Origin of the sequence: Anabaena azotica FACHB-119, assembly GCF_014697625.1 — a bacterium.
GTDB classification, from domain to species: Bacteria; Cyanobacteriota; Cyanobacteriia; order Cyanobacteriales; family Nostocaceae; genus Trichormus; species Trichormus azoticus_A.
Genome location: NZ_JACJSG010000044.1, coordinates 1 through 57,671 on the forward strand (window position 1 = coordinate 1; position 57,671 = coordinate 57,671).

General features: G+C 40.8%; 54 protein-coding genes (1 of these 54 running past the window's edge). 28 read left to right on the forward strand and 26 right to left on the reverse strand.

The features are described from left to right. The first annotated feature begins 309 nt into the window (after window positions 1–309). Entirely contained in the window at window positions 310–1,134 is an 825-nt protein-coding gene (locus H6G83_RS26085) for a DNA/RNA non-specific endonuclease (protein ID WP_190477422.1), read from the forward strand. 8 nt (window positions 1,135–1,142) lie between these two features. Here the strand turns inward: H6G83_RS26085 and H6G83_RS26090 are convergent, their stop codons facing one another. Then, window positions 1,143–1,547 carry a nuclease A inhibitor family protein gene (locus tag H6G83_RS26090; protein WP_190477423.1) on the reverse strand — a complete coding sequence of 135 codons (405 nt, stop codon included), beginning with the start codon at window positions 1,545–1,547 and terminating at the stop codon, window positions 1,143–1,145. A 205-nt stretch (window positions 1,548–1,752) separates the two neighbouring features. Here H6G83_RS26090 and H6G83_RS26095 point away from each other — a divergent pair, with 205 nt between their 5' ends. Then, on the forward strand, window positions 1,753–2,157 hold the full coding sequence (locus H6G83_RS26095; RefSeq protein ID WP_190477425.1) for a DUF4112 domain-containing protein: 405 nt from the start codon (window positions 1,753–1,755) through the stop codon (window positions 2,155–2,157). 899 nt (window positions 2,158–3,056) lie between these two features. On the opposite strand, the gene H6G83_RS26100 is transcribed toward H6G83_RS26095, so the two are convergent. Next, a complete protein-coding gene (locus H6G83_RS26100; protein WP_190477427.1) occupies window positions 3,057–3,722 on the reverse strand; it encodes a hypothetical protein in 666 nt (221 codons plus the stop codon). Between the two features lie 181 nt (window positions 3,723–3,903). On the opposite strand from H6G83_RS26100, the gene H6G83_RS26105 reads away from it, so the two are divergent. The 6 genes from H6G83_RS26105 (at window position 3,904) to H6G83_RS26130 (ending at window position 12,836) form a co-directional block, all read left to right on the forward strand. Beyond that, the gene (locus H6G83_RS26105) at window positions 3,904–5,412 is read left to right on the forward strand and encodes a type I restriction-modification system subunit M (protein WP_190477430.1); all 1,509 of its coding nucleotides are present in this window, start codon (window positions 3,904–3,906) and stop codon (window positions 5,410–5,412) included. Continuing rightward, window positions 5,400–6,893 carry a type I restriction-modification system subunit M gene (locus H6G83_RS26110; protein WP_190477432.1) on the forward strand — a complete coding sequence of 498 codons (1,494 nt, stop codon included), beginning with the start codon at window positions 5,400–5,402 and terminating at the stop codon, window positions 6,891–6,893. Before H6G83_RS26105 ends, H6G83_RS26110 begins: the two co-directional genes overlap by 13 nt. Before the next feature lie 289 nt (window positions 6,894–7,182). Beyond that, window positions 7,183–8,085: a DUF4351 domain-containing protein gene (locus H6G83_RS26115; protein WP_190477434.1), complete on the forward strand. Its 903-nt coding sequence runs from the start codon at window positions 7,183–7,185 to the stop codon at window positions 8,083–8,085. Window positions 8,086–8,148: 63 nt separating this feature from the next. Beyond that, window positions 8,149–8,391 carry a DUF4351 domain-containing protein gene (locus tag H6G83_RS26120; RefSeq protein ID WP_242044819.1) on the forward strand — a complete coding sequence of 81 codons (243 nt, stop codon included), beginning with the start codon at window positions 8,149–8,151 and terminating at the stop codon, window positions 8,389–8,391. Between the two features lie 163 nt (window positions 8,392–8,554). Beyond that, window positions 8,555–9,775: a restriction endonuclease subunit S gene (locus tag H6G83_RS26125; protein WP_190477436.1), complete on the forward strand. Its 1,221-nt coding sequence runs from the start codon at window positions 8,555–8,557 to the stop codon at window positions 9,773–9,775. Between the two features lie 94 nt (window positions 9,776–9,869). Then, window positions 9,870–12,836 carry a type I restriction endonuclease subunit R gene (locus H6G83_RS26130; RefSeq protein WP_190477438.1) on the forward strand — a complete coding sequence of 989 codons (2,967 nt, stop codon included), beginning with the start codon at window positions 9,870–9,872 and terminating at the stop codon, window positions 12,834–12,836. 83 nt (window positions 12,837–12,919) lie between these two features. Here the strand turns inward: H6G83_RS26130 and H6G83_RS26135 are convergent, their stop codons facing one another. Beyond that, window positions 12,920–13,117, reverse strand: coding sequence for a hypothetical protein (locus tag H6G83_RS26135; RefSeq protein WP_190477440.1), 198 nt, complete (start codon window positions 13,115–13,117; stop codon window positions 12,920–12,922). A gap of 304 nt (window positions 13,118–13,421) precedes the next feature. Here H6G83_RS26135 and H6G83_RS26140 point away from each other — a divergent pair, with 304 nt between their 5' ends. Continuing rightward, the gene (locus tag H6G83_RS26140) at window positions 13,422–14,174 is read left to right on the forward strand and encodes an antirestriction protein ArdA (RefSeq protein ID WP_190477441.1); all 753 of its coding nucleotides are present in this window, start codon (window positions 13,422–13,424) and stop codon (window positions 14,172–14,174) included. A gap of 109 nt (window positions 14,175–14,283) precedes the next feature. Here the strand turns inward: H6G83_RS26140 and H6G83_RS26145 are convergent, their stop codons facing one another. The 4 genes from H6G83_RS26145 to H6G83_RS26160 all read right to left on the reverse strand — a co-directional run bounded on the left by H6G83_RS26145 (window position 14,284) and on the right by H6G83_RS26160 (window position 17,044). Continuing rightward, on the reverse strand, window positions 14,284–14,520 hold the full coding sequence (locus tag H6G83_RS26145) for a hypothetical protein (RefSeq protein ID WP_199328602.1): 237 nt from the start codon (window positions 14,518–14,520) through the stop codon (window positions 14,284–14,286). Window positions 14,521–14,693: 173 nt separating this feature from the next. Then, complete coding sequence (locus H6G83_RS26150) at window positions 14,694–15,470, reverse strand: hypothetical protein (protein WP_190477443.1); 777 nt, start codon at window positions 15,468–15,470, stop codon at window positions 14,694–14,696. A gap of 10 nt (window positions 15,471–15,480) precedes the next feature. Continuing rightward, window positions 15,481–15,933, reverse strand: a complete 453-nt coding sequence (locus H6G83_RS26155; protein ID WP_242044822.1) for a hypothetical protein — start codon at window positions 15,931–15,933, stop codon at window positions 15,481–15,483. Continuing rightward, on the reverse strand, window positions 15,926–17,044 hold the full coding sequence (locus tag H6G83_RS26160; protein WP_190477446.1) for a ParM/StbA family protein: 1,119 nt from the start codon (window positions 17,042–17,044) through the stop codon (window positions 15,926–15,928). Before H6G83_RS26160 ends, H6G83_RS26155 begins: the two co-directional genes overlap by 8 nt. A gap of 347 nt (window positions 17,045–17,391) precedes the next feature. On the opposite strand from H6G83_RS26160, the gene H6G83_RS26165 reads away from it, so the two are divergent. Together H6G83_RS26165 and mobF are read left to right on the forward strand one after the other, a co-directional pair. Further along, window positions 17,392–17,841 (forward strand): hypothetical protein, encoded by a 450-nt coding sequence (locus H6G83_RS26165; RefSeq protein ID WP_242044824.1) that lies wholly within the window; start codon window positions 17,392–17,394, stop codon window positions 17,839–17,841. Next, on the forward strand, window positions 17,835–22,328 hold the full coding sequence (gene mobF / locus H6G83_RS26170; protein ID WP_190477448.1) for a MobF family relaxase: 4,494 nt from the start codon (window positions 17,835–17,837) through the stop codon (window positions 22,326–22,328). The genes H6G83_RS26165 and mobF overlap by 7 nt, the downstream gene beginning before the upstream one ends. Before the next feature lie 2 nt (window positions 22,329–22,330). On the opposite strand, the gene H6G83_RS26175 is transcribed toward mobF, so the two are convergent. The 18 genes from H6G83_RS26175 to H6G83_RS26260 form a co-directional block, all read right to left on the reverse strand. After that, entirely contained in the window at window positions 22,331–23,728 is a 1,398-nt protein-coding gene (locus H6G83_RS26175) for a hypothetical protein (RefSeq protein ID WP_242044825.1), read from the reverse strand. Continuing rightward, a complete protein-coding gene (locus tag H6G83_RS26180) occupies window positions 23,721–24,122 on the reverse strand; it encodes a hypothetical protein (RefSeq protein ID WP_190477450.1) in 402 nt (133 codons plus the stop codon). The genes H6G83_RS26175 and H6G83_RS26180 overlap by 8 nt, the downstream gene beginning before the upstream one ends. 9 nt (window positions 24,123–24,131) lie before the next feature. Beyond that, window positions 24,132–25,979 carry a type IV secretory system conjugative DNA transfer family protein gene (locus H6G83_RS26185; protein ID WP_190477452.1) on the reverse strand — a complete coding sequence of 616 codons (1,848 nt, stop codon included), beginning with the start codon at window positions 25,977–25,979 and terminating at the stop codon, window positions 24,132–24,134. A 2-nt stretch (window positions 25,980–25,981) separates the two neighbouring features. Further along, a complete protein-coding gene (locus tag H6G83_RS26190; RefSeq protein WP_190477454.1) occupies window positions 25,982–27,181 on the reverse strand; it encodes a hypothetical protein in 1,200 nt (399 codons plus the stop codon). Beyond that, a complete protein-coding gene (locus H6G83_RS26195; RefSeq protein WP_190477456.1) occupies window positions 27,181–28,272 on the reverse strand; it encodes a hypothetical protein in 1,092 nt (363 codons plus the stop codon). Before H6G83_RS26195 ends, H6G83_RS26190 begins: the two co-directional genes overlap by 1 nt. Next, on the reverse strand, window positions 28,269–29,825 hold the full coding sequence (locus H6G83_RS26200) for a TrbI/VirB10 family protein (RefSeq protein WP_190477458.1): 1,557 nt from the start codon (window positions 29,823–29,825) through the stop codon (window positions 28,269–28,271). Before H6G83_RS26200 ends, H6G83_RS26195 begins: the two co-directional genes overlap by 4 nt. A gap of 4 nt (window positions 29,826–29,829) precedes the next feature. Then, entirely contained in the window at window positions 29,830–30,546 is a 717-nt protein-coding gene (locus tag H6G83_RS26205) for a hypothetical protein (protein WP_242044827.1), read from the reverse strand. Beyond that, window positions 30,543–31,595: a type IV secretion system protein gene (locus tag H6G83_RS26210; RefSeq protein WP_190477460.1), complete on the reverse strand. Its 1,053-nt coding sequence runs from the start codon at window positions 31,593–31,595 to the stop codon at window positions 30,543–30,545. Before H6G83_RS26210 ends, H6G83_RS26205 begins: the two co-directional genes overlap by 4 nt. Further along, complete coding sequence (locus H6G83_RS35550) at window positions 31,585–32,343, reverse strand: AI-2E family transporter (RefSeq protein ID WP_242044828.1); 759 nt, start codon at window positions 32,341–32,343, stop codon at window positions 31,585–31,587. Before H6G83_RS35550 ends, H6G83_RS26210 begins: the two co-directional genes overlap by 11 nt. Continuing rightward, window positions 32,285–32,842, reverse strand: a complete 558-nt coding sequence (locus tag H6G83_RS26220; RefSeq protein WP_190477463.1) for a hypothetical protein — start codon at window positions 32,840–32,842, stop codon at window positions 32,285–32,287. The genes H6G83_RS35550 and H6G83_RS26220 overlap by 59 nt, the downstream gene beginning before the upstream one ends. After that, on the reverse strand, window positions 32,839–35,895 hold the full coding sequence (locus H6G83_RS26225) for a helicase HerA domain-containing protein (RefSeq protein WP_190477556.1): 3,057 nt from the start codon (window positions 35,893–35,895) through the stop codon (window positions 32,839–32,841). Before H6G83_RS26225 ends, H6G83_RS26220 begins: the two co-directional genes overlap by 4 nt. 177 nt (window positions 35,896–36,072) lie before the next feature. Then, window positions 36,073–36,561 carry a hypothetical protein gene (locus H6G83_RS26230; RefSeq protein WP_190477464.1) on the reverse strand — a complete coding sequence of 163 codons (489 nt, stop codon included), beginning with the start codon at window positions 36,559–36,561 and terminating at the stop codon, window positions 36,073–36,075. Window positions 36,562–37,125: 564 nt separating this feature from the next. Next, window positions 37,126–37,395 carry a hypothetical protein gene (locus tag H6G83_RS26235; RefSeq protein WP_190477466.1) on the reverse strand — a complete coding sequence of 90 codons (270 nt, stop codon included), beginning with the start codon at window positions 37,393–37,395 and terminating at the stop codon, window positions 37,126–37,128. A 15-nt stretch (window positions 37,396–37,410) separates the two neighbouring features. Beyond that, a complete protein-coding gene (locus H6G83_RS26240) occupies window positions 37,411–39,666 on the reverse strand; it encodes a bifunctional DNA primase/polymerase (protein WP_190477468.1) in 2,256 nt (751 codons plus the stop codon). A gap of 898 nt (window positions 39,667–40,564) precedes the next feature. Beyond that, window positions 40,565–40,831, reverse strand: coding sequence for a hypothetical protein (locus tag H6G83_RS26245; RefSeq protein ID WP_190477470.1), 267 nt, complete (start codon window positions 40,829–40,831; stop codon window positions 40,565–40,567). Between the two features lie 96 nt (window positions 40,832–40,927). Beyond that, entirely contained in the window at window positions 40,928–41,170 is a 243-nt protein-coding gene (locus tag H6G83_RS26250; RefSeq protein ID WP_190477473.1) for a hypothetical protein, read from the reverse strand. Continuing rightward, window positions 41,167–41,364 carry a hypothetical protein gene (locus H6G83_RS26255; RefSeq protein WP_190477474.1) on the reverse strand — a complete coding sequence of 66 codons (198 nt, stop codon included), beginning with the start codon at window positions 41,362–41,364 and terminating at the stop codon, window positions 41,167–41,169. The genes H6G83_RS26250 and H6G83_RS26255 overlap by 4 nt, the downstream gene beginning before the upstream one ends. A gap of 12 nt (window positions 41,365–41,376) precedes the next feature. After that, a complete protein-coding gene (locus H6G83_RS26260) occupies window positions 41,377–41,553 on the reverse strand; it encodes a hypothetical protein (protein WP_199328603.1) in 177 nt (58 codons plus the stop codon). A gap of 369 nt (window positions 41,554–41,922) precedes the next feature. Between H6G83_RS26260 and H6G83_RS26265 the strand changes: the two genes are divergently transcribed. The 14 genes from H6G83_RS26265 to H6G83_RS26330 all read left to right on the forward strand — a co-directional run bounded on the left by H6G83_RS26265 (window position 41,923) and on the right by H6G83_RS26330 (window position 51,915). After that, window positions 41,923–42,855, forward strand: coding sequence for a ParM/StbA family protein (locus tag H6G83_RS26265; protein WP_190477476.1), 933 nt, complete (start codon window positions 41,923–41,925; stop codon window positions 42,853–42,855). A gap of 1 nt (window position 42,856) precedes the next feature. Beyond that, window positions 42,857–43,267, forward strand: a complete 411-nt coding sequence (locus H6G83_RS26270) for a hypothetical protein (RefSeq protein WP_190477479.1) — start codon at window positions 42,857–42,859, stop codon at window positions 43,265–43,267. Next, window positions 43,264–43,425 carry a hypothetical protein gene (locus tag H6G83_RS26275; protein ID WP_190477480.1) on the forward strand — a complete coding sequence of 54 codons (162 nt, stop codon included), beginning with the start codon at window positions 43,264–43,266 and terminating at the stop codon, window positions 43,423–43,425. Before H6G83_RS26270 ends, H6G83_RS26275 begins: the two co-directional genes overlap by 4 nt. Continuing rightward, entirely contained in the window at window positions 43,425–43,691 is a 267-nt protein-coding gene (locus H6G83_RS26280; RefSeq protein ID WP_190477482.1) for a hypothetical protein, read from the forward strand. The genes H6G83_RS26275 and H6G83_RS26280 overlap by 1 nt, the downstream gene beginning before the upstream one ends. A 7-nt stretch (window positions 43,692–43,698) precedes the next feature. Further along, a complete protein-coding gene (locus H6G83_RS26285) occupies window positions 43,699–43,878 on the forward strand; it encodes a hypothetical protein (RefSeq protein ID WP_190477484.1) in 180 nt (59 codons plus the stop codon). A 65-nt stretch (window positions 43,879–43,943) separates the two neighbouring features. Further along, complete coding sequence (locus tag H6G83_RS26290; RefSeq protein WP_190477487.1) at window positions 43,944–44,342, forward strand: hypothetical protein; 399 nt, start codon at window positions 43,944–43,946, stop codon at window positions 44,340–44,342. Continuing rightward, complete coding sequence (locus tag H6G83_RS26295) at window positions 44,330–44,578, forward strand: hypothetical protein (protein ID WP_190477489.1); 249 nt, start codon at window positions 44,330–44,332, stop codon at window positions 44,576–44,578. Before H6G83_RS26290 ends, H6G83_RS26295 begins: the two co-directional genes overlap by 13 nt. Beyond that, window positions 44,575–45,180: a hypothetical protein gene (locus tag H6G83_RS26300; RefSeq protein WP_190477491.1), complete on the forward strand. Its 606-nt coding sequence runs from the start codon at window positions 44,575–44,577 to the stop codon at window positions 45,178–45,180. Before H6G83_RS26295 ends, H6G83_RS26300 begins: the two co-directional genes overlap by 4 nt. A 54-nt stretch (window positions 45,181–45,234) precedes the next feature. After that, window positions 45,235–45,801, forward strand: a complete 567-nt coding sequence (locus H6G83_RS26305) for a hypothetical protein (RefSeq protein WP_190477493.1) — start codon at window positions 45,235–45,237, stop codon at window positions 45,799–45,801. After that, on the forward strand, window positions 45,798–47,702 hold the full coding sequence (locus tag H6G83_RS26310; protein WP_190477495.1) for a P-loop NTPase family protein: 1,905 nt from the start codon (window positions 45,798–45,800) through the stop codon (window positions 47,700–47,702). The genes H6G83_RS26305 and H6G83_RS26310 overlap by 4 nt, the downstream gene beginning before the upstream one ends. Window positions 47,703–47,976: 274 nt before the next feature. Continuing rightward, window positions 47,977–48,975, forward strand: coding sequence for a hypothetical protein (locus H6G83_RS26315; protein ID WP_190477497.1), 999 nt, complete (start codon window positions 47,977–47,979; stop codon window positions 48,973–48,975). Between the two features lie 97 nt (window positions 48,976–49,072). Then, window positions 49,073–49,222 (forward strand): hypothetical protein, encoded by a 150-nt coding sequence (locus H6G83_RS26320; RefSeq protein ID WP_190477500.1) that lies wholly within the window; start codon window positions 49,073–49,075, stop codon window positions 49,220–49,222. An 810-nt stretch (window positions 49,223–50,032) separates the two neighbouring features. Then, complete coding sequence (locus H6G83_RS26325) at window positions 50,033–50,794, forward strand: COP23 domain-containing protein (RefSeq protein ID WP_190477503.1); 762 nt, start codon at window positions 50,033–50,035, stop codon at window positions 50,792–50,794. Between the two features lie 137 nt (window positions 50,795–50,931). Continuing rightward, window positions 50,932–51,915 carry a serine/threonine-protein kinase gene (locus H6G83_RS26330; protein ID WP_190477505.1) on the forward strand — a complete coding sequence of 328 codons (984 nt, stop codon included), beginning with the start codon at window positions 50,932–50,934 and terminating at the stop codon, window positions 51,913–51,915. 5 nt (window positions 51,916–51,920) lie between these two features. Here the strand turns inward: H6G83_RS26330 and H6G83_RS26335 are convergent, their stop codons facing one another. Then, a complete protein-coding gene (locus tag H6G83_RS26335; RefSeq protein ID WP_190477507.1) occupies window positions 51,921–55,097 on the reverse strand; it encodes a CHAT domain-containing protein in 3,177 nt (1,058 codons plus the stop codon). A gap of 294 nt (window positions 55,098–55,391) precedes the next feature. On the opposite strand from H6G83_RS26335, the gene H6G83_RS26340 reads away from it, so the two are divergent. The 3 genes from H6G83_RS26340 to H6G83_RS26350 form a co-directional block, all read left to right on the forward strand. Continuing rightward, the gene (locus tag H6G83_RS26340; protein WP_190477509.1) at window positions 55,392–55,553 is read left to right on the forward strand and encodes a hypothetical protein; all 162 of its coding nucleotides are present in this window, start codon (window positions 55,392–55,394) and stop codon (window positions 55,551–55,553) included. Window positions 55,554–56,852: 1,299 nt separating this feature from the next. Beyond that, window positions 56,853–57,509, forward strand: coding sequence for a sigma-70 family RNA polymerase sigma factor (locus tag H6G83_RS26345; RefSeq protein ID WP_190477511.1), 657 nt, complete (start codon window positions 56,853–56,855; stop codon window positions 57,507–57,509). Continuing rightward, window positions 57,499–57,671, forward strand: the start of a protein-coding gene (locus tag H6G83_RS26350; protein ID WP_190477513.1) for a DUF1822 family protein. Its footprint extends 778 nt past the window's final position; 173 of the gene's 951 nt are visible here — the first part of the coding sequence; it begins with the start codon at window positions 57,499–57,501; its stop codon lies beyond the right edge, outside the window. The genes H6G83_RS26345 and H6G83_RS26350 overlap by 11 nt, the downstream gene beginning before the upstream one ends.

Here is a 57,671-nt window from a genome sequence, read left to right on the forward strand (position 1 = left end):
ACTTTAGTATGTTTTATTACTTCGCTCTTTCCATCTTTACGGTCAAGTTTTATCTCATTTTTAAACTAAACTGTTTAGTTTGCCCCTGGTGACAGCTTCGCCAGCTCTCCCCCAAATTAGTAAAATTTTTCTGAAAATTAGCAGTAGTCAACAATTGGCATCGCCCTATTCGCTAGTATCCATCCAGCCGTAGTCTATGCAGTCCAGTGGGGCATGAAATTTGACAATTTGCAACAAATTTGAGTGCAACTCAGGAAATACAATCAGAAATCCTGAAGTGAAATCAATCTCTAGGGGTGTATGAATATTATGGGAATTTGTCGAAATTTGGGTATAACGGCTTTAGTAGCGTTTATTGTTGGGTATTCACCAGCCCAGTCCCAAGTGCCACCTAATATTGAACTTTCCCCATCAATCAGTGTGCATTTGCTCTTGGGGAATCCCAGCAGTGCAACGCCAACAAAGCTTACACCTGACAATTACCTGATGGTCAAAAATCAATATGCACTCTCCTACAACAACAGCAAGGGAACTGCCAACTGGGTAGCTTGGCAGCTTAATTCCTCATGGTTGGGAGATGCAGACAGGCAGAATAACTTCCGTCCTGACAACACATTGCCTGCTGGTTGGGAAAGAGTAACCCCAAGTATGTATTCTGGCTCAGGTTATGACCGGGGGCATATTGCACCATCGGGCGATCGCACCCGAACAGCAGAAGATAATGCGGCCACTTTTTTAATGACAAACATGATGCCCCAGACACCCGACAACAATAGAAATACATGGGGTAATTTAGAAGATTATTGTCGAGAATTAGTCAGCCAGGGTAAAGAACTTTATATTGTCGCTGGGCCTAGTGGTAGTCTTGGCAAACCCCTCAAAGGTAAGGTGACAGTTCCCAAATCCACTTGGAAGATTGTTGTCGTATTAGATAGCCCAGGCTCAGGGCTTGAAGGTATTACAGCTAATACTCGCGTTATCGCAGTAAATATTCCCAACGACCCAGAATTAAATAATGATTGGAGAGTTTATAAAGTCAGTGTTGACGAATTAGAAAGTTTGACGGGTTATGATTTCTTGTCTAATGTTTCCCCAAATATTCAAGCCAGTATTGAAAGTAAAGTTAATAATTAGTCAACAGGTCATGTTTCCACAACTTTAGTAAAAATACCAGCTAAATTTTCTGCTGGAGTTTCACCAATAATATAAACATCAATTTCTACCTCACCCAGTCGATACACCTGCAAATTACTCAGGTTTTCTTTGAGTGTCTGCACAAGAGTTTGAAATCGTTTGACGGTTTCCTTCTCTTCTTCATTGTGCCAATCTTCAGGAGTTGTTGCTACACCAAAAAAATCATCCACTCCTACGATTTTTACGGGTGTGTCTATGGGATGGTTGGTCTGTTGTAAGACTTTCTCTGGTGTTGCAGGTGCAATATCTGACCACAGGAAAGCTGCACAGGGATATTCCGACTCGCTCATAAATAGCAAGCCGTCTGATGCTCGTTTTAGCTGTTCTAAAATTTCTGAGTTGGTTTTAGTCATAAACCATAATAGACTAATTCAATAAAGTATATAGACTAATTCAATAAAGTATATAGACTAATTCAATAAAGTATAATGTGTATCGTCTATTTATCTACATTCAGGTCGAGCAGCAGAATTTTTATTCATACTTAATTATTTCTAACGGTACAAGACAAATAATTAAAAATGGTACAATTTAAGAGTAGTGTAAATATTGTAAATTATGGACGCTGCTAAACGCCTTGCTACTCTAAATCGCATCCGCCAACTCAGTCGTTTGATGGATACATCAATACGCATTCCGTTAACAAGTTTTTGTATTGGAATAGACCCAGTTATTGGTTTAATTCCAGGTGGTGGTGATTTAATTAGTACAGCGTTTTCAGCTTATATTATATTTTTAGCTACCCGCTTTGGTATATCACGCCAAGATTTAGCCAAAATGATTTTTAATGTTGGTTTAGAAACTGTTGTGGGTACTGTACCTTTAGTGGGAGATTTGTTTGACGCTTTTTATAAATACAATATTCGCAATTTAGCAATTTTAGAAAAACATTTGACAGACGTTGAACCAGAACTTCAAAAAGTATCTGATGAACTTTACAAAAAACAAGTTAGTCAAGTTTAAGTAGGAAAGTACATAGAGTTATCAAGAAATTGTCCTGTACAGCATTCATCCCACCGCATATTCACCACACCCGTAAGTTGTATTCATTCACTGATACGATGAATGCCATTTTCTTAGAGGAAAAGTGAGTGATGAGCTTACGCCCCACGCCCAGGCGTTGATAACAAGCCGGAGAGGAAACCCCTAACTAGGGTGTAGAGTCTGCCGTACAGTTATAGGGTTCGGCATCATGCACAATAAAGTTAGGGTCTGTTGTAAAGGAATAGGGAGTTAATGCCCAAGCTGGTGCATGAGTTCAACTCTCCTCAGATCCACTTTCTATAGAAGAAGCAAATATACGGTAGCAGCCGCTTTGGGACTCTTTGAACCCAGAGCGGTTATTGATTTGTAGATAGCCACATAGGACAAATAAAGCGATCACTCAAATGTAAGTGAAATTTTTCTTGGCTTGGATTGTGATTTGAATCATAAAATGAACTTTTAACTCACAATATGCTTCAGAAACTGTGTCACTTAAAGGATAATATGTCCGAAATTAAAGCATAAAGTAGCCGCAGAACAGAACCTATGACAGAAGCGTATTTGACAGAATTGAATGTGATCGCTTGTAAAGTATGGTGAAAGTAGGGTGACGCAAAAATAAGCATTCCTGGTTTTTAGGGCGGCCACTTTATCCTTTAACTCCGGCCATCTTTTCCTTTAAGTTACAGAATTACTAACACACCAACATAACCATTGATGGCAATCTATATTTGCTCCTGCTCTCTTCTGACTCTAAAAAAGCCAGATGTAGAATATACTTGGTAAATCTGCCTACATTTGTAATTATTTGTTACACAATTAGCCATGACACAGTGCAATGGGTCATACCTCACTGTAAGCGATCGCCTCAGTTAATATTACTTAACTGGGTAATATAATCCATCTTCACCAAAACGCCAGCCACGAGAACCGGGATCTCGATGTCGGCTCCATGACTCGAACTCTGATGGACTTTTGTTCTCTCGCTCTGTGGAAAGGCTTAATTCATTAACACCCAATCTTCGAGCTAGATTTTCCCCAGTTAAGGACTGAATCTCTACTGACTGACCATGAAAATGATGAGATGGCGAAAATCGCCTCTTACCTATATTCCCCTGGTGTCGAAGCTGCCCTAGTGCATTGTTCAGTTGGGCAAGGCTATTAGCGATGGTTTCTAACCTTTGTTCCAGTTTATTTAGTTGTTGCGCTTGTTGCGGCGTGGATGTTGATTCTATACTTTGTTCTATACTCTGGCTGATCTGCCCCAAAACAGTTTCAATTTGCTGTAAACGATTTTCTATACTGGATTCTATACTAGAAGTATTTTTTACTTGATTAGCTTCCAGTACCGAAAGTCGGTTAACTATCTGGTGTAGAACATCTTCTATACGATTGTCAGCTACTCCTGTCTGCCCAAGGATATGATGCAGACCTTGCACTACCAACTCCGTTGCTGATACTTGGCGTTTTTTCGCTTCGGCTCTAAGTAATTCAACTAAAGACTTGGGAAGTTTAAAATTTACTGATTCCCTGTCTATAGCCATCAAAACACCTATGCTTTAGCAATACAATTCCTTAGTTAGCTTACAACTTGCTGGTACGCTCATGGAAATTTCTGTTTTCAACTGCATTTTAACAAAGGTTTCGATTACCTTGTATAAGTTATACCTATTCTGATACTTTCAGATGATTAATATTTCTCGCGCTAATTGATTATGGAACAACATGATTCAGGGAACGCTGTTTGACTCTTCCATCACTTTATCCGAGTTGTCCTCTCACCTATGGGAAGCAGCTAATATCTTGCGTGGAAGTCCGGTAGATCGGACGGATTGGAAGAGTTATATTCTGCCACTGCTTTTCTTCAAGCGCATTTGTGATGTTTGGGACGAAGAACGTCAAAAAATGATTGAAGAATACGGTGAACATTTCCCCGATGAACACCGTTTCCAAATTCCTGAAGATAGTCACTGGCAAGATGTGCGTGATGCTGCTACTAACGTGGGTACTGTTTTACAAGATGCTCTGCGTAACATTGAAGTTGCCAATCAAAAACATTTATACGGTGTATTTGGGGATGCTCAGTGGACGAACAAAGAAAAGCTGTCTGATGAACTGCTAAAAGACCTGATTGAGCATTTCTCAGCCCTTAACCTGAGTAACAAGCGCGTCCACAGCGATGTTATGGGCGATGCTTACGAATACCTAATTAAAAAGTTTGCTGATACTACCAAGAATAAAGCTGGGGAATTTTACACACCGCGTAGTGTGGTACAGCTGATGGTGGATATGTTAGACCCCCAAGAAGGGGAAACAGTGTATGACCCTGCTTGCGGTACGGGAGGAATGTTGCTGGCTGCTGTTGCCCATGTACGTAATAAAGGGGGCGATGCAAGAACATTCTTTGGCAAGTTACACGGGCAAGAGAAGAATTTAACCACCGCCTCTACTGCCCGGATGAATTTGTTTTTACATGAAGTCGAAGATTTTGTCATTGAACGCGGCGATACTTTACGTAACCCTGTTTTTACCAACCCCGTCACAGGCGGTTTAGCTGAATTTAATGTAGTAATTGCTAATCCTCCCTTCTCCCTAGAAAAATGGGGACGGGAAGTTTGGGAAACTGACCCTTGGGGACGTGCTTTTGCTGGTGTACCTACAGATAGTAGTGGTGATTTTGCCTGGGTGCAACACATGGTCAAGTCGATGGCCAAGCCACATGGACGGATGGCGGTTGTGTTACCCCAAGGTGCATTGTTTCGTGGTGGGGTGGAAGGGCAAATTCGACGCACCCTGCTAGAAATGGATATGATTGAGGCGGTAATTGGACTAGCACCAAACTTGTTTTACGGTACTGGTTTAGCGGCTTGTATATTGGTACTACGTCAGCGTAAAGCTCAAGCCCGTGCGGGTAAGGTATTAATTATTGATGCTTCGACACTGTTCCGTAAAGGACGCGCCCAAAACTTTTTAGAAGCAGAACATACTGCCGAAATTTTGCGTTGGTATGAAGAATTTACAGATGTAGAAGACCGGGCGCGGGTGGTTTCTTTGGAGGAAATTGAACAGGAAGGATGGACACTGAACATCTCCCGTTATGTTTTACCGCCCATAGGGACAGATATTCCACCATTAGAGGAGGCGATCGCATCTTTTAAAGATGCTTTGGTACAATGCCGGGAAGCTGAGGAACGTCTGCACCAAGTAATGCTGGAAGGGGGATGGCTGGAGTGAACCAACCAATTACACAACAAGCTTTAGAAAGTTATCTGTGGGGAGCTGCTACCATCTTACGTGGGTTAGTTGATGCTGGTGACTACAAACAATATATTTTTCCTTTGCTGTTTTACAAACGGCTATCTGATGTTTGGGATGAGGATTTTGCAGGGGCTTTAGCTGACACAGGTGATGCTAACTATGCCCGTGACACTGCTAACGACCGCTTTATTATCCCCGATGATGCTCACTGGAAAGATGTCCGTATTGTTGCCAAGGATGTTGGTAAAGCTTTACAAGATGCCATGCGGGCTATTGAAACCGCTAACCCTGGTCGCTTAGATGGAATTTTCGGTGATGCGCCTTGGACAAATAAAGAACGCTTACCTGATTACATCATTAAAAATCTACTAGAACATTTCTCTACAGTAGTGCTGTCCCTAGCTAATGTTCCTGAAGATGAATTAGGTAATGCTTACGAGTATCTGATTAAACAATTTGCTGATGACAGTGGACATACAGCCCAGGAATTTTATACCAACCGTACAGTTGTATATTTAATGGTACAGATGCTTGCACCAAAATCAGGCGATCGCATTTACGATCCTACCTGCGGTACAGGGGGAATGTTGATTTCCGCTTTGGCTGAGGTGAAGCGCACAGGTGGAGAACACCGTACCCTCAAGCTTTACGGACAGGAACGCAACCACATGACCGCTTCCATTGCCCGTATGAACTTGGTGCTACATGGGGTAGATGATTATCAAGTCATGCGCGGCGATACTTTGGAACGTCCTGCTTTTACTGAAGATGACCAACTGCGGACTTTTGATGTAGTTCTCGCTAATCCGCCTTACTCTATTAAACAGTGGAACCGGGAAGCATTTCAATCTGACCAATGGCAGCGTAATTTTTTAGGGACACCGCCTCAAGGAAGGGCTGACTATGCGTTTTTTCAGCATATTTTAAAAAGTCTTGACCCGCAAACGGGACGCTGTGCAATTCTCTTTCCGCATGGGGTACTGTTTCGCAAGGAAGAAGCCCAGATGCGTCAGAAGTTGGTTGAGGCTGATTTGGTGGAATGTGTGCTTGGTTTAGGGCCTAACCTGTTTTACAATTCACCAATGGAAGCTTGTATCATTATTTGCCGTACCCGTAAGCCACTAGAACGGCAAGGACGGATTTTATTTATTGATGCAGTGCATGAAGTAGCCCGTGTGCAAGGGCAAAGTTTTCTCAAACCAGAACATCAGTTACGTATTCTCAATGCGTATCAAGGTTATGGTAATGACCCTGGCTTTGCTGAGGTTGTTACTTTAGAAGAAATTGCTAGCCAGGACTACAGCTTGTCAATCCCGCTTTATGTGCGGCGAACAATAGCCAATAACCAAACCCAGGAAGTAAAGACACTGGCTGAAGTTTGGGCAGACTGGGAACAGGGTAGTAGAGCTTTTTGGCAAGAAATGGATGCCTTGGTTGATATGCTGGATTCCCTGTAATCTATATTTATTAGGACTTACGCAAGTGTCATAATCAAACTAACTGTAGGGTGCGTCAGACCTAATAATTTCGGACAAATTCAGGAATTTTACACATCTGACGCACCCTACTATTGTGCTGTAGGCCGATGCACTGCCCACAATATCATGGTTTTGGTGGGCAATGCCCACCCTACGTATGTTTCTACGTATGTTTCAAAAATCATGTACTAATCCTCTATCAAATTGGAGATGGGTTTTTCATGCGTTTGGATATTTTTGAACAAATAAGGGTAAAGCAATTATTGATATGATTGACCACGACCGTTTATTTAAAGAACTGATTACTACATTTTTTTTAGAATTTTTAGAGTTATTTTTTCCCCAAGTAATTGATTATCTAGAGCCGGACTCATTGACATTTTTAGATAAAGAATTATTCACAGATGTTACTGCGGGTGAACAATATGAAGCTGATTTAGTAGCAAAAGTTCGATTTCGAGGACAAGAAACTTTCTTTCTTGTACATATTGAAAATCAGTCATACCCAGAAGCTGACTTTGGACGGAGGTTGTTCCGCTACTTTGCTCGATTATTTGAAAAATATGGATTACCTGTATATCCAATTGTCATTTTTTCTTACGACAGTCCCCGCACACCCCAAACAAATATTTATCGTGTGACATTTCCCGATAAAACGGTTATGGAATTTAACTATGGGGTGGTACAACTCAATCAATTAAACTGGCGTGACTTTTTACAGCAAGAAAACCCTGTTGCTAGTGCGCTGATGGCTAAAATGAGGATAGCACCCTCAGACCGTCCCAGAGTGAAGGCTGAATGTTTGCGTTTATTGGCAACTTTACGACTAAATCCAGCCAAAATGAAACTGATTTCTGGATTTGTTGACACCTATCTCCAGTTAAATGCAGCAGAACAAGAGATTTTTCAAAGCGAAATTGCTCAATTTGAACCCGTCAAACAAGAGGTAGTTATGGAAATAGTAACAAGCTGGCAATTACAAGGAAGACTGGAAATAGTGATGCGTCAGCTTAACAGGAAAGTTGGTGCGGTTACACCAGAGTTAGAAGCGCGGATTCAGCAATTATCGCCGACTCAAGTGGAAGATTTAGCTGATGCTTTATTAGATTTTACAAATGTAGGCGATTTGGTAACTTGGTTAAATAGCTTGGGAACGCCAGAAGAAACATAGAAGAAAGCAGAGATTTTTCTAAGCCAAATTGCTCAATTTGAACTTGTCAACCAAGAGGTAGTTATGGAAATAGTAACAAGCTGGCAATTGCAAGGAAGACAAGAAGGAAGACTCGAAGGAAGACTGGAAATAGTTGTGCGTTGGCTTAACAGGAAAGTTGGTGCGGTTACACCAGAGTTAGAAGCACGGATTCAGCAATTATCGCCGACTCAAGTGGAAGATTTAGCTGATGCTTTATTAGATTTTACAAATGTAGGCGATTTGGTAACTTGGTTAAATAGCTTGGGAGAGCCAGAAGAAACATAGAAGAAAGCAGAGATTTTTCAATGATGTGATTGATTTTACCGAGGGTATTGACATCCATCGCGCTATTGTGGTGGGTCGGTTGCAACATGATAATTTAATTCCTCTCTTGAATGAATAGTTTCAAGGAGAGTTTTTGTTTTTAAATGGGTAGACTAAGTACAAGATGATACAGGCTGATACTTTAAAACCAGGGTGGAAATTGGTAAAGTTTGGGGATGTAGTACGCCAAGTTAAAGATAAGGTTGACCCAAAAACATCTGGGTTAGAACGCTATGTGGCTGGTGAACACATGGACACAGATGATTTGCGTATTCGGCGGTGGGGAGAAATTAACGACAATTATTTGGGGCCAGCATTTCATATGCGTTTTAAGCCTAGTCAGGTTCTTTATGGTTCCCGTCGAACTTACCTGCGGAAAGTTTCTGTTCCTGATTTTGAGGGGATTTGTGCTAACACGACATTTGTTTTGGAATCTAAAGACCCAAATGTTTTGCTACCAGAGTTATTACCCTTCATTATGCAGACTGAAGCATTTCATGAACACTCCATTAAGCAATCCAAGGGTTCTGTTAATCCTTATGTTAACTTTTCTGACCTTGCATGGTGGGAGTTTCCTATACCACCTATTGAGGAACAGAAAAGAATTACAGAAAGCTTGTCAGCGATTGTTCAATCTATATATAAGTATGAACAGCTTCTAAAAGCTTGTCAATTAATTGTTCAATCATATATAGAATCTGTTTTTGATTGGCAGCAAGTAAAGTCTTTACTAAAAAATAAAAACACTATAAAAAATTTAGGTTTCATTGAGTTAGGAAACGTTTGTTCTTTACAAGTAGGATATCCTTTTAAAAGTTCTGGTTATACTTCTACTGGTGATCGGCTTTTGCGTTGCTCTAATGTGGGAATTGATACCTTAGATTGGCAACCAGATAAAACTTGCTTTTGGCCTTCAGAGCATAGAAAAGAATTTAGTGAATATATGTTATCCACTGGAGATATTGTAGTAGCAATGGATCGGCCATTCGTAGGGGCTGGATTTAAAGTTGCTAAAGTTAGTGATACTGATTTACCAGCACTTCTTTTACAGCGCGTTGGTAGGTTTATACCTTCTGAGAATATTGAGCGTGAATTTCTTTGGTGCTTTCTTCACTCAATGTCAATTCAGTTTCAACTAAAAGGTCAACAGCAGGGTACTGATCTTCCTCATATTAGCAAATTTGATATTGAAGGGACAATCTTACCTAAAATACCTATTGATCAGCAAAAATCTATAGGGGCAAAATATCAAGAATTATCATTAGTTGTTCAGAAAGTAAAAATCCGTCTTTCTTTTCTAAGAAATTTTAAATCACAGTTGATGAAAAAAGTTTTGTTTTCATGATTATTACCAACAAAGCGAACATTAAATTTATGTTCAAGCAACAATAAAAACCTGAATTTTTCAAAATATTTTTGTTCTTTCTTTAAAATTTAAAATGTTATTCAACGAAGCCAACACCGTCGAAGCCTTTGTCCGTGATATCCTCTGCGGTAAAATTATCCAAACCGCACCACCTCAACCTGGATTTTCACGCACAAACAGAAAAATCAACGGTGTAGGTTGGCACTACCTCTCCTCACAAAATATTCCCCGCCAATCACAAGAAGTCTTCGTTGAAACCTTCGTCCGCGATGCCCTCATCCGCCTCAACCCAGAAATAGCCACCAACCCTAACCGAGCAGAAGAAGTCCTCTACCGCTTACGGGCAATTGTGCTGGCAGTTCGCAGTGATGGACTCATCCGCGCCAACGAAGAATTTACCGCTTGGTTACGGGGCGATCGCACTATGCCCTTTGGACTCAACCACGAACACACTACCGTCCGCCTCATCGACTTTGACAACCTAGAAAATAATCAATATATCCTCACCACCCAATACACCTACCGCGCCGGGGCTGAAGAACGCCGTGCCGATTTAGTGCTGCTAGTTAACGGCTTCCCCCTTGTCCTCATCGAAGCCAAAACCCCCGTGCGGAAAGCTGTTAGTTGGGTAGATGGGGCATTACAGGTGCATAACGACTATGAGAAAAATGTCCCTGAATTATTTGCCTGTAATGTCTTCAGTGTAGCCACAGAAGGTAAAGAATTACGCTACGGTTCTGTCCGTATGCCTGTAGACCTGTGGGGGCCTTGGCGGCTGGATGATGACGCACCCCCCGCCAGCCTCGCCGCCCTTAAAGATACCATTGCTTCTCTACTCAGTCCTGCGGTTGTTCTGGATATCCTCAATCACTTCACCTTATTTGCCACCGACAATAAAAAGCGCCGCATCAAAATCATCTGCCGCTATCAACAATACGAAGCTGGCAACCTCATTGTTAACCGTGTGCTGGCTGGTAGACCCAAAAAAGGGTTAATTTGGCATTTTCAAGGCTCTGGTAAATCACTGTTAATGGTGTTTGCGGCTCAAAAAATGCGCCTGCGATCGCAACTGCGTAACCCAACGGTGCTAATTGTCGTAGACCGCCTTGATTTAGATGCTCAAATTAGTGCTACTTTCCACGCTTCAGATATTCCCAACTTAGTAAAAGCAGAAACCTGTGCTGAGTTAGAAAAGCTACTCAAGCAGGACACACGCAAAATTATCATCACCACCATATTTAGATTTGGGGAAGCCAACGGTGTTCTCAACGAGCGTGACAATATCATTGTGCTTGTAGATGAAGCCCACCGTACCCAAGAGGGCAACCTTGGTATGAAAATGCGGGCAGCATTACCGAATGCGTTTCTGTTTGGCTTTACAGGTACACCAATTAACCGCAGCGATCGCAATACCTTTTATGCCTTTGGTGCAGAAGAAGATGAGCGCGGTTACATGAGCCGCTACGGTTTTGAAGAATCTATCCGCGACGGGGCTACACTTCCTTTACACTTTGAGCCGCGTCTGGTAGAACTGCATATTGATAAAGATGCGATCGACCAAGCTTATGCAGAATTAACAGGTGGTTTATCAGATTTAGATAAAGAAACCCTCGCCAAAGCCGTTACTAAAATGGCAGTGCTGGTGAAAGTTCCAGACCGGATTACCAAAATCTGTGCAGACATCGCCGAACATTACCAACAAAAAGTTGCTCCCAATGGTTTTAAAGGCATGGTCGTTACCTATGACCAAGAATGCTGTCTCTTGTATAAAGCAGAACTGGATAAACACTTACCGCCAGAAGCCAGTGAAATTGTTATTTCCGCCACAGGTAAGGATGAGCGATTTAAACCGTATCAGCGAAGCCGCGACCAAGAAGAGAAACTTTTAGACCGTTTCCGTGATGCTAACGACCCGTTGAAAATTTTAGTTGTCACCGCCAAGTTACTCACAGGATTTGACGCGCCTATCCTGCAAGCAATGTACCTGGACAAGCCCCTCAAAGCACATACTCTAATCCAAGCCATCTGCCGGACTAATCGCACCTACGGTAAGAATAAAACACACGGTTTGGTAGTGGACTATCTCGGTGTATTTGATGATGTCGCCCAATCTTTAGATTTTGATGAGCAAGGCTTCCAGCAGGTTATTTCTGAAATTACTGCTTTAAAGAACGAACTCCCTGGTGCAGTACAGAAATGTTTAGCCTATTTCCTCGGTGTAGACCGCACCCTGAGTGGTTATGAAGGACTAATTGCGGCTCAGGATTGTTTACCCAATAATGATGTGCGTGATAACTTTGCCGCCGATTACAGTTACCTAGCTGATTTATGGGAAGCATTATCACCAGACCCCATGCTCATCGATTACGAAACTGATTACAAATGGCTGTCCCAGGTTTATACTTCTGTGCAACCGACAACTGGCATGGGTAAACTACTCTGGCACGCACTCGGAGCTAAAACGATTGAGCTAATTCACCAAAATGTTCGTGTAGAAGCGGTGCGTGATGACCTGGAAGAAATTGTACTGGATGCCGAATTATTAGAGGTGGTGCTAAATTCTCCAGACCCCAGGAGGAAAGCTAAGGAAATTGAGTTTAAAATCGCACGTCGGCTGCGCCAGCATATTGATAATCCGCGTTTTCGGGCTTTATCAGAGCGTCTAGAAGCTTTAAAAGAACGCCATGAGCAAGGACAAATTCACAGTGTAGCTTTCCTCAAGGATTTGCTGGACTTAGCCCGCGACTTGGTACAGACAGAGAAAGACACGCCACCGCAGGAAGATGAAGACCGGGGTAAGGCAGCTTTGACTGAGCTATTTTCAGAAGTCCGCAATGAGCATACACCCAAAATGGTGGAGCGAATTGTTAATGATATTGACGAAATAGTACGAGTGGTACGCTTTCCTGGGTGGCAGAAAACCAGTGCTGGGGAACGGGAAGTCAGACAGGCACTACGGAAAACTCTGTTTAAGTATGCTTTGCACCAAGATAAGGAACTTTTTGAAAAGGCTTACGGTTATATTAAGCAGTATTACTGATGCGTTAGGTAATATTTTAATGCCTGTGGTATGCCACTTGCGTAATATTTAAATACGGGCGATCGCCTGGACAAAATTCACAATTAATCTTCTTGGGAAGCTGAAGCTTGTTCTTTCGCCACAGCCTCAGCTATAACTTGCCGCAACCATTCGGAACGGTTGGGCTTGTTACGCACATAACTATCTAATTCGTCTGGCAACAGTACAGATATAGGTTTCGCACCAGATTTTACTCCTACTCCTTTTGATTGAAAGCGAGTAGCAATATCATTTCTTTCCATAGTAATGAGCCTTTTTCTCTAAGCTTATCTTAGCAAATCCCGTATATATATGGCAATACATAAGTTATTTTAATCAAGAAATATCTAGATTTTGTGGTTTATCCCATATATATATGGGATAATAAAAGAGTAAGGAATAGGAACGGAGCGCCACAAAAACTCCCGGTAACGGAACCGAACCGAAGCGTGAAATTTCAGATGTAGCGCCAAGTCCAAAACTCTTACATACACAACAGAAAAAGCACCCCCGACGACCAATCTAAAGGTGCTTTTTCTGAGTTTAATACTAGAAGGATTCTAACACATGAATTTGTTTTCTAACACCTTAATATTTCACTCAGAACGAGATGCCCAATTAGTAGCCGAGCAAGTTTACAACTGCCAGCTTGAAGGCAACCTTTTAATAGTTCCTTCCCAAGAAAAAAGGGCAGTTGATTTAGCAATCAGTTTAGCTGGTGTTGACTTACCAATAGTTGAAGGTGCGTATTGTTTACTTCCATTTCCAAGACATGAGCGCGAATGCCTTGATGACGATGCACCACAGATTTATGTGTCTTGTTTATCTGCTTACAACAATGGTAAGTTACACGGGATGTGGATTGACTGTACACAAGATGCTTCGGAAATTCAAGAAGACATCGAATGGATGCTATCTTGGTCGCCATGTCGTAATTACGAAGCCTGTGAAGAATGGGCAATCCATGATTTTCAAAACTGGTATGGTATTCACATCGATGAATACGAAAGCATAGAAAAACTAGCCGAACTTGCTCAAACATTATCAGAGCATGGTGCAGCCTATGCTGCATATTATCAATATGATACTATTGCAGCTAGTGTCGAGGATTTTCAAGAACATTACTGGGGTGAGTATGAAAGCGAGGAAGATTTTGTTTATGACCAACTCGAAGAACAAGGGGTGTTGAAAAAGTTGGAATATGTGGGCATTTGTAGTTTTTATCTTGACTTGAAAGCAATAGCCCGTGATTGGTTTATTGACTCCTACTATTCAGTAGAAGAAAGTTATAGGAAACTCTACATTTTTAGCCGTTACTAACTTTCATCAAGGGGGTAGTTGTTAACTACCCCTTTATATTAAAAACTGACCAATTGACAAATCAATTTTGAAAAAAATTATTTGTCAGCTTGAAAAACAGCCCCATTAATTAACGTTGAGGATTGGATTTTTTTGGAGACGCTTGTTTGATGTAATCACTAGGAATGACCACAGTTTTTTTATCCAATCGCAAAAGGTAACAGTAACTTTTGGTATTGGAACAGGCGATCGCAGAAGGGAGATTAAGACCCCAAGCGAAACCCAAGGATAGGTAAATTGCCAACGACCCCAGATAAAATAACAAGCCAGACCTACCAGAACCAATCCAACGAGCAAAATGAATCAAATTTAGTCGAAATTGTTGTCTTCGTTCATTTCTGAGTTGGACTTGTTTCTGTTCAGTTTCAATCCATTGCTGAGATTGATTGAGTTTGTCTAAAGCTATCTGGGTAGCCCGAATGTTGGCTTTTGTCTCAATAGTTTTATGTGCCTTGACCTCAATCGTGCGTTTTTCCTCAACTATTCGGATATTGACCCATTCTCCGATGTCGGTGGCAAGCTCATTAAAGGCGGCTGCAACGGGAATATCGGGGAAGTCTGCTTTTTTCCCATGACTTTGGCTTTAAATGCCTCTCGTAGTTTCTGCCACTCCTGTTGAAATTGGGGCGATCGCATTTCCTCCAATAAAGACTGCAAATACAACTTGGGTAGTCCAGCCATATCACCTTTAGCTTTCTGTCGCACCATTTCTCTGATTAACTCTCGCTCCTCCTCACCTAATAAAGCGGTAGTATCTCCAAGCTCCTGCAAAAGCGCATCTGTATCTATATCCGCTTCTGGCGTGGAATCATTGGTACTTAAACCAAAATGCTGTGCCACTTCCTCAACGGATTTACTTTGCTTTTTAATTAAATCCCCAGCCTCAAGGAAGCGATCGCATTCAGCCTGAGAGTATTCATCCTTTTCTGATAGCCCACAGGCTTGTAATACTTGCATTGTTTCTAGCAGGCTGAGTTTAATCCCTTTGTCACGGGCCTTAGCTAGTAACTCAGTAGTATCTAAGGGTTTGGACTTCCTTTTCTTCTTACCTTCTGAAGCATCATTTTCTGGGGTAGTGGATGTATCAGAGTTCTGTTGTTTAACTAACTCAACTGCTTGTTGAAAATCAACCGCCGCAATTTCTTCATCCCCATACTCTTGTTTATCTACAGGCAACCCGCAAACTTCCAAAGTTGCATTCACATCTTCTGTTGATAGAGCGTACATATTCTGTAACGCCTCTTTGGTATAAGGCATATTACCCTCACTAATTAAATAATCCTTCAAAAGTGCCGTCATCTTCGTGATGTATCAACTGCTCTAAATCTGGCTGCGAAGCATGGTCTGATGCTTCAGGAGCAGTTAATGGTTGCAAATCAAGCTCAACCTTTGGTGTTTTGGTCACTGGTCGAATAGGTTTTGTAGCTGTGGCAGGTTGTAATACAGCATCTTCTAAATCCAGACCGAAACTTTCAACCAGATAGCTAATATGCAGCTTCAAGCGATAAACCGCGTTCTTAGCACACTGCTTTAATTCCTCATCTGAACACCCTGCATTCCTCATTGCAAATGGTAGCCAATAGGCGGACAGGGCAGAAAATAGTTTATCTCTCTCGCTAAGAACTAAATTTTCCTTGGCTTTAAGAAAGTTGACCAAGGCAACATTAGATTCTTGAGATTCCAAAGCAATACGGCATCGGTACTCGATTGGCTTATCCATTGGCAGTACCTACCTGTACTTTATTTTGCCTCATACTGTTACCACACAGGTAGAAAAATAATCCATAAACATCGGTTAATCGATATTGCAGGGATTTGGCAGCCACTTGAGAGAAATTACTGGTGATTTGTGATTCCAAATGGTCACACCAGTTAACTGTAGATGCCGAAAACAAGTTATTCAGTTGAGAGCGAAAATAGTGAGCAGTACCGCCACCAATAATCACTTCATCAACATCGCGGGGAACTTGCAACTTTAACCAATTGGACAACATCATCCAGTATTCTTTTCTGCCGTTAGTCACAGCAGTTCTAATTGTGGCTAACTCATGTTCTTTGTAAGCTGCATCGACAGCCGCCAATTCTTCTAGAGCTTTAGGATTAATATTTCGCCCCGCTTTACAAATTGCCGCCGTTAACTGATGGGCATTCAAGCCGGATGTTTGCGCCATCACAGATTCAATCATTTTGGAGAATCCCAAAGGTTCCGTTTTTCCTTTGCTCATTTCCCCGCGTTCAATCACTAGGATAGAAGTATCGCGGTATCCCAGCATGATCACAGCAATGGTCTGGTCTTTGATACTAGAGCCGGGGGCGCGGCCTCTAGTTAGAATGCCACCACCTTCTGGGAGGCAGATAAAAGCATCCACTACAAAGGATTTGGACTGTTCCTTGAACTTATAGTCAGCTAGTGCTTTAGTGATTAGCTCTTGAAATAACGCCCTATCTTGGTATTCTCCCCAAGGAAGTAAAATACCTAATCTGATAGAGGAGTTATTGGGTAACTCATGTTTAGAAGCGATCGCGCCCACCATCGCCAAGACTTTAGGTAAAGCTAGTTCAAACTTGCGGCGTTGCAGTTGCAAATCTGCATTAAAGCGCTTCCTTGCTAAAAAGCCCACAGCTTGGAAGTTGTTTTGATATTCAATCCAAGCACTGTTTTCAGGGGAAGAACTACCCACTTTACTTTGTTCATAAGCTTGTAAACTTTCCAGAGGGACTGTAGCGACTTCCGGCTCCATCAAAATCAGTTCTGGTTTAAAGCTTTCCAAGGTGTAAAAACATTTGAGAAACGAACCACCCGGATCTACTGCCAGCGTTAATGGGTTCATAAAATTTGATGACTCAGTAGATGAAAATCTTGGTAACAAAACACATCAGCGTGCGATGTCAGTTTTATGTGAAATCTATGGTAAACTCTCGTGATTTTCATGTTAATACTATGTGAAAACCATGTCATTTTCATGGGAACTCTAAGTTTCTTAACATGGAAGCTATGTTAAATCCTTGGTAAAACTATGGCAGTTTCACGGCAGATTCATGTCAGTTTTATGTGAAAACCATGTCAGCCCCAAAAAATCAACTTTTCGCACAGTACGCAAAAAAGTTTTGCCAGAAAAAAGCACTTGTTTTAAAATTTATTTGGGCAGAAAAATTTTTTATTAACTAATACAAAGATTTGAATTACCCAATACTACAGAAAGTAACTCCAACGCTTTTAAAGACTCAAGCGCATCAAATGATGTCGATGTGTTATTGGAAGAATAGGTGTTACTGGAGTAGTCAGGCATCATCCAGAAAGCAATCTTCTGCTGATGTGGTGATTCGGGTAGCTGATTTACAACAAGTCAATTGGGTGGGCTTTAATTTTTGTAAATATCATGAACAGGCAGTGGGAATATTTCAAGAACTACCCAAGAGTGAAAAATTCTTTTATGAGCTAAAGCCCAACCATTACGCATCATTTAAAGTATGGTGTGTTGATGCAATGCACTTTGAAAACTTAATAAACAAGCTCAACAATTATACAGATGTAGAACTTGAATTTATCATCAGCAATCCTCAGCAAATACCTGAAATCTTTCAACCTTTGAACCTGACATTCTACGAAAGGAACAGAGGATGTTAACAGGAAAGAACACAGAACCACAGCAAGCAGTACATTACTTCATGGAAGGGTATTACCAAGAAGGTGCTTCACGCTGGTCTGGTAAAGGTGCGAAGAAATTAGGATTGTCAGGAGCCGTGGATGACCAAGAAACCTTTTTCAACATTGTCAATGGGTTGTCACCTGATGGTAGTCAACCTTTATGTGCTAGAAAGTTGAACTCGTCGCAACGTCGGGCAGCTACAGACTTTACATTCTCTGCACCCAAGAGTGTCAGCCTACAAGCGTTAGTGGGTGGGGATGAAAGGCTGATTACTGCTCATGGGTTAGCAGTAGAGAAGACTTTACAACTGATTGAAGAACGCTATAGCTACACCAGAGCCACAACTGAGAAAGGGCAAGAACTACTCCCAACTAATAACTTAGTCATCGCCGAGTTTGACCATATCGAAACCAGGGAACTAGACCCACATCTCCACACCCATGCTTTGGTCATGAATATGACGCAGCTTGAAAGTGGTCAATGGTATAGTCTTTTCAATGATGAAATTTTCAAAAATAAGAAATTTCTGGGCATGGTGTACCAGAATTACCTAGCTCTCGAAGTACAAAAGCTAGGTTACGAGGTAAAAGCAAGAGAACACGGGCAGTTTGAGATTAAAGGCTTTCGAGATGAGGATTTAAAAGAGTTTTCTAAACGACGGCAGCAGATATTAAGTGCGGCTGGAGAAAACGCAACTTGGGCAGAGCGTGAAGCGGCTTGGACTGCTACTCGTAACATCAAGCAGAAAATTAACCCTACGGAATTGAAAGCCAAGTGGCGAGAGGAAGCGGCGGCATTAGGTGTCAAGTTTGTACAACCGCAAGAGGCGCAACCTCTGCTACAACCCCGGTTAGTGAGTTATGAAAATTTAGATTCGGCGATCGCTCACTGCTCAGAAAGAAATGTAGCTTTTACCCAGGAAGATTTGGAGAAATTCATTCTTAATCAAGGTTTAGCAACGGATGTCAGCCAAATTGAGCCGATAGTGCAAACCAATCCTGAATTACTAAGCCTATCTTCCCAAAAGCGCGACTTTACCACATTGGCAGCAGTCAACCGGGAATTGGCAACCATTAACTTAATGCAGTCTGGGCAAGGTAAAGTTAGTCCACTGGCCCACCCGGAAGTAGTTGAAAACCATTTGGAAACAACTGCTTTAAACCCGGATCAGCGTCGAGCGGTACTAACAACAGCAACCACAACAGACCAATTTACCGCATGGCAGGGGGTAGCCGGTGCTGGTAAAACTTTCGCTCTCAAGGAGTTAAAAGCGATCGCCGCCGCATCGGGCTACACCATTAAAGGGTTTGCCCCCAGTTCGATGGCCGCTAAAGTCCTGAGTCAAGAGTTAGATGTTCAAGCTGAGACTGTTGCTAGATTACTGGTGTCTGAACCGCCCCAAGAGATTGAATTGAATCAAATTTGGGTAGTGGATGAAGCAGGGTTACTCAGTGCTAAAGATGCCCTTGCCCTTTTAGAACGAGCAGCCCAACTGCAAGCCAGAGTTTTGTTAGTGGGGGACACAAAACAGTTATCAGCCGTAGAAGCTGGCAACCCGTTTAAATCTCTGCAACAGGCGGGAATTAAGACTAGCTACTTAAACGAATCGAATAGACAACGTGCGCCGAAACTAAAATTGGCAGTAGACTTGATTGCTGATGGTCAAATTGAGGAAGGATTTAACCGTTTGGATGAAAACGGTTGTATTGAGACTGTAACGGCAGAATCCAAAATTGCGGCGATCGCCGATGAGTATGTAACAGCCACACCCGAACAACGAGCGCGAACCCTAGTATTAGCGGGAACCAATAAGGAGCGTTTGGCAATTACACAAGCGATTCGGGAGCATTTGAGAACTGAAGGTAGTTTAGGGACTGCGACCACTATCACCCAACTGCAAGCCAAAGACCTCACATCGGTACAAATGCGCTACAGCCACAACTTTGAGTTGGGTGATATGGTCATGCCAACTCGTAGTTACAAACGCCGGGGGCTGGAGAAAGGTCAACTTTATGAAGTGGTGGGTAAGGATGGTGACGGGCTAAGGCTCGAAGCTCCTGATGGGCGACACTTTCAAGTAGATACAGGTTTTAATAAAGCAGTTTACCACCGTCAAAATATTGAAATTGCCGAGGGCGATCGCCTACGCTGGACAAAAAATGATCGTCAATTAGGACGACGCAACGGTCAGGAGTTTGTAGTTAAGGCCATTGCTGGTTCTAATGCTCAAATCGAGTATTTAGATAGCGGTCAAACTGAATTTATCAACTTACAACAAGCCCAACACCTGGATTATGCAACAGTCAGCACTACGTACAGCAGCCAGGGCAAAACGGCAGACCGAGTGCTGATAGCGGCGGATTACACTATTGGGCAAGAAAGTTTTTATGTTGCGGTTAGCCGTGCTAGGTATGAATTAAAACTGTACACGGAAAATAAAGACGATTTACTAGCCCTGGCGCAGTCAAGTAGGGCTAAGGAAAATGCACTGGCGCTACTACGGCAGAAAGAATTAGAGAAGCAACGCCAGTCAAAACTAGAGAAAGAAATGGTTACATCTGCTGCAATTGTAGCGAAGGAACCGCGAAGCCCAGGAGCGGAGGAGCGGAGGAGCGGAGGAGCAGGGGAGCGGGGGAGCGGAGGAGCAGGGGAGCAGGGGAGCAGAGGAGCAGAGGAGAAATCTTATACTAATTCCCCCCCTCTGCCCCCCTACCCCTCTGCCCCAGAGCCTAATTCCTCCCCTCTGCCCCCCTACCCCTCTGCCCCTCTGCCCAATTCTGCCCCTCTGCCTACTTCTACTCCCAAACCTGTTATTAAGAAACCAGTCCCTAAAGCAGCACAGCTTACAGTAGCATTCTGGACTCCAGATCATGTGGCTGAAGTACCTGAACAACTAGACTCCCAACACTGGCGAGAACTGGTGTTTGGTAGTGCCATTCACCCTCTAATTGCTACCCGTAACTTTAAAAGTCTGCACCAAACTAGAGATTGGGAACATGAGGCTTGGGAATACCTCATGTACAGTGAGCATCTGCCACGCACGAACACAGGTAGATTATCGTCGGGAATCATGAGTAAGTATACTCATATTGAAGATGGCGGCTGGTGGTGTGATGCTGGCGTTAATCCCAAGTCTTTTGCTAACTTACAGCCTGGAGATAAACCTGATAGAACATTGTGGGGATGCTACAAACCTAACAATCCCAGAGAAAAAGCGGATAAGCCCGGCAAATTCATCAAATATGAGCATCCGCCCAAAACTGAACTTAGTATTTTCTTGCTTGATGTACCGGATGAGGTAGCAGACCGTATCTATGAAAAACATGGGGTACAGCCAAGCGAAAGCGATGGCGGAACGCCCAGCGTAGCTGATCGCGCCTCTGGATTTTGGTATTGTGTTTGGAAACATAATCTACCAGTCACGATCACTGAGGGAGCCAAGAAAGCAGCCAGTCTGTTAAGCCAAGGTCATGCTGCAATTGGACTACCCGGAATTTATGCTGGTTATCGCAGTAAGGATGAGTTAGGGGAAAAGGTGAAAGCTAGACTCATGGACGAGTTAGCTGTTTTCGCCACACCAGGACGCGAGTGTACTTTCTGCTTTGATTACGAGACGCGACCGGAAACGAAGCAGAACATAGAGATTGCAATCTCACGTACTGGTGGGCTACTGGAGGAACAGGGAGCTAAGGTCAAAGTGGTAACTTTGCCAGGGCCAGATAAAGGTGTTGATGATTTGATTGTGTCTCAGGGGCCACTGGCATACGAGAAGGTATATTACGAAGCATCAACCCTCAAAGCATGGCGAGATAACAATAATCAACAACGACATACGCCGCCAGCACCACCTAAAAAATTGAGCGACTTTGAACGAAAACAACGACTTCAAGAACGTTTTTCTGGTCAACTGACCCAATCAGCATTTAAGAAAGTAATCGATGGACTGACTAACCAAGAGCTACTGTATTTAGAACAAGCTGTTAAGGAATATTTTTCAGAGACAGTAGCACAAGTTCCGCCTCCAATTGATAGGCAAACTATTGAAAGTCAAATTAGCCAATTACAACAACAAATTGATAGCTTATGGATAAAACACACCCAACAAGAGAAAGCTATCAGAAAAATGGAGCTTATTCCGCTTCATCAGTTGAGTAATAAGTATGAGTTAATGCTAAATCAGCAATTAGAAACTATCGGCACTATCAAAGAATTATTTACTCAGAAACAGCAACTAGAATCAGATATATCCCAATGGGAAATCCAGGTTCAAAAGCATGAAACCTGGAAGAGGGAACCGAAAACTATAGAGATGAGTACCATTTATAATTTACTTAAAACTCCTCAATTACAAGAGCGTTTAACAACCATTAAAGAGACACAAAAACAGAGAGAACGAGAAGTTAAAGCTAAATTGACTATTTCCCGTCAACCATCTCCACAACCGAGACGAGGTTTTAGGAGATAAAATTAGCGTCTTAGTTTTGATGATTGTGAATGAGTTGGTGCTTTGGGTTTCAAATAATTATGAACAACAGCTTCTACTTTGTTGAGAGATTCAACATCGCTTTCTGTTGCAGCAGTTGTTAAGTCACCTTCTACCATAACAGGTCTACCATCTTTAGCCGTAATCGAAAGATTACTTCCTTGCTGATGAAAGCGAAAACTTTTACTTTCATAAGTCATTGAACCATCTGCGTTTGTTTGACCAAAAAGACGCAGCATGGAGTCAACACTTTTAGCAATGGCTTTCCCTTTAGCCTCCATCACACTATTTGTTACCTTCTCATAGTTCTGCTTAACAGTATGATTGAGTGCAGAATTTATATCTCCAACAGCTTGAGTTACTTGCTTGTGAACTGTATTTACTTCTTCAGTGATTTTGCTACTAACAGCACCTAAAGCGCCTTGATGACGTTCTACACCCTGCTGAATTTCATTATGTACAAGCTCCTTAACTTCACTAATACCAGTTTTGACAACATCGGCTTGTGTTTTCAAATCATTTTTCATCGCCTCCATTTGAGATTGCATTTCAGTTTTTAGAGACTCAATCTGACTGTCTAGTTGAGCCTTAATTTTATCCATCTTTGGGGTCAGTGCTGATTGAATTTGTGTCTTAATTTCCTCTATTTTTGGAGTTAAACTAGATTTAACTTGCTCATACAAGCCTTGGGCAGATTTTTTGACATTAGTTTCGAGTTTACCTATCCAGTCTTTTAAAGATTGGTTCTGTACATGAGGATTATTACGACTATTAACCGCCGCCAACCCTTTCTGTAACTGCTCAATTGTTCTCTGCTGTGTATCAAAAGCAGCCTTGAGGTTGTTAAATTCAGTTAATAGTGCATTAATCTCTTCTGGAGATTTCTGTTGCTGATTATTGAAATTATCAATTACTTTCTGTTGTGATTCAACCTGTCGCTGTAAAGTATCAACTTGACTTTGTAAATCCTTGATACTAACTGGTGATTTCTGAGGAGATTTAGCGACATTCTTAGTTTGGCTATTAGTTAAGTTTTGAGCCGTCTTAGTAGCTAGTTCCAGCTTATCTGTTATAACTTTCCCGTCTTTAACATGAAAAGCCTTGTCCTTACCAATCATAATTCGGACAGAACCTTTCAGTTCTTGAGGAGAATTGATAGCTTTTTGCAACTGCTCTACTAAATCTGAGTTGACCAGATTTACAGATACTTCCCCATGAGGATTACCTTTATATTGGAGTTGTTTCCCGACAAAAATTGATATATCTTTATTGGCATCTGCTCCTTGAAACTGTCCTTTCTCCATAACTTTTTGCAAGATATCATTAAGGATTTCTAGATAATCTTGCTGTATCTGTTTACTCTCGGCTTTAATTTCATCCATGATTCTCTACCTGTAAAACAGAATTTAACAATGCAGTTGGTTCAATCACTAAATCTGGTAAAATCACTCCACCTAATCGATTAAGAATTTCTTGACCTTCTATTTGGATATAAGCCCATTGGTCATCAATCTGCACAGCAATAGACTTTGTATTAACGTCTAAATCATCCAGCCTATAGTCCTCTAGTATTCCATTGAAAATAAACACATGAGGACTGGGGGTATTGCCGTAATAGATTTCAATCATTTCTGGGATATAGTTGTCGGGGAATGGTGGTTCATCCCAAAATTCAGCCGCGTTCATAATATCAATTCGATGTTCATTAGCTAAGGCGACAATATCTAGCGGTAGTTTAGCTAAAAGACCCAATTCATAATCGGAAAACTTATTCATCTTCTCCTCCTAAATTTCATTCTGCATAATCTTCTCAGCTTCTTCTTTTTCTTCTACCAAAGGCAATAACCTTTCGGCTTCTAATCTTCTGATTTCCAATTCTTCACCAGATGGCTCTCTCAATGTTGATTGAGCTATGAATTTTTGCTGTAATTTGTACCATTTCTCTACGCTCTCTACTTCGGAATCTTTATCGGCTTTGGGAATTTGAATTTGTTCTAATAGCGGTAGCCCTACCTCTCTACCTCCTCTAAATCCAGGGCTAACAATTATGGCTCTACCTTCTGGTAACGAGTTAAACTGATTGATTTCAAACAGGTTCCTAGTGCTGTTTTGCTCAGATAAAGATGTACTGGCTCCTCCTTTACCGCCAGAGGTACGAGAACGTTCTTTATGCTTAATTTGTTCATCTCCTAAAAAGTTACTAAACCTTTGGGCAGCTACATCATCTTGCGGATTAAAAAAGGCTTTTGTTGCACAACCACCAAAAATAGCGTTAGCAACTTCCTCTGAATATGCTTTTTCAAGCTGTGAAATATTCTGGAAACCCAAGATAGAAACTAAACCATCTTCGCGGTTTTGATTCAGCCAATCTACTAAAGCAGGAAGATACAAAGTAGGTAATTCATCTAATGCTAAAACTAGGGGTTCAGTTCTTTTTTTAGCAACATTTCGACTTACTAAAAGATGCAGAATGGAAACTAACAGTGGGGCTATGACATCCCGTTTTTCTTTGTCCATACCGAAGATAACCATCTTCCGTCCTGTCAAGTCCAAGGGGATATTTGTTTTTCCACAGAACGCGGACAAGGTTGATGGGGTCATAAAGCGAGTAAACAACCCGCTTGTTGTACCCACAATGCTAGAGGCTGTTTCTGGACTACCAGCTACAGATAAGAATTGATCAAAGGCAACTTTTACCCAAGGATTTAGGTCTGCTTGCTGAATGCGGTCAATCAGCCTGGGTAAACTGAGAAGTTGATGGCACATCATAATGTCCGGGAAGCTTGTACCGCGTGCCAGCATAAAAATAGCCTGTGCCAACTGATCTCCTGCATTCGCAAAAAACCCGCTATCGGAAGAGTCGCCACTTGTTAGCTTAAAATTACGGTTCAGGACGATGGCTAATTGACGTGCCATTTCCGCATCAGTCGGACTGCGGAGGAAATCGAGGGGATTTGCTACCCCTGACTCTGGAAAGCCTGGAGACAGTATTGTTACTTCATAACCACGCTCTGCTGCATAACCTGCCAGCTTGGGCGCTTGTCCTTTGGCTTCTGCTTTTTCTGACTCCTGATGACAATATTTGTAATCGTAGATAATTATTGGTAGCCCCTGGTCAATGGCGGAACGTATCAGAGGATTAATCATGGAGAAGGTTTTACCAGACCCCCCACTTCCAGTAACTAAAATACCACGCTGCCCATCTGGGAAATAAAGCCTGTTTTTATCTTCTGGAATGTTGGTAATGCGTTTGTTGCCAACAACTTGGAATTTAGTACCTTTGGGTGTACCTATATATAAAGCTACTCTGTTATGTCTGCGTTCAGTAATCTGTTTACAGGCCAGCTTACGAGCTGCTGTTTTCTCCCTACTCCCTGCCCATCGCGCCCGTGCTAACTTGTTTGATGCCCCTCGCCCTTCCATCGACTTGGCTAACATCAATGCACCAACACTTACAAGTAATGCCAAACCCATTGGGGAGAAGAAGGCATCGTAAAAGTTTTGGGGAACGATATCGTGGGCTAGAGAATCTGTTGAGGCTGAGGAAGATTCCTTTGTCAAATTCTTCCCCAGCTTCCCCGGCTGCACACCTCCCCCATCCCTGATGACGGTTGTTGTAGATGTTGCCGTCATGTTCACCCCCTCCCTAGAATGACTAAATCATTTTCTCTAACTGGAACCCAAGGGACTGGCCCAATAAAATAGGGTGTACAGGATTTTCCGCCTAAGAAGAAGTTCATGCAGATACGAAAGAATAGCCCAAAGTTAGCTGTACCCGTAGACTCGTTTACACCAGTAAGGACAACTTTGAAACCTGAACCATAAACCAACCTACCTGTTGGTTCTTTACCGCCGTTGACACGCTGTAATATCCCAAAACCGCCATCTACTTGCTGTGAAGAACCAGAAGCCCAACGTTTACCGTAGAGGTTGCCTTGTGTCCCCGCGACATCCCCCAGTTCTAAGTAAGGACACTCTTGACCCACTCCACAGGCGACAACAACAGTTTTGTTGGCACGGGTGACTTTGCCAGACACGAAATAATTCTCTCTTGCCCTGGAATCTCCACGTTCCGATTTCCCTAAAACCACAGAGGCTATACCCACTACATCCAGACCAGAATTTATTGGCTGAGGCATTTTATCAAAAGGTACTTTGTTTAATCCTGGTACTTGATTAATAAAGCTTTGCTGCCAATTGAGAAATTTATTAATTTTGGTTTTTGTTAATCTGGGAATTGAGCTTAATGGATATTTGCTTAAATCTAGTTGGCTTAATGAAAGTTTACTGGCTTGGGGATAGGAATATAAGATTTCTCCAAGTGTAGCTCCTGTAAAAATTCCCTTACTTCTCAGTAAGTCTTGAATTGGCTTAATTCTGTCAACATTGATATTTTTTAAATTAGGAATTGCCTTGACTAAAGACCCTATGTTTTGCCATTTTATTAAACCAAAATCTTTTAATGTTGTTGGGGAATTTTGGCTGACTCCTCTGCTAAATATATCATCTAGAGTAAATTCGCTTTGAGCAAAAGCTTCATCCACGTCTCCCAACATAACTACAGAGTCAATATTCTGTCCGGCTGACCATGAACGGGAGGGATTATAGCCTAATTTAGCAGCAATCTCTGGGGATACATTGAGGTATCCAGGCTCAGTTAGTGGATCTAAACTACTCCAGTTTATTTTTGACCAATCAGGAGATTTTAATTGGTATTTACCTGATGTGTAAGTTACTGTGGGAATTTCTGCTACTGCTGCTATTGGTAATTCTAACAATGATGCAGCAATTAAAGATGTAGATACTATTGAGAAAACAGTTTTTTTTAAAATCATTAGTTTTGCCCCCACTCAATTAATTTATTGAATAGTTCTTGGGGAATACCTGATAATCTAATAGCCTCGACCCTAGTTTTACCTCTTCTGAGTAAACGGATGGTATCTTGTGCTTTACGCCATTCTCCAGACTTAGGTTTAATTACACCGTTATTAACTGCTAGTCCTAGTCCATAAGCTAGGGCATTTGCATCATTTCTTTTTAATGAAGTCCCTACTTGTAAAGAGTTAGTAGTTGATAGATTTACCTTGTTTTCAGGGGTTCTTTCTACAGGGTTATTATTAGTTTGCTGGGATAAATTTTCGTTGGGTTTACTTGTGGAAATTGCCGATACTCTTGAGTTTGAGGAATTAATCAAGTTATTATTAATGGCTTGTTGAGATCCCCTACTCCTCCGCTCCTCTGCCCCCCTGCTCCTCTGCTCCCCTGCCCCCCTACTCCTCTGCTCCTCTGCCCCCCTGCTCCTCTGCTCCTCCGCTCCTCTGCCCCTCTGCTCCCCTGCTCCCCTGCTCCCATTACCAGAACCAGCCCTTACCTGATAACTTTGAGTTGGTAGAGAACTGATTTGGGTGACAGGTGGCTTTTCAACTAACACAGGTGTTGGCTTCTCTGAATCTGGCTTAATAATTAGAGTTGTATAGTCTGGGCTACCTCCAGCCGGGGTCAACTTAAATTGGTACTGCTTTTGTCCTTCTGCACTAACAGTAATCACTGTAATTACTGTGCTGCCATCTTTGCTGGCAGTTAGAGCAGGGAAATTAATCGGTTTTATCTGCCTCAAAAATAAGACTGTAGCTCCACCAGTCCCACAATTCTCATCATTTGATGCACCACGTTGACACAAATTACCGTTGGAAGTCAGAGCGAAACGTGACGGATCTCCAAGCCACACTTGCTTGATTATTTCACCTGTAGGGATAAAGTTAATGGTTAGTCCGTAACCACTCCAAACTTTTAAATCAATCCCTCTACTATTGCTTCCTTGAGCGTCCTGTGAATATACATTTCTGGCTGGTGGTAATGCTAAAGATATGCCGACATTACTACCAATAACTAATGTAGTTGCCAGTAAAACAGCTAAACTTTTCATATCGAGATGGACTGATTTACAAAAACTTGTACTTGCTGACCTGCTTCAATTACAAAGACTTGTTGTTGTTGCTGTAGCCCTTGTATTTGACGCTCGTTTGAGTTTTTCATTCTTTCTAAGATTTCATTGATGCTACCTTCAGCAAAACCAGCTACTAAATTTTTTTCACCGTTATTTGTGGTGGTAGTAGTTGTACCGAGTGAACTAATTGTCGTTTCGGAATTAGCTCGATTTTGAATTTCCGCTACTTTGGATAAGCCAGATAGCAAGGATGCCATTAGTGAAGAACCCAAATTCTCCCCACCTTTACGCGATTGGGCTTTGAGTAAATTGCCGTTCTTACCTAATATCAAAATAGAATTTGCAGGCAATTGTTTCTCTTGTGTTGTGCTGCCATTATTAACCAGTGCAGCCACCGCCGTCATTTGGGCTATTTCTGAATTACTTGGGTTAACAACAGCAACAATATAAGAACCCTTGGGTAATACTTCCTCTCCATCGAATGCTTTCAATGGTTGCGACAGTCTAATTAAACAATTCTGCCCTTGCTGATTACTGACATTGCTACCTAGCCAAGCAACGGGAGTTTCCATCACCCCTGCGGCACGAGTGCCGACTAAAACCCGCTTGCCATCATAGTTAGTCTGTGATGTGGGCGAATTTTGATTGGTCTGAGAAGCACTGACTGACCTAACTCCTGAACCTCCCTCTACTTGGGCATTTTTCAAATCTGGTTGTTCATAGTTTGATTCACTGCTGCTAGAGTCACTGGAAGAGTAATTGCCCACATTTGCTGCTGCTAACCATTCCTGCATCGGGTCTTTGGGGCTAGTTCTTACTGAAGGTAATGGCTGGGAATTGCTAACGTTAGGTTTGATAGCTACAGGTTTAGGTTGAGGAGTAGGGGATGAAGGGATAGGGGCCGGAGAAAACTGTTGTCTAGTCGGTGGGTTAGAAGCAACCTGATAGGTTCCAGTTGATCTAGTAATGGGTGTAGGCGGCGGTGGTGGCGCTTGATAAGTTGTTGGTTGCCTTTGTACTGGTACAGCTTTGACAGTAACGGCAGTTGTAGCAGTAGTTGTTGGCGATGGGGTAGGGGATGGGGTAGATGATACATCTCCATTATCTTTTTTGGCGATCGCTTGCAATTCACCTTTTTGAGATGTGATAGCGATCGCTGTTTTTAGCTCTCCCTTTTCGTTTTCTTCATTATCTGGTTTAACTTCTGGAGTAGTTTTTGTGTTTTGTTCACTTTGATTATTGCTGGGTGAATTTAAAGCTCCCGTTAGTGTGCCAATCATCGCACTAAAACTGATGACTAACAGCAAAACTCCACCGGAGATTGTTAGTCCTTTTAACAAAGGATGTCCAGCTACAGGACGAGTAGTGACAACTTCTTCTGGTTCACTTTGTAGCTCCTTAGCTGTTGATTCTGGTGATGTTGTTGAATCAGCTTTAATCTCTACCCCATTCATTTGAGCAAATTCTTGGCTACGATTGCCATCATTGGTAGTAGCTTTAGAATTAGGCTGCTCTACAACTTTATTCGACATAAAGCTACCTTCCTAAATCTAAGTCTTGAATACGATATATTTCCATTCCTGCTTTTCGCGCGTTATAAGCAGCTAAAAGTTGTACTGAAGGATTATTTGGTAATGGTGGAGTATCAATTGCTCTAACGTAAACAGTCTTATTAAATGAAATTGCATTACCTGACTGGTCTTTGCCTTTAAATACCACCAAATTGGCTACCATACCTATTCGCCATTTCCCTTCTGATATTTTCTCAGGAGGTGACAGATAACGCACTAATAAGGCTGATTGTGTATCACCTGTAAATACATCAGATGGGGTTAATGCTGCTATTTCTCGTAAGAAACTAGCGCGAAAATCTTCTGATAATGCAAATCCTGCACCCCAAGTATTTGTGGTTAGTTTCTTCTCGGCTATCTGCACACCAGGGTCAAGTTTTAGCTTTCTTGGGTCTAAATTTTCATCTGATGATTTTGGTAGAGCGTTCCAACTCATTAAATTCATCATTGTCCGACCTACGAAATCCATAATTGCTTGGTCAGTACGCTCTTTTTCTCCAATGGGAATGGCTCTAATAGATGTTCCATCCTGTAACTCAACTAGAGTTGGTTTGCTGCTGGCAATTTTCCCTAATCTACCCGAATTAGCTAGACTTATGAAAAAAATAAATATTAAAACTATGGTCTGTCCTATTGATAGTAAGGGAGCAAAATTTATTTCTTTTTTATCAAGTAATCTCATCTGAATATCCTCCCTGAGATTAACCTGCCACTACTAGAGAAACAGGAAAAAGCTGCCATCCCTCCCCCTGCACCCATTGCTAATGCCAGAATTGGCGAGAGAATTGCTTCTATTAGTTGTAAGAACAAGGGGTTATTGTTACTAGCATTGACGATTGCACTAGCAGCAATTCCACAAACGATGGAGTACGACATTAACACCAAAGTCAAAGCTAACCATCCTGATACCCAAGCATAGATAGGTTTAGCTCCAAAGGGGAAAAGTGACAGCACTAGAAAGATGGGTGCGATGTAGGCATTCATCAAAAATGCTACTTGCACAGTGTATTGAAATGCTGCTTGTAATCCACTAAATATAATCCATGATAGGGCTTGCACCATTGAGTTAATAGTTTGCCCAGCTATATCTAAAGGATTCCAGCTATTGGAATAGGAAGGTAAGCCATATTTATCTTTGTATTTTTGAGCTTGTTCCTTAATTTGATCAGCTTTCTCCTTCTGACATAATTCCCGTGGATTTATCGGGTTGCCTTGTGTGTCTTTTCCACTTGTTGGTTTTTTTTCGCACTCTTGCATTTGCGCTTGGGCTGAAAGTGCAAATGCCTGATCCATATTAGTAGTACGAATAGCATCTCTCAAAGTAATGCCGTTTCGCGTAATACTTAATACTTTGTCATTTAACCCAACTGCTACATTACGAAACATCAAAGATGTACTAGCGAGTAAATGTCCATTATTAACTGTTAGCATCAGACAGACTAACAATGGATAGACCATTTCAGTGAGAATTTCATTACTAAACCCTTCCTGAGTTAACCTAGAGTACCAACTAATAGACCAGAAGGAGACAAACACAACTCCACATAAAGCAGAAACAGCTACTACTGCTTTAAAAACCTCGCTTTGACCGTTTGCTAAATCTTGCCAGTCTTGATTAAATGAAGATACAACCATGCGAGAGCCATTAATAGCACCATCAACTATATCTTCAGCATTTGTATCTCCAGTTACTTCTAATAAATACAAGAAATTAGTTAAATTATTTAGCATTGTTCTGTTCCCAAAAAGCATCAGCGAAAGCAGCCGTGCCTATAATTTGTTTGGCACTAGAATTACTATTAGCTTGTTCTTTTCTAGCTTGTTCGTCTAACCTACTAGAAATATCACTTAAGTTTATATTAGCTGCTGATAAAGCTCTCGTCTGTTTTTGCGCCTCACTGTGAATTGATTTTGTAATAATCGTTGTTTGCAAATTCTGTACTGCCATCTTTTTTAAAATGTCTTGAGTAATGACATCATTTTGTACCGCTTCAGCATTATTAGATGAAGTTCCTAAAGCTTCATTACTCATTTCGGCTTCTTGTGCTTGAGTTTTTTGTCCTTCTTTACCTAAAACTGATTGAGACAGACCATAACTATAAGATTGATGCCAGTTTCTCTCGGCATCTTCACCTTGAGTTTGGGAATCAGTTTGAACTAAATCAGTATCTTGCTGTTGAATAATTACCTTAACTTTTTTACCTGCCTTTAAAGGGTCAGGTATTCCTAAATCTCCTACTGTAGAACTGATAGCGTCGCTTAAATCTCCATTCAATTCTTTCCACTGCTGGCTAAATTCTTGTTTTTGTTGCTCAATATAGGTCTTTAAGCTAGCAACCGTTTGCTGAAGTTGATCCAAAAAAGAAGACCCTGCCTTAGCAGGTAAGGCTGACAACAATATAAACAGAACTACTAAACTACTAAAAGCTGCTAAACGGCGGGAGATAGGGAGTAATATCAATTGGCTGAGTAACTTCATATAAATTCTCCGATGAAACTGTAAAAGATGCAGGAGAGCAAGCAGATACTACCTCTACTTTATTTCCTAATATTTTCTTACCAGTAACTATTATTGGGGCTGGAGGCTGTTTATCAGTTTCCTTTGACAGCCTTTCAAACAAACTACCTTCATATCTGGGATTATTTGGTATTACAGATGCTGGCTGAGAATACATTAAAATGTATTCCTTATTGGCTTTAAATTCAGTATTAATTCCGGGCTGTTTCAACTTAAATTTAGATTGCTGCTGCATTAGACCAGCATAGTAATTAGATTTTAAAAACCGATTACTTAATACATCATTACTGGCATCTTCTATAGATTGCTGACAAGCTTGTACTTTCTCGGCAATATATTTTTCATACCGTTCTTTATTCCATTTCCAGACTTCAAATGATAGCCCTGCTGCTAAAATTCCTAAAATCGCTAACAAGACTTTATACTGTGCAAATCCAGTGGCAATTTCTAACTTTCTCATAAAGGCTTACCTTGCTTAATACATTCCACATAGTAGTTAGCAAATGCGGCTACCCATTTGAATTTGTCAGGGTACATTGTTTTAAATCTGTCACGGGCTGCTTGTTCTTCTCTGCTATTAGCAACTAACGCCAACATTGCATAGGAAGGATAGTAACGGCAGCGAACATACTTATTGTTGTAATCCAGCAACCACAGCGTGTATATCTGTTTGATATTGGGACGAAAACTTTCATTTTTATCAATAATCTCTTTGGGGATTCCTAGATGTTCGGTAAAGCTTTTAGCCGCCCCAGGAACTATCCGCCCAATCAAACGGCAGGGCATATTCTGTAAAATCTGCTCCCCAGCTTCTGAATTGGCGATGGAAAGAATATCTTGCGCTGCCAGCATCACCCGACAGCCGCCTTTACGGGCAGTGGCACATTTACGCCCTACTAATCTGGATAACGCCGCGAACCGCAACAATACACTAGCTTCATCCATGAAGAAAACGCTATTGGGTGCTGATAGAGATTGGCGGGATGCAGCGATATATGCAGACATCCCAAACACTTCAGCATCTTTACTTGACTGTAAGTTCGTCAAAGCGAAGGTAATCAGCTTGGCATCGGTATCAAAGGTGGACGGACGGCAGATGGCATTCCCTATACTGCTATTTCTCCAATATTGAAAACGCAAACGGATGTAGTTCAGCGCTCGGTCAACATTTTCATCCTCATAGCCCAGGCTAATATGCTCTTTGGTAAAGAAGTGTTCCATGTCTGCCAGGGTAGGTGTATCGTCCCAAGCTACCGAACCTAACCCTTCTTTCTTGGCCTTAGCAAAGCGCTGTTGAATATCGGGATGATCATAAAAGGCTTTTGTTCCCAGTGGGATTAAGGACTCGATTGTTTGAGATAGGAAACCATCAAATGTTTGAGAACCCAATACCAACTGAAGAACAATCAAGTTCACGTCATTTCTGTGGGCTTGAAGTCTATCTTCCCATTGCTCTGGAGGGATTTTTGATAAGTCCAAGGGCTGCACTAAGTTATTAGATTCCTTGGAAATATCAAAGTAAAAGCCGTTGTGATAGGGCGTGTAGTCGCCAAATGTACCTGTTCCGTCATCATTGGGCAGGTCAATCATTAAAACGCTCATATCTTGAGCTTGGCACTCGCCTATGATGGATGATACCAAAACTGATTTACCTGAGCCTGTTGTACCCAGAATTAGCAGATTTTTAGTTTTTGATAAGTCAAGCTGAAGGGGTGAATCACTCTCATCGGCGATTAACTCAAATCCTTGCTCATCTGCGGGACTGTTCTGCACTATATTGGTCAGTCCTAAGATTTCACTGGCGAAAAATGTTACCCGCCGATTGTATGGGCGTAGCAAAATTGGTTCTAACCTAATTAGCAAGGTTTGCAACCATATTAGCCAAGCATATTCCACTTCACGGGTAAGCTCTGTTGGTTGTGAAATATAACCTGAAATTAATCGGCAGGCATCATCTATTTCTTCTGGTGTGTTGCGGTAAACCAACACTACCAAACTCAAATTTAGTGGTACATCTCCTGTGTACAGTTGTCTTTGTGCCTCCACTGAACGCTCAACATTGATTTGGGCAGAAACATCTATTGATTTTTTCTGCTGCACATTTATGTCCAATGCCCTGGAGCGTTTTGTAATCATTTGCTGGGCTGCACGGGTTATTCCTCGGTCAGCCGGGGAAAATTCTGTGATTACTTCCACATCAAAAATGTTGTTGCGTGAGAATAAATCCCACAAGAACCGAATTTGATGTTTGGTGGATGCAAAAATTTCTGGTTTGCGGGTCAGTACCATCACTCCCACAAATTTCTTATCATCTCCTGTTGGTAGGCATACCCAACGCTTATCTGCAAACGGTACACCATTGTTCAATATGATTGAACTTAAGTGCGGCTGGTTGATAATTTCGATTGGCTTATCAAATACTGCTTTTTCGTCAATTTCTTCTCTGACACCTTGCTCATCAAACACCAGGGTATGAGGAGCGATTACGGTTTTGGCTCCGATGTTTTTACAAAGTTCTCGCCATAAATCCTTATCGGTTTTGGGTTGGGGAGTTAACCCCATCTCTGTCAGAATTTGCTGGTATCTTAATGAGGCTTCTAGGGCTTTCGTTAAGATTTGCGTAAATCGCTTTTTAGTTAGTTGATTAATCCCTGAATCTGTAAATCTCCTTTGTAAGAAGTTAGCTAATTTCACCAGGAACTTATCTACTGGGTCTGAGGTTTCTAAGGCTTCTGATGTGACTGTGAATGAACAGTAAATGTTTAGTTTGATGTCCTTACGCGCTCTTTCTTTTGTTAGCTTTTGAGTCCGGGCTAGTCTTCCCCAATCTAGAAATTCGCACTCTGGAGAAGATGAATTATTGATACGCTGCATCAAATACTGTTCAGCGTCACTATCATCACAAAAGGAACTCCATCTAAAGGTGATTTTTTCACCTTGGGGAATTTCTTTACAACCACTCTCAAAAGCTCTAGCTACTGCTTCTATTTCTTGCTCTGAGTTAAATACAGGATGAATCCCTGTGCAAGTAAATCCAAAGATTAGTTGCAGGGTATTACTACTGTCGGTCAGATTCTTTTTACTCAGCAGATAAGCTCCAATAGTGTAGGAGTCTTTTTTGAGTCTGACTATTGTTGTCAAATCTAACCAATCTTCAAAGGGATTAATAGTTTTAGGCTTGGATGAACGTGTTAGTTTTACTCTTCTAGTCCCTATCCTTTTCTTCAGTTGTGGTGAGGTGTAAGTAGCATATCCTCTTGTCCATCTCGGCACAATTGGATATATTTTCGACCAGTAGACATGGGGTTGATCTCCTGATAGTAATGCTACTGAAAAACTAGCCCAAAATGCAAAACCTAACCCCCAGAAAATATCTAAGCCGATAATTAAACATAACAATCCAAAAACTAGACAGAATACGCCAGCGAAAATTACGAACTGTCTGCCTGTAAATGGGCCAAACTTTGGGCTTTCGCCTAAGCTCTGATTGACTTTTCTAATTTCTTCTCTCATAGAGCTTTCAGCAGTTGTTGAGAAATATGCACGCACATTAGTATCCATATCCCCTTATTAAGAAGGGGATTATGGATGAGTTTTATCAAGTGCAATTGTTGAAAAATTAAGGTGAAAGCACTTGTCAGCTATCTAGACAAACTCAGATTGAAATGCTTGCCTAAAAAATTCTTTAACTTAGGTGCAAATTGTGTTACCACCAAATAGCAATGACTGGAATACCACAATTAATATTACTGAGATGAAGGTGAATATTGGCTGTTGTATAACGTTACTTACTTCTTCACCGCGACCATAAGCTGCTACTCCTTGGTAAACCGAGAAGCAGAAGTATCCAAACAAAACTATTGTCAGTGACGTAAACAAAATTATTGGTAAGTTAGTCAGCACTGCATTATTAATAGTGCCACCAGATGAGGCGCTATTAATTACACAGGTCATTGCTTTTTCAGCGTTGCTAAATATTGAATCTGCTCTTGCTGCTCTAGATTGCAATGCGATTAGAAGCGTAGTTGCGACTGAAACTAATTGCCAACGTACTTTAAAAAACGATTGAAATAAGCTTTGAGGAGCTTGATTTTTTCTTACTCTACTATCTGCTCGATTTGCAGCTGATGTAGATGCTTTGAGCCTAGCCAAAGTCACAGGGAAAACCTTTCTTTCCATAAGGAAGAGTAATAAATTTGCTTAACTGTCCTTCGCACTAACAAATTTCCACTGTTAGGAATAAGGTGTTTTTTGCCAACTGCCTTAATTATTCTGCAAAGGAACAATAAAAAAACTGTAGTACAACTCTCTATCCCAAAACATCCTTAGCAAGATTATTTTAATTTTCTATATATTTATTTATTACCTAAATGGGCTTTAGATACTTTTTTCATTACTGTGAATAGTTGACAAAAATATTTAAATATGCACAAATAGCGTTTTAGATTTTTATTCCTTAGCAAATAAATATTATATTAACTTATTTGTCTATTTTTATTACAGGCTTTTATAGGGGCTGATAGTACATTTTTTATCTATTTTATCCGAACTCTGCAATAAATAAACTAGGTTTAATGCTTAAATGCCCAGTTTCTGGACATAAATATCCTTTTTGGTATAAAAATTCGATAAAATCTCATTTTATTCAAAGTTGCTAACTGCTTGTTCAACAGTTATGACTATCCAAACGAATTTATGCTCTTGCTTTTACAAAATGGGGCAGTTGGATTTATTAATTTTTTATTAAACTTTTCTCTTTAATACCAAGGTGAAAAAATATAGTAGGTACTTTTTTAATTGACTATCCTCTATACAAACTTTTAGAATATGTTCGCTATTAAAGTTTGTAAAATCTGCTGTACTTTCAAAAGCAAATAAGCTGTCTCTGTCATCAGTTGTTGCAGCTTCATGTTTATACTGGTACGTTAAAGACGGCGATCGCGGAACGCAAGAGTGTAGCTGTTGGCGCAGCCTCTCGTAGAGATGGTCTACGACCGACCGGAGGTCATCCATCAGCATCTAAAACGTTTACATCCTCGATTTGCTTCGTTTTAAACGCTCTGCTAGCTCTCTTACGGAGGGGTTACTGGAGAGCCATTCCTGCGCTTCCTGTTGTAAAATCTGCGATGGCGACTCCAGCATCAGCAGGCGTATGGCCAGCTGTTCCAGTTTGATTCGCTCCTGGGGCATTAAGGATAATTTTTCTATAGTGCAGTATAATTTCACCCAATGACGTGCTTGAGCAGTGGCCTGAAGTTTCAGTCTGATTGCTTGACGGTAATCGTCTGGGCTAAAGGTCTGTTGTTGGGGTGAATCATCCACTCCTACAGCAGCAGTTAATGAATCTTCACAGCCTCCATTCGGCTGTGTGGTGGTTGGTATAGAAACTGGTACAGAGGGTTCTGCTTGTGAAGTACATTCACTCTGTAAAGTGTTCTCACAGACCCTATTAACATCACTATCGGCAGTGGTTAATACGTCTGAATTGCCTAATGCAGCAGTTGTTTCTGCATTTGATAAGTTTTGCTTATTTTCATTAAACGGTTCGCCTGGCCAGAGCTGGTATTGGTTTTGCTTATGATTGGTAAGATTTAAAATTTCTAAAGAATCAGAGCTGTGATTTGAAGAATCAGAGCTGTAGTTTGAGGAATTAGAGCTGTGGTTTGAAGAATCAGAGCTGTGATTTGAAGAATCAGAGCTGTAGTTTGAGGAATCACAGCTGTGATTTGAAGAATTAGAGCTGGGAGAAGATTGTTGTATTTGCACAAGTTCGGCTAAAGGCGTTGCTGGTGGCAACGCTTTAGCCGAACTTGTGTACAAAACCTTCATATATGGGGGGGGTGTGTAAATTTTGCCAGCTTGTTCTTGTATTCCTTTGTCTGTCTGGCTTTCAGGTTGTAGGTCTTCTAACCAGGGGTCTGGTATTTGGGGGTAGTTTTGGGGGGGTAAAATCGCTGTGTTGCTTGCTGGAGGCTCATTTACAGGCTGTTTTGTGTCGGTTTTTTCTTGGTGTTCAGGATGCCATAGGGGTAGGTATATCGGTTTGTGTAGGGTTGTCTGGCTTACTCCTTTGCCATACTGGGCTTTGGATGCGGCGATAATAGCCAACGCGCGATCGCTTGTCCGTTCTGGAAATGTCTCAGTCTGTTGTAGCTGTGCCACAATCGAGCGGATGCGTTCTATTGTTTCTTGCTGACGTTGTTCGTTGGGGTGCAGGTTGATGATTTTATTGTCATCTACTGTGCCAAATTGTTCTTTATAACTTTTTACCCGTTGCGGACTGCTTGGGTAGGGGGTGTAAAATCCTTCACAGCATCTCGCCCATTGTTCTGCTCGTTGTTCGATTTCGTGTTGGTGGCGACACCAGTTTGTGTAACCAGGAGACTGACACGCTGTTATCACTATATAATCTACTAATGTCTGTCCGCTTAATTGGCGAAAGACTATGCCGTAACAGGCTATGTCTTTGAGCAGTTCGTTGGTCTGTCCATATCTTGTCCATCCCTCAATTATGCGTTGTTCTAGGTCGTGCTTCCATTTGTCGCCTGCACTGCGCTGACGGTAGGGGAATTTTACAATTTTGTTGCTACTGGCTTGGGCTAGTGCTTGGGCTAATGCTTGGTAGTCTTGCCCGGTGGCTGACCAGTCGGCGGCGTTGAGAAAGTCTTCAATGTCGTCTGACCACGGCTCTAGGCAATCGTCGAGTACATAGGAGCCTGTCTGTAAGGGTAAGCGATGGGCGTTAAAGTTACTGGGGCTGCCTTTGCTGTACACTTTACAGTTGGGGAATATTTCTAGTTCTCCTCCTTTGATTTTGAAACCTGCTGCTTGTAGGGTCTGGTAGATTGCACAGGCTAGGGTGTAAGAATGTTGTTTTTCTTCCAAGAAATAATATATGTGCAGTCCGCCACTATCGCTTGATTGAATGGGTATTGGTCGGCATAAGCCGATTTCTTCTAGGCTGGCTAGTAGTTGCAGGTATTTTATTCGGCTGTTTAATGGGTGTATGGGGCTTTTTCTATCTAGGTCTAATACTAGGTAGTTGGTTTCTTTGGCAAACCGCAGTCCTAGTAAGACATTGGGGTTTAAGTATTGTTGCCACAGGTTACGCGGCTGTAAGGGGTAGCGGTTTTCTGTCTGCCACTGTGGGCGCTCACCACTTTTCGGGGTGGGGGCGTAGATGAATCCCCAGCCGTGATGGAAGTATTTTATAAACCTTTGTCCTAGCGGGTCTAATGGCTCTAGGGTAGGCTGTAATGCTTTGTTTGTTTTGGCTTTTGCCATTTTTCTCTCTCCGATGATGATTTGGTTCATCGGAGCTACCCACAGTTTTGAGGTTCGGGGTGTATGTTTCTGGGTGTGGGGTGTTGGGTGTGGGGTGTAATCGATAATCTTTTTCTACACCTAATACCCAATACCTAAGCCCTTTCTGGTCTACTCCCTACCCCTCATTTGAAGGTTCATTAGCGGTGTTTATATCAGATGTCACTAACGGCTACAAACAAAAAATTTCCTATTCACTCAAAAATTAATTTTTTGTTAAATAAGGCTGAAATTCTTGGCTTGATACTCTCATGGTCAGTTTTAGAGGGTTGATGTCACCTGATTTAAGTTGCACTAATTTTGCCTTTATGACCCAGACATTGCTACATTGAAATTGCTTATTATGAATTGACGGTTAGTTGTTAACCGCTAAACGTATGTCTGGCGTGTGGGCAGCTGGCCGATTTCCTTTTTTACTGACTTGACACAACTTTCCTAGCGACTGGTGTAAGCCTTGGCGCTAACTTGTGTATGGTAAAGAAACAAGAAATCAGCCCTCTGTGTTTCTTCAAGGGTAAGAATTACAGTTTTTGATTGAAAAAATCTATTATTCACGACATTATCCTCATTTTCGAGGCATCTAGCCGGAAAATCATCCCTTAATTACTTTTGGCTTAATAACGTTTGCCAATACTCCGCTTTAATTCAGAGTGGGGATAAATTGTAGCGGTAGATGCTTTTTTTACTATTTGTCCAAAAAAAAGCATAAAGTGTCCCGCCTGTGTGCTAATATTGGCAACAGACTGGTACAAGTACGTTACGAGTGGTGAGTCCTCGTTAGCTTGGAACAATTTGGTGTTTCGACCGGCAAGTCTTTATGTCACCAAAACTGTTCTACAACGACTCACATTTATTGTGGCTATGTGAATATGTTGTTTTGGTCGTTACTACCTCCCTTGTAATGACTGACTGCTTTTACGTGCAGACTTACTCTCGCTAGAGTAGCATGAAAAGCAGCTCGACTGTATAAAAACAGATTTGTTTGTCTTGTCTTAATAGGCTGACAAACCAGAAAGCGGAAATTTAAACGATTACATATAAACAGCGATCGCTCCTTATTTGGAGTGGTCGCTTTTTTCAATGGCCCTCCTGAAATGCTAAGTAGTTTTGGGATTGTTGTAGTCATACCGCAATTAACCTATTCCTTGTAGCTACGTCTTTTGAGGGCATTGAGTCAACTTTGCTGTTGTTAACAAGCTTAATAGTCAGCGATCGCTAATTACTAAGCCACATCTTTAACCCAGTTAATACCTTCTCCACACCAATGAACCAGCAACCAACGATTAGAATCCTTGTCTAGTGCAGGTAAGACGCGGAAATTGAACACTTCCTCCCAGACTTCCACTCCATGCTGAGTTACAAAATCTGCTTCTAAGTTTTTAAACTGCTGCCATTGGCGATCGCCGATAGCAGTCAGTATAGGAATGATTGCAGTGATTGGGATTTGGGTAGCTACAGGTGTCATTGGGGGTAGTCCTCAAAAATGCAAATAAATGGCATGGGTGGTTTTTTAGTATTGATGATTTTTACCAACCGCTTACCTTTGCTTCTAGCAAGAGCAAAACAAGCTAACTCTGTTTGGGCTGCTGACCAGTCCCTTGGGTCTGTTACTGGATCAAAATCATCGTCTGGTTTGTTAGGTTGATTTTCCTCCGTCACGTTTGGCGACCATTATTGTTGAATGTATCCCAGTTCGGTTAATCGCTCCTTTAAAAGTTTGTTCACAGCCGCATTAGAACTAATCATTTGGTCTTCTGCGTATTTGTCCAAGGCTTCAACAATTTCATTTAAGTATCGTGTTGTCCTATTTGTTGTCGGTTTTTTCTGACGGGCCATGAAAGTAATCATAATTTTTTCTATATCTACATTAGATTGATTCCCCCTACTCTAACTAAACTGATACCACATTAGTATCAGTTAGTCTAATGATTTTTAAATATCTTATTTAAAATAATGATACTATATCCATACCAAAGTGATACCATTTTGGTTTCATTTTAGTTACGATGTTGATATACGGCAAGCGAACACATTAAGCCTGAATCATGACAACTAAGACGTGGTAAGTACGTTTGAGGTAGTAAGCCTCTGCAAATGTCAGACTCTTGCAGTTATGAGTGTCGGGAAATACCAGATAAAAGCACAACCGAAATAATTACCTGAAACGGTTAGCAACAGCCAATCACGGCTGCTACTAGCTTTACAAGGAGATTGCAAGTGATCAATATTTACTGTGCAGATATCGGCAACTACAGCAGCATTACCGCCCTCAAAGGTGAAAAACCTCGCGTGATGCGCTCAGTCATCCAAGACGTAACTTACACCAGCGCCAGAGATTACGACAGTGACAATTCGCCTTCTGTCAAAATTGATGATAAGGTTTTAGTCCTTGGAGAACGCGCCACCAAGCAGAAAAATTCACAAACGGCAGCAGAAAGGGGTAAAGACCTGCCAGAGTTCGTTAAACCGTTTACTCTGGCTGGATTACGGCAAGATTTCGATGGTATTGTCCGGTTTCTTGTTCCAGAACATTCTCAATGGCATGAAGACACTATCCGACGAACTTTAGTTGCCGACCATCAAATCACTGTCAACGGCACAAACTACAGACACCGAATTAAAAACGTTGAATTTTTTCTTGAGACGGATGTGGCTGTAGTTAATGCTTACCGCAATGGCAAGCTTGACCTCGAAGGTGACACACTCGCTATTGATATCGGCGGTGGGACAACAAATTATGTCGTCATCACTCCTTCCTTGGATGTTCTCACCCGGCGTTCAATTCCGAAAGTGGGTGGTGTGTCTCTGGCTAATGACATCATCAATAGCGATTTGATGCAGAGTTTCGCCAAGCGCGATAACGTTGCTTTTAAAGTGGCGAAGATGATGGATGCGATCGCTGATGGTTCATTCACTTACGGACGTAAATATGACTTTAGCTCAGTCTTTCCAGGATTGTTAGAAAACTGGTTTAACAACCTGATGGATAGCATTTCTACAGCTGCAAATGATTATCTCGCTGACGTTACCAACATAATGCTGATTGGTGGATGTGCAAATTTAGTCCGTCAAAAACTGAGTTCTAAGCAAGGCTTTTACATTCCTGCCAATCCGCAACTGTCAAACATTCAAGCACTGTTGGCTATGTGAAATGCAAGTACGTTTAGCGGCTCAAGTCGCCAGCAAAGTTGAAGGAGTCCGTCTTTCACTTAACTATTCCAAACTGACTGACACTGTAAATCTGCTGTTGGATGCAATCAAACATCGATGGCATCTAAATCTGTCATTCTTGCCCCAAACTGGGACAATTAACCCCAAAGTCAGACTAGATGAACGTCATCAAGCCTGGGTGTCTCAATATGCAACTGAGAGAGGAATTAGCGTCACGTCTGCCACAAATCTCTTGATTAGTGAATATCTAGCAGGCAATACGATGAATGTTTTGCCTCAGATTCAAAAAATTGAAACAGAAAATCTTGCATTAACGCCACAAATATCTCAACCAGAACAAACGACCGACAAACCAAAAGGTCAGCTATTAGTTAGGAGTCTTAAGTTATGAATCAGACCCGTGTAGTCTTGGACGAGAAGCACATACCTAAAGCCAAAGAAATCATTGAACAAACAGGAATCAATACATATTCACAACTATTCACCATCCTGTTAGTTAATTACGGTGACACTCTTGTTCGTTCTTTAAAAGGTGGGAGTGAAAGCTAATGCAAAATCTCACTCGCATCGATGACCCAGCATTACTAATTGAGTCTGGCGTTTATCAAATAGATAGAACTTTGTACCAATACATAGAAAAAACAGGTACATTCAAAGCACCACAGTATACATTCCGTCCTCTTGCTGGAGAGAAGAAGAAAGGGGATATCAAGCTGAATCACAAGGCTTTAACTACTCGTTGTTATGCCGTAGAAGGCTTATCTGTAAACAGTTATGTAGTCAATCAACAATCACAGCAATTGTCTTTATTTTGAGGTGAATATGAGTCGGCAATCATTACCCCAATTAGTTGTACAAGCCCAAGAATTGCTCTCACAAATTCATCACCATCCACAATACAAAGCTTTGAAATTTGATTGTGATGTCACTTTGGGTGACGTTAACCAGTATTTCAATACTTTGCAATCGGAATGTGAAATTAAAGGCGATCGCACCCACTAACGCCAATCAGTAATGCGAATCGCCAGTTAATAGCATCAGGTATCAATATAAAGGATCTTAGCAAGATGAGCGACAACATCTTTTCTGTAGCCTTGAACGCGCTAACTAACAATGGATGCCCAGAGGAACTGGCACAAAGAGCAGCATTTATTGTGGCTAACGATGATCCATTACAAGCGGATTTAGGCAGGACACCAGAGCAACAGCTTCTTATTCAAGAAGTGTTGCCATACCTGCAATCTGGAGGAATTTATGACCAATTTGAAACCATCGACTCAACGCCAAACCCTCTTACTCACGGACAATTCTTAGGCAATTTTGGGGAAGAACTACCGGACGAAACTATTTGGAGACTTGCACAAGGAGATGAGACAGCACTCTCCGATATTGCTGATGGTGCTACTAGACAGCAGGCTAGTGACATTTTTAACAGACTTAAGGAGCTAGGAGCATGGGAATCATAGAAGTAGTCATTAATTATATTTGTCTTAGTGACCAAGCGAACGGCTTTTGTAGATATTCGCCTGAACTCACATCAAGGATTGAGATTGATGATCAGTCTTGGGATGGGTACACACAACTAGCGATCGCTTCTCCTCTAGCTTGCCCTCTGCACACTCCTTTTCTCCGTGCCAACGACCACGAACGGTATTCTTTGTATCTCTATGGCACTGCTATGAATTTGGAGTGTAAACCATGAACCGAACCGTAAAACTCAAACTGGATGCACCTGTCACCTATGCTGCTTTACAGTCTTTAACCAACATCAGCCAAGAAACCATATTTCAAGCACTCGACGGCGACGAGACAGCCGCCGCAGAGGTAGCGGATTTCCGAATTAAACAAACTCAACGCGCCCAAAATGCCAAAGCTGTATTCGGCAACCTCAACCAAGGGTTACAAGCAACTGAGGCAGTCATGGCTGAAGAAACCCAGTTTCTTACCGCCGCAGGTACAAGCATCAACAAAATGGCTGATGGTTGGTCAAAGGTCAGAGTCAGCGATGCGCGTTTGGGCTATGGACTACAGCAAAAAGTTATTGCATCTGACAACCAACTAGCCCAAGAACAGTTCCGGCACGGACGAACGCTCAACCTGCTTAATGAATCACACCGCGCCGCCCTTAGAGTGATTGAGATTGATGCAACAAAGGCACAATCTCAGGTTTGGCAGCAGGTAAAGGATAAACAGCAAGGTCTTTCACCCGCAGACCGAGCTAAAGAAACACTCAAAGATATCCACAGGCACGGTTCTAACGCGATGCGTGGTGTCAAAGGTTTCTTTAGACGGTTGATTGACTAACAAGTAAATTCCCAAGGATGAACCTTGGGAATAAATTTTTACAGGGTTTAGCCAATGCTGACCAAAAATGAGAAAACGCCTATTTATTTCAATGCTGAGATTGTTGATGATTCGTCTACATCTTTAACCGGGGATGAATACGACTCTCAACTCTTACAACAGGCGATCGCCTCCACTGACAGTTCTATCACTATTTTTCGTGGTATTGCCCAAGGTGCAGTTTTAGCAGGTTTTCAACTGGTTTCAACCCAATCGCTGTATCTGGCTGGCTGTGTAGGACTGTTCCCGGCAGTAGTAGCTGGCTTACCAGTGGGTGCTTCAGTAGCTGCCACTCTCTGCTACTTGCGTTTTGAAAATAGTCTCATTCCCAAAATCACCAATCGTCAAAAGTTGGCTATTGGTGTAACTCGTACTGCGATTCTGGCTGCTAGTTCTTACAAGCTAACTGGGGATGCCCAACAGATGGACTCTATAGCCCGTGGCAGTTTTCAAGTGTTTACTCAGCAGGTGAGAGAGTTTGAAGGTATTGAGCAACCTAGTCAAAACCATTTCGGCTTCTTGTTGGGCTTTTGGGTATGTGCAGCCCTGGCACTGTTTTTATTTTTACGGAAGAAGCGATGATGAAAGATGTTAAACCAAGCCAATTAGATCAGCGCTCCTACAGTCTGCCACCGCGTTTAGGTTTGGCTATTAAATTATCTGTGGCAGGTGCTTTAGTTTGTGGCATAGCTGCTCATATTGGCGACGGTATAGCCAAGAAGGATATCTGTTTCTACCCCAAATCAGCCAGAATCCACGATGCGCCCATAGTCGCAGGTGAGGGCAACCCAGAAGAACTATTGCTGGGTAAAAAGTATTGTAGGTACGAACAGCGATCGCAAATTCCCGAACCATATTTGAAGGCTAATCAGTACCGCACCAGCAACCCAAACTATAACCCTTGGGCATTCCTCCAGCATGAAGGTTTGTATGTTTTTCGCTCACTGCCAGCCGACAATCCATTTAAGATTCATTTGGGTATTGCAGCGATCGCATTTGGAGGGATAGGTTTGTGGGCCACCAGTAAGGCACAAGATTATCTGAGTGATATTCGACCGCATTACCGAGCGACTAAGCAGTTTGAAGGTGTAAGAGCGTCTTACAGTGTCAAACTGGGTGAGCAATTGTTGGAACTATCTGGTAACGAACTGCTGAAATACTTGCGTGGTATCAAAATCGCGGAAGCCAGACAGCAGTTTATCGCCAGCATTACTCCACAACAGCAGACAGCCCTACTTATGGCAATGTCGGCTGAGGACTATTATCAATTTGGTCACTTGTTAGATGGGGGCCAGAGCTTTGAGAAATTTGAGCCACAGCAACAGCCAGCCGCACAATTACCACACGGTACACCCGGAACTGTGCAAGAGCAAGTACAACAGTCAACGCTTACATCTCAAGATGTACCAACTGGCAATTATCTTCACCCATCGGAGAGCGTTGCACTAACTACTCTGCAAAGTATAGCTCGTTCTGATGGTTCTACTGCTTTAGTTGCTGCCCCAGGCTCAGGAAAATCCGTTGCCCTTGATTACCTGATTCAAAGGATTCTGGATAATGACAATAGTGCTGATATTTGGGTCATCAGTGCCAAAAATGATAGCTTTTGCGGTTTACGGGACAAGGGTAGGGTAATTGTCTTTGATCAGGAGCAACCAGAAGCAACTAAGCGCACAATTGATCACTTTTACGACTGCTACAAGCAACGTAAGCAGTTACCTGAAGATAAGCGGGAAGCATTACCACCGTTAATTCTCATTTTGGACGATTGGTTGGTTATTGCTGACCAACTTAGTAAAGCTTTCTCGGACTGGAACTATGGAAGTAAATTACTAGATGTATTGCTGATTGGTAGAGAATTTAATACTAAGTTTTTTGCTTCCCTTCAGTCTTTTAATTTGGCTGCATTGGGTATTGAAAAGATGGATTCTCAAACTCGTCTCTGCCTCAATTTACTGTTATTAGGTAACAGGTACATCAAAAATGGTAGGGAACAAGAATCTTATGGGGTGCTGGAGTTGATTTTGAATAGGGGTGACATTATTCCAGGCAAGCAAGAACGGGAGGAGATTAAGTCTAGATACCTTCAGGTAAAACCTATATCTTATAAAAACTTCCGTCCTATCTTGATTGCTTCTTTGGGTGGTTTTGTTGTGGCACTCATGCCTAAACTATCAAAGCAGTCTGACTCTATTGCTGATGAAATACCTTATCAGGATAGGGTTTTTGACTTAGAATTTAATTTGGAATGGAGCGAACAACAATCAAAACATCAAGAGCAATTAAGTGAAGTAGCCAATAAAGTTTTAGAATACTTTTATAATGTGAAAAATAAAGTTCCTAAGACATTACGCGATTTAAAGAAAGCTGACAGGCTTATCAGCTACTCAGAACAGGAATTAATTGCTGGTTTACAGGAATTGATTCAGGCTGAAAAGCTCATAGCTGGTGAAAATCATACTTATTTATTACCTGATTGGTAAAGCAAATGCCGTAGTGCCGTAAGTCTTAGAGGCTACTTTTAAGTGGTTTATCCTCTTTGTACGGCATTGGCTCAAGTCACGGCATGGCTTACCAGCAAAGCGTCTTAGCCTACGGCATATTTACGGCAAGTTACGGCAGGCAAGAGATTCACGGCAGATATACAGGTTAAATTATTATTAGCTAAAAATCTATTTAACTAATTATGAATATCGGCAAATAATTAAATTAATTACTAGAAATGCTAAATCAACACCATCAAGAGAGGCATGAATTATGACAGCTTTTACCAGATTCCGTCAAGTTAATTTCTCGGCAATTGAAAACCTTGCTCAAAATTTAAAGTTGGCGCTTCAAGAGATAGCTAGGCTAGAGAAAGACAAACAATATTGTTTTATCCAGATTGAAGCCTCCTTAGTTCACAAGCTAGTAAAAAATGCTGCTAGCTCAATTAATCATTTGGTGCGGTTCAATTTAGATAATGAAAAAGCTGTTGAAGTTGTTAAAACTGTAGTTAATTATTTACATACTGCCTATATTAGAGTTTGTAGAACTGCTGGTTATGTTGCACATAAAATAGAACGGTTATGGAGTGAGGCATTTAATCTTTTACCTTCAGGTACGACATTACAACCTGAACTGTTTGCACCCAATGAAATTAAATCTCTTGAAGAGAATAAACCTCCTATTCTTGGTGTTATTGCCAAGTGGTTTAAGGATAATGCTCAACGTTGGGCTTTTCAACAACAACAAGAATTAGATAAACAGTATTTCGATGACATCAACAACGGTAAACCAAAGCCCCCGGTTGCTGTGCAGCTATGTCTTGATTTAGAAGGTGTTGCTCCTGCCAAGGTTGTTGATTTGCCTCAAGCCATTGCTCAACAATTTGCTGTTTCAGGTTATATGAAATCTGAAGTTGAGAGTGAAACTACACTTGAGAGTTCTTGGAGTAGAGGCGATCGCATAGAAAGCAGTGGGTGTTCTGGGGCGATCGCTGACATTAAGGATAATCAAGCCCAAATAGATGGGGATAATGGATATTCAGACGTTTATACGTTTGAGCAAATAAAGCGTTACGGCTATCAAAAGCTGGAAGCGCCGAAAAATCATACTTTAACTATCGACAATATCAAGAATTTAACCCTACGGGCTGCACGGAAACTTGCTAGTGAGTTGGGACTGCCTCAAAAAATTAATGGGCAGGATTTGAGAAAGGAGGCGCTGATTGCTTCTCTGCTGGACTGGTGGCAGCAGCAAGCTTACCAGTGTTGATATGAGCTACGACAAGTTCAATAACTGGGAGTAAAGCAGGTGGCGTTAGCGTAGTGTCAGGGGCGGGTGGCAATTATAGTCAGTAGACCGAAAAGTTTTGCAGAAGTTCTACCAGTCCTTAATTTCGGCTTGGGAATACGAGGAGGCGAAATCATCTTATAATCTGAGTTTCAAGAACTTTTGTTCTCGGTGGGCTTCAGAGCGATCGCAGGTTGCTATGATTGCCAGTTCCAAAACCGACGGCTGAAACCCTCATTCTTTCGTTAACTGACAAAAGTTTTCGATCTACTGATAGTAGTTAATCCATGAGATATCTATTGCCCGTCCCTGACACCACCTGCTTGCTTGCAGAGCGACTCCCAGTTCTTTACCGAGTTGTTAACTGTCCAGAAATAGCCGCCATAATCGGACAGTTCACCGGGGTAAAATAATCGGTTGATTTGGTATTTTCAGCTTTTAGAGGTGGAGCAAAAAGTTAGAGAGAGGTAGACATTACGCAAAATAGCTATCTCATGTAACTTGATACTGTCGGTATACAATGAGATTTTTAGGTGGCTCAACTGCATCTTAGTAACGGAATAAAATGCGTTACCATAATGAAAAGTATATTTTTTTGATAAGTTACTTTACTACAAATGAAGATAATTTATCACTCCATTTATAGTGTTGTCCAGTTATTTATTAATATATCCTGACATATATTTAAATCTATGGTATTCTTGGTTTTATTATACCTTTGCTTATGGATTTAAATTCAATCTTAAGAAAAGAATAAAAATATTTGATTATTTATATTTAAAAATTCTCTATAGAAAGTTTAAAATCTATCATGATTTGACCTTTTAAAAGTATTGACTTTTGCCTGCAAATAAGATACACAAAACCAGTTATTAAAGTTTTTTTAAGTATTCAGAAAAATACTATGCTTAATTTGTATCTAGACTTTGATGGTAGCATATTTACTGGATTGCAAAATCAAAATCAACGATGTTCAAAATACTGACCAGATAATATAGTATCTTAATAATGGGCAATCATACCCAGTAAAAATAGTGTAATGGCTTCATCACAATCACCTCCGTCAGTATGTTTTGTTTGTGATAATAGCTCAAATAAAATTAATAGAATCCTAGTAACTATGACAATTAAGTATTTTCCTATTTCAATTGTGTTTATTGTATTTCTAGTATTTTGTATATCAGGATGTGCCAAAGAAAATGAAGCTGGTGCGTCCAATCAACTCGGATCAGCAACGACTTCTTCTTCTGATGACCCTCAAAAAAGTAGTAATAGAATACAATTTTTTTGTGGAACGGATACATATAAAGGTCAGACTGTACCTGCAACTATTGTTAACAATCATGAACAAAATAAACCATTGACAGTCATATATTGGAATCCTAATAATAACTCCTTTGGTGAAAAGTGGACTCCTCAACAGCGATGCGAAGAAGTATCTAAACGATTTCAAACTATATTTGAGCGAGATGCTTTAAAGAAAATCACTGCTGATGAGGCTCAATGGATTACAGAGCGCAAAATAAATGTAGTATGTAGTGTCAAGGTTCAAGAACAAGGAACTTCGCCTAGATGTGAACAAGATGATCTTTTATTTACTCTTGAGACAAAAGATGATCCAAATAAAGTTTTGGAAGAATTAATAGCCTTCCGTGCAGACCCTACTACGAATGCACCTTTAACCAGAGGTAAAAATCAGCCTAAATCTTTTGCTGAAGGTCAACGGGTTTATTATGACATTGGTACAATTTTAGAAAATAAGCAAAAACAGGATAATTCTAAGAGTAAGAGTGCATTTTAGCAATTGATTGAATTAAAAGATATTTCAAACTCAAATTTTATGAAACTTACGTCAGGCGATGCTAACAACCATAAAAAAACATCCTGACCCTGTAAACTGGGCAGGATTTACTTTAGTTGGGAAAGCAAAATAGAGTTATGGCTGGAATAATTGGGGGACATTACAGAATCATCAAGCATCTTAGCAATGGTGGATTTGGTAAGACTTTTCTTGCGGAAGATATTCATCTACCTGACAACCCTTTATGCGTTGTCAAACAACTCATGCCTACACATCAGGGTTTACCTTTACCAAAAAACTCTCCTATTTTTCAGGTGGCCCAACGCTTATTCAACACTGAAGCTCAAGTTCTTTACAAATTGGGTGAACATCCGCAAATTCCCAAGTTATTTGCACATTTTAAAGAAAATCAAGAATTTTATCTCGTTCAAGAATTCATTGAGGGAACTATTCTGAAAGAAGAAATCAATGACAAGCAATGGAATGAAGCGCAAGTAATTGATTTATTGTCAGATATTCTCACAACATTAGCATTTATCCATCAACATAAAGTTATTCACCGAGATTTGAAACCTGATAATTTAATTAGACGCAAACGAGATAACAAAATTGTCTTAATTGATTTTGGGGCTGTGAAAGAAATCATGTCTCAAGCCACATCTTCTGGGAGGCAATCTCAACTAACAGTTGTCATTGGAACACCTGGCTATATACCCAGTGAACAATTCAAGGGTAAGCCTAATCTAAGCAGTGATGTCTATGCGGTCGGTGTAATTGCTATTCAAGCTCTTACTGGCTTGCATCCTGTTCAATTATCCAATGATGCGGATGATGAGATTGATTGGCATAGGTATACTCAAGTTAACCCCAGACTTGCAGAGATTTTAAATAAGATGGTGCGCCAAGATTATCACCAACGTTACAGGTCAGCATCAGAGGCTTTAGAAGCCATTCTTAAGCTCAACAGTCAACCAAAAAAAAGAGATAATAAAAAGCTAATTTTCATATTAATTTCACTATTATTATCTATTGTTGTGGGAGTAGTTGTTTTAAGCCACACTATTGATATTAGACCACCAAAAAATGAAGCACCAACACAAAGAAAAATACCAGCATTTTAATAATGCTAATTGCCAAATAGTTTACTCTTAGTGTCACCTAGAAATTCTAATTTACCGCTAAAATTACAAACGCTACGTGTAGACACCATCATCCCAATACTAAAAGAACCATCTTGGTTAATTTTAACTGGCTCTTTAGAAGCGTTATAAGCAACTAGATTCCAACTACCACCGTCTGTACTAGCAGCTTGCACAACAAGGTTATTGTCAAGCTCTAATAAATGTTCTGTTCCTAACTCTACAATACGTAGGTTAAAGCCCTGAGCGGTTGACTCCAAGGTTGCTTTTTTAATAGCTCTCCCGCTACTGAGAGGATCAGCAATTATCCCGGAACATGACACCTGTCCGACTATTTGCGTTTTTTGGGAGGACTTTAAAGCTGATGGTGGCTGTTGTGCAAGACCAATGAGTGTGAATCCAGCCCACGCAACTGGATCAGGATGTTCTTTCATTGTGGCAATCATAGCTTGCCGCAAAGCCCGTGCCTTATCAGGATTACCCTTGAGATTTTCATAGAACTGAATCATCAAATCTTTTGTAGGATTGTCGGGAACTGACCACAGAGAAGCGACAACGCTAGGAATTCCTGCAATTAGAAAAGGACGAGCTAATCCCAGGACTCCTTCAGAAGTAATTTCTCCAGCACCAGTATTACAAGCACTAAGCACTGCTAACTCACCAACCAAGGGAATCTCGTAAAGTTCTTCGGTTGTCAGCAGCCCATCATTGTCTCTAGAAGGAGTCAAAGTTAATACAGAAGTAGGCTCGAAGCCATCCTTAGCGATAACATCCAGGAAACCATGAGTAGCAAGATGAATATACTTAGCATTACTAAGTTGCTTTAATACAGTTGATTCAGTAGCTTGTTCCCCAATCAGGGGTGAAGTATTAAAGAAATTAGCAATTGTTTGTGCTTCTGTTGCCGTAGCTGGTAGGGATTCTGGGGTAATGGATTCAGATAATAATCCACTCAAGGTTAGTTTTGGCATTACAGGATTGCCTACCACCAAATTCCGAGATGGTAAGAAAGGATTTTTCTCGGCTCTAACTTTTAAAAGATTCAGTGCTTCAATTGAAGGCGCAATGTGAATTGTATTTTTCTCTATTAAATACTTACCATCTTTTGCCTTAAGAGCAGCAAAAGGAATTGTATACAACTCTCTGTATGGGAAAAAGATAACGTGTGCCTCTGGGTTGTCTGGAAGGTATTGTTCGATAGGCTGAATCAGAGTTTGGTACAACTGCTCCAGACAAGCTTTCTGAGAGGTGCAACTACTATTATTAATAGGACTATTAGATTTAATTAAAGATGTATAAGTACCACGTACCAAGTCTAAAACAGTAGAGTTATTATTTTGTTTCTGAGCTTCTAAACTAGCCTGCCGACAACCAACTAAAGCCAACTGCAACAAAACAGCAACAACACTTACGGTAATATATTCTCGTTTCAGTTGCTTTTGTGATTTTAGAAAAGACAAACATAAACCACTAAGAATAATAGTAGCAATTATACCAAACCAAAACTGATTATTTGGAGATTGATTCTGAAATGATTGTGAAGTTAAATTGAGCGATGTAGAAGCAACATCAACGTTATTAAAGTGTAGTTCTCCATTGGGTTTAACTACCCAAATGAAAAGCTCCTCACTAACTTGTTTGGACTTATTTAATATTGCCACGGGTGGCTCAAATCTGGAATACATGACAAAAGTGGAGTTTTGAGCTTTCGCCTCTGCTTGAATTTGAGCAAAGCTAAATGGCTGGAATTCTTTTTGCGTTTCCTCACGAGAAAACCTTGATACCTGCTCTGTGAATACAGAGGAACGCGCTCTTTCTGCAAATTCTAAAGCTTGTGGATACTTACGTTGCTCAATGTATAGTTTTTGCAGTGTCGAATAAACTGAACTATTACGATCTTGAGCGATAAGTTTGACAGTTTCACCGCTTTGACCTGAATCTAACATCCCCGCTCCATTGTCTAGCCAATGTAAAGCAGCTAGTAACTCTTTTTCCGCATCTGTAAGATTACCTTTACGGAGCAAAGCATAACCAAGTTTAGTTAGTAGTCTTACAAATTGACCACCATCCTCACCAATGTTTAGTTCGGTGCTGTATACGCTATCTTTACCAGAACCAAAGTCTCGCTCTTCTAATCCTTCATTTTTGTTTTTCTGGTAAGCTTCAATTGCTTTATCAAAAAGTCCCATTTCCATGTAGGTATCGCCCAAAAGCTCTAAAAGAGCTAATCTAACTCCTACAGCAGCAGGTATTTCTGAAGACTGGCTTATAGGATCTACAATTTTAGTTAAATCATTTATTTGAATACCCTGTAATTGCTCCTGCAAGAAATTGATAGCTTCATTATATTTACCTTGTTCCCTGTATATACTATTAATTACTGAATTAGCTGTAATTAAATGCCTATCAGCAATACTATAACTGAACTTCCAACTCGAAGGATCAAAATTGCTCTTTAGTGTAAAAGAATATTTAATACTATCGAAGCAGTATTTTAACGTACTGCTTTTATCTATAAACTTAATGTCATAGACAAATGAACATCTTAGGGAGATAGCAAAACCTAAATTTCTTTGATTCTTAGAATAGGTAGACAGGTTTTTATTAAATTCTTTAAAGTATTGTTCACAGTAACTAATTGTTTTATTCTGTTCACCAGCATCTGAAGCTAATTTACACAGAGTTGCATAAACTAACTCTTTACAAGACATCGCTGCTTTATTTTCTACATTTTTAGAGGCTGGAATACATTTTTTGTCTCGGCTGTAGTCAAAAACAGGGCTATTTTGGTATTGGTCAGCAATAACTAATGATTCTCCCTGTGAAGTTTCCAGATTTGTAAGCATTTCTAGAATTTTTTCTCCTTCTAGGAGATTCTTTCTAGCAGCATCTAGGCTGTCATTAGAATTGTAGTTTTGTGACCAAGTGTTAAACAGATCGCTAACTCTTTCTTCAGGAGTGCTATGAAGATAAGTCAAAAGTTTTTCTATTCTGTTAATGCTGTTATCATAATCTGGAGAATCTACTGAATTAACTTTTTTTGTTGTCTCATGCAATGGTGTGGAAATTGTATTTGGTTCTTGAGCAAACGTCAACGAGCTTGCGGTCAAAATAATCGCGGTACTGGCTACAAAACTAATGGTTTTTTGAATTAATTTAAACATGACTTCTCTTAAGAATGAGTAATTTAACCAGCTATTAAACAAATAAATGACTTTATGCGATCATAGCAGATTTAAGCGCAGTATATTTAAAATATTTTATATAGCAAAAGAATTTCAATAAATATTAAAATTAAGCGTAAATTTTGTTTTTTTTAACAAAGCATTGACTTGTTTGTAAAAAAGGCTATCACAGATTTGGATTGAAGCTGTTGTTTATGTAGAAATAATTATTTGATAGTCAATACTTTTCAGTTCTTCAAAAAATCACATTTTTTCTAACTCTACCTTTAACTGATGAGAGGATTGGATGAGCAAGCATTAGGAGCAGAGGCCTTGCTGATGCTATCTTTGGTAGGCGAAAAGTCGGGTAATGGGTATGTAGCGACATTGAGGGAAATGCAACCAGAGAGAGGCATTCAGCTGTCTATTAGCCGAAATTGCGATCGCTCACTATAGATAGTCTTTTATTGCGGTGTACACAGCAATTTTTCACTCAGTACTCAGCAATCAGCACTTTAGCAGGGTGGGAATTGTGACTTTAGGCAAAATCTGTCCAAGACACAAGGCATAAGTTGTCAAAATCGGACAACTTATGGCTAAAGTCACAGGCATCACCCACCATCAACCATTAGTTATTACCCTATTACATTCAGCTAAACTTGGCAGCGAACGCTGCCAAGTTTAGTATGCGCTCCGCCAGTGGCAACGGAAGCAGATGGTTCAAAAACCTCCAATATCAGCAGTTATAGACTGGAATATGGATATCTGACCTCTACTAGTTCACATCTTACCAGGGGACACAAAATTTACTCAATGTTATGGATTTTTACATAGCGGTTGAAGTATTTGTGAATATCCGAGATGCCTAGTAAGGACTGATGAGCCAGTTGAAGCCGTTCGAGCATTTTTTGGGACAGCTAAACCAAGGTTGGGACAAACAGGTAAAAAAGTTAGGCTTTGTGTCCCTATTTAGGATATAAGGTAACGTAAAAATTTAATATAAACGCTGAGATTATTGCTCGGATAGAGAAATAGAAGTATTTAATTATACATTTTATATTTTTAAACATAAGTACTATCGAAAGTCTACTGACACTGCTATTATTCTTTTAAGTGCTTTTTTGTGTACCCCTGTTCGATTGTAACTAATCTATTTAAGTAAAACTTTACTTAAAAGTATTTCTCAAAAGCTACTGAGCTTAAACTTAAACTTATTTAGCCAGCTATTTGCTACCAGAATTGGTAATTATTCCATATTTATAAATTACCGCTCTGGCTCAGTGAAATCAGACTGACATACTTTTCTTCCTGTTAAAGAGAAGAATACTGTTTTACTTTGTGGAGATATCTTCAAATGAAAGGAACGCTTGGTTTTCTGAATTTCTCTTGAGATATGGGTTATTAAACCTCTCTAATTTTAGTTCTGTACTTTTTAAAAGAAATAGTTATTTTCTTTATTAAGAAGATAGCAAAACATACTTCTATATTCTTTATAAGACAGTCAGGAATAAAGCAGAAAAAATTTACCTTGAAAAAATAATTCAATTTAATAAATTTTATATTATGAAATTTTTTTCTGATTTAGATGATATTTTTTTTACTAAGCTATACGCAAATCACAGTAAAAGAAAATCTTTGAGAAAACTTTTGCAATTTACTCAATTTTCTTGCAGAACTATCCCACTATTCTTCGTACTAGATTGTAGTGGAGATGAGAGTCTGCTTAGTGGCACTGCTACAAGTATGTCATAAGTTATGGACGAACTGAATCTCTACCTGCAATCGCTCATCCAAGAAGCTTGCAGCCATCAACCAACCAGCCCACAACGTAGTAAAGCCATTAACCGCTTGCTCCGAGCCATCTTAAACTTAAAGCGCAATCGGAGCAGGGATAATGATATCTACGAAGAAGCTCTATACAAGACCATGTTTAAATTGAGTAAGACAATTTGTGAAAAATATGATCCAAACCAAGGTTCTGTGCTGAAGTGGTTTAATACTTGTCTTCATCGTCAATACATAGATGAAATTCGTAAAGTTAACCGTCATCGCACTCGCAGGCAGTTTATAAAGCAAACTCATGATGTCGAGCTTGATCCTTTAGATCAAGTTGTAGCTGATATAGATGCTTCTTTGTTGCTGCCAGTTTGGCAATCATTTGTTCAATGGATTCAGGATGATCCTGATAATATTCTTAAGACTTGCCATATCAGAAATAATCCAAAAGCCAACTGTCAATCGCTTGCATACTTGAGATTAGTCATTGGTAAGGAATGGCAGGAAATTGCTGCGGAAGTAGGCTCAACACGTAGTGTAATTACGTCTTATTGGTGTAGAAAATGTGAACCTTTACTCCGAGAATGGTTAGAAAAGAATCAGAGACTGTTCGGAGAAGATAACTATGAGCGATAAACTAAGTGTTATACGGGAATTGGCAATTCAATTTCCAATTCCAGCATCGTTTCGCCAGCAAGCTAGAGCTTATGCGTCACAGTACTTCACTCCAAATGCCAAAGAAAGAATATATTTAAGTACCCTTGCTGTACTAGTTGCCGATGCCTATTTTCGACTATT

Bases quoted from the DNA above. Each gene is read 5' to 3' on its own strand.
- H6G83_RS26085 (WP_190477422.1), top strand. From the start codon at position 310: ATGGGAATTTGTCGAAATTTGGGTATAACGGCTTTAGTAGCGTTTATT.
- H6G83_RS26090 (WP_190477423.1), bottom strand. From the start codon at position 1,547: ATGACTAAAACCAACTCAGAAATTTTAGAACAGCTAAAACGAGCATCA.
- H6G83_RS26095 (WP_190477425.1), top strand. From the start codon at position 1,753: ATGGACGCTGCTAAACGCCTTGCTACTCTAAATCGCATCCGCCAACTC.
- H6G83_RS26100 (WP_190477427.1), bottom strand. From the start codon at position 3,722: ATGGCTATAGACAGGGAATCAGTAAATTTTAAACTTCCCAAGTCTTTA.
- H6G83_RS26105 (WP_190477430.1), top strand. From the start codon at position 3,904: ATGATTCAGGGAACGCTGTTTGACTCTTCCATCACTTTATCCGAGTTG.
- H6G83_RS26110 (WP_190477432.1), top strand. From the start codon at position 5,400: ATGGCTGGAGTGAACCAACCAATTACACAACAAGCTTTAGAAAGTTAT.
- H6G83_RS26115 (WP_190477434.1), top strand. From the start codon at position 7,183: ATGATTGACCACGACCGTTTATTTAAAGAACTGATTACTACATTTTTT.
- H6G83_RS26120 (WP_242044819.1), top strand. From the start codon at position 8,149: ATGGAAATAGTAACAAGCTGGCAATTGCAAGGAAGACAAGAAGGAAGA.
- H6G83_RS26125 (WP_190477436.1), top strand. From the start codon at position 8,555: ATGATACAGGCTGATACTTTAAAACCAGGGTGGAAATTGGTAAAGTTT.
- H6G83_RS26130 (WP_190477438.1), top strand. From the start codon at position 9,870: ATGTTATTCAACGAAGCCAACACCGTCGAAGCCTTTGTCCGTGATATC.
- H6G83_RS26135 (WP_190477440.1), bottom strand. From the start codon at position 13,117: ATGGAAAGAAATGATATTGCTACTCGCTTTCAATCAAAAGGAGTAGGA.
- H6G83_RS26140 (WP_190477441.1), top strand. From the start codon at position 13,422: ATGAATTTGTTTTCTAACACCTTAATATTTCACTCAGAACGAGATGCC.
- H6G83_RS26150 (WP_190477443.1), bottom strand. From the start codon at position 15,470: ATGCCTTATACCAAAGAGGCGTTACAGAATATGTACGCTCTATCAACA.
- H6G83_RS26155 (WP_242044822.1), bottom strand. From the start codon at position 15,933: ATGGATAAGCCAATCGAGTACCGATGCCGTATTGCTTTGGAATCTCAA.
- H6G83_RS26160 (WP_190477446.1), bottom strand. From the start codon at position 17,044: ATGAACCCATTAACGCTGGCAGTAGATCCGGGTGGTTCGTTTCTCAAA.
- mobF (WP_190477448.1), top strand. From the start codon at position 17,835: ATGTTAACAGGAAAGAACACAGAACCACAGCAAGCAGTACATTACTTC.
- H6G83_RS26175 (WP_242044825.1), bottom strand. From the start codon at position 23,728: ATGGATGAAATTAAAGCCGAGAGTAAACAGATACAGCAAGATTATCTA.
- H6G83_RS26180 (WP_190477450.1), bottom strand. From the start codon at position 24,122: ATGAATAAGTTTTCCGATTATGAATTGGGTCTTTTAGCTAAACTACCG.
- H6G83_RS26185 (WP_190477452.1), bottom strand. From the start codon at position 25,979: ATGACGGCAACATCTACAACAACCGTCATCAGGGATGGGGGAGGTGTG.
- H6G83_RS26190 (WP_190477454.1), bottom strand. From the start codon at position 27,181: ATGATTTTAAAAAAAACTGTTTTCTCAATAGTATCTACATCTTTAATT.
- H6G83_RS26195 (WP_190477456.1), bottom strand. From the start codon at position 28,272: ATGAAAAGTTTAGCTGTTTTACTGGCAACTACATTAGTTATTGGTAGT.
- H6G83_RS26200 (WP_190477458.1), bottom strand. From the start codon at position 29,825: ATGTCGAATAAAGTTGTAGAGCAGCCTAATTCTAAAGCTACTACCAAT.
- H6G83_RS26205 (WP_242044827.1), bottom strand. From the start codon at position 30,546: ATGAGATTACTTGATAAAAAAGAAATAAATTTTGCTCCCTTACTATCA.
- H6G83_RS26210 (WP_190477460.1), bottom strand. From the start codon at position 31,595: ATGCTAAATAATTTAACTAATTTCTTGTATTTATTAGAAGTAACTGGA.
- H6G83_RS35550 (WP_242044828.1), bottom strand. From the start codon at position 32,343: ATGAAGTTACTCAGCCAATTGATATTACTCCCTATCTCCCGCCGTTTA.
- H6G83_RS26220 (WP_190477463.1), bottom strand. From the start codon at position 32,842: ATGAGAAAGTTAGAAATTGCCACTGGATTTGCACAGTATAAAGTCTTG.
- H6G83_RS26225 (WP_190477556.1), bottom strand. From the start codon at position 35,895: ATGAGAGAAGAAATTAGAAAAGTCAATCAGAGCTTAGGCGAAAGCCCA.
- H6G83_RS26230 (WP_190477464.1), bottom strand. From the start codon at position 36,561: ATGGAAAGAAAGGTTTTCCCTGTGACTTTGGCTAGGCTCAAAGCATCT.
- H6G83_RS26235 (WP_190477466.1), bottom strand. From the start codon at position 37,395: ATGGATGACCTCCGGTCGGTCGTAGACCATCTCTACGAGAGGCTGCGC.
- H6G83_RS26240 (WP_190477468.1), bottom strand. From the start codon at position 39,666: ATGGCAAAAGCCAAAACAAACAAAGCATTACAGCCTACCCTAGAGCCA.
- H6G83_RS26245 (WP_190477470.1), bottom strand. From the start codon at position 40,831: ATGACTACAACAATCCCAAAACTACTTAGCATTTCAGGAGGGCCATTG.
- H6G83_RS26250 (WP_190477473.1), bottom strand. From the start codon at position 41,170: ATGACACCTGTAGCTACCCAAATCCCAATCACTGCAATCATTCCTATA.
- H6G83_RS26260 (WP_199328603.1), bottom strand. From the start codon at position 41,553: ATGATTACTTTCATGGCCCGTCAGAAAAAACCGACAACAAATAGGACA.
- H6G83_RS26270 (WP_190477479.1), top strand. From the start codon at position 42,857: ATGCAAGTACGTTTAGCGGCTCAAGTCGCCAGCAAAGTTGAAGGAGTC.
- H6G83_RS26275 (WP_190477480.1), top strand. From the start codon at position 43,264: ATGAATCAGACCCGTGTAGTCTTGGACGAGAAGCACATACCTAAAGCC.
- H6G83_RS26280 (WP_190477482.1), top strand. From the start codon at position 43,425: ATGCAAAATCTCACTCGCATCGATGACCCAGCATTACTAATTGAGTCT.
- H6G83_RS26285 (WP_190477484.1), top strand. From the start codon at position 43,699: ATGAGTCGGCAATCATTACCCCAATTAGTTGTACAAGCCCAAGAATTG.
- H6G83_RS26290 (WP_190477487.1), top strand. From the start codon at position 43,944: ATGAGCGACAACATCTTTTCTGTAGCCTTGAACGCGCTAACTAACAAT.
- H6G83_RS26295 (WP_190477489.1), top strand. From the start codon at position 44,330: ATGGGAATCATAGAAGTAGTCATTAATTATATTTGTCTTAGTGACCAA.
- H6G83_RS26300 (WP_190477491.1), top strand. From the start codon at position 44,575: ATGAACCGAACCGTAAAACTCAAACTGGATGCACCTGTCACCTATGCT.
- H6G83_RS26305 (WP_190477493.1), top strand. From the start codon at position 45,235: ATGCTGACCAAAAATGAGAAAACGCCTATTTATTTCAATGCTGAGATT.
- H6G83_RS26310 (WP_190477495.1), top strand. From the start codon at position 45,798: ATGATGAAAGATGTTAAACCAAGCCAATTAGATCAGCGCTCCTACAGT.
- H6G83_RS26315 (WP_190477497.1), top strand. From the start codon at position 47,977: ATGACAGCTTTTACCAGATTCCGTCAAGTTAATTTCTCGGCAATTGAA.
- H6G83_RS26325 (WP_190477503.1), top strand. From the start codon at position 50,033: ATGGCTTCATCACAATCACCTCCGTCAGTATGTTTTGTTTGTGATAAT.
- H6G83_RS26330 (WP_190477505.1), top strand. From the start codon at position 50,932: ATGGCTGGAATAATTGGGGGACATTACAGAATCATCAAGCATCTTAGC.
- H6G83_RS26335 (WP_190477507.1), bottom strand. From the start codon at position 55,097: ATGTTTAAATTAATTCAAAAAACCATTAGTTTTGTAGCCAGTACCGCG.
- H6G83_RS26340 (WP_190477509.1), top strand. From the start codon at position 55,392: ATGAGAGGATTGGATGAGCAAGCATTAGGAGCAGAGGCCTTGCTGATG.
- H6G83_RS26345 (WP_190477511.1), top strand. From the start codon at position 56,853: ATGGACGAACTGAATCTCTACCTGCAATCGCTCATCCAAGAAGCTTGC.